Raw genomic sequence first — 52582 nt, 5'->3', positions numbered from 1 at the left:
GTTTCTCTCAGGCCGGTTGCGATACGTGGGTTGATTTGCCCACTGACATGATCGAGCGCGCCGATCACGTAGGCCAACGTCCGTGCCGAGATCACTCCCACCCTATTATGAGCATAACGCTTAGGGAGCCGAAGGATGCTGAAGGGAGAATCCTTGCTGCTCTGTTAACACAGGCTGCAACTCACCCATCAGCCGAGATGCCGCATGCCGTCTCATCTCTTGGACCGCAGTTCTCTGGTTGGTGGTGCCGAGAGATATGTATAGAATATAGTAGACTTTTCCCGAACATTTGCAACAGAACGGCATGGACATGCGGGTGGGGCCCGATTGTTATCATTGTCTTTCCTTCGCTTGTAACGAGATAGCAACGACACACTTTCAGGTCAGCGCACTTTTCGACTTTCAACAAGGAGAATCTCATGAACAGCAAATCGTTTTCGGGAGCGGACCTAGAGAAGGATCTCACGGAAGGTACCTTGACTCAAGCACAGACACTCCTGACTGGAATGGTGAAACCGTCTGAGAAGAGCGGGCATGTGAGTTTCTCTCAGGCCGGTTGCGATACGTGGGTTGATTTGCCCACTGACATGATCGAGCGCGCCGATCACGTAGGCCAACGTCCGTGCCGAGATCACTCCCACCCTATTATGAGCATAACGCTTAGGGAACCGAAGGAAGCTGAAGGGAGAATCCTTGCTGCTCTGTTAACTCAGGCTGCAACTCACCCATCAGCCGAGATGCCGCACGCCGTCTCACCTCTTGAGCCGCAATTCCAAGGTGAGGGCATTCCGGCACAAGCGTTGTTCGCGCCACAACCTTCATTCCAGCCGAGCGTTGGCTTCGGTGACCTGGATGTCGCGCCCGGAGATCTTGGTTTTACTCTATCGAGAGCAGTCAATTGGCAATGTCGCACGAGGGGCGGATTGTGTCCAATGGTTTGCTATCCGATTGTTGTGGATGGACGCCTCGTCGGCCGCTTCTGCTATTGTGATTGTCGGTTTCCGGTTCCTGACCAGACAACTATAGGTCATAGCTAACATATTCGATCGAGAGGTGGGACAGAACTGGAGTCGTGTAGTTATCCCGAAACTGTGGATCGGCCTAACTTCGGCGTTAGGCGCGCTAAGTAGTCGGTAGACGCGAATCAAGGAGTGAGCCGAAGATCTCATCCCACCTAACTGCGATAGCAGCATCAAATGCCACAAAGCATCACAATCGCTGTATTCGTGTTTGGCACAGTCTTGCTCCTGATTGGGCTTGTGGGTGTCGGATTCAAGTTCTTTGACTCTGAGGTCTCCGGCACAATTGGGCACGCTGGAAGAGGGGCCGCCGGGGTTTTGGGTGTTTAGCTCCTCGCATTCGGCATCTACGGCTCCACAGACTGGGACAGGGTCATCGGCGAAGGGCCCGCCCGGGACACTGCTAGCGATGTCAGCAAGGCTGTATGCGTTCCGAAGCTAGTCGTGCCCGCCGACACTGCTTTGGTGCCTCAGCGCCGGCTAGATGATGAGAGTAGAATCAGATTGGATGTTCGGATGGCGCGCTTGCCCTGAAGCGCCCCGATACCACTTGATCGTAATTTGACCTAACTTACTGAATCTAAATGTTAATGCGGACTCGATCTCCTCTGCGACATATCACTATCGAAGCAGCCACTTCGGAATCACTCAACGGGAAGGCTGGTCGTGGATGTTTCATGCTTTCGTTGACGGCCGGTGGGGCAATTGGTCGGAAGAGCGAAGGTTTAATGTTGCTCTGCCGAATTGACTCCCAAGGAGGTGCAGCGCTGGATAGGAGTCTTCCCGTGCACCAATTCTTACGCCAAGCACGGCTAATAAGCGCATACAGCCAACGTATAAAAAGTGTTACGCCCCTCCTTGCGAAGTGTAAGGGGCGTGACACTTTTGCCACTGGACGTCCATCTGTGAAGCTGTAGCCTTCGCCCACGGCCTCGTCAACCCGGTCACTACCCACCAGATCAAGGCGATTGTCGTATTGACCGACGGCGCCGAGAATCACAGATCGCACATCCGCCGCTACATAGCCGACGTCGCCGACGAAGTTTCGTCGATGAACGGCCGTATCTTCGCGATCGGCCTCGGCCGCGCCGAGGTGCTCAACCCGGCTGCGCTCCAGGCGCTCTGTAATGGCACCAACGGCTACATGCTGATGACGGGTGATCTTTCGCCCGACGCGACGTACCGCCTTGCGAAGTACTACCAGCAGATCTTAGCCGGCGCCACCAACCACGACATCATCCTCGACCCAGAGGGCTATGTCGGCCCGGGCCCAGAGATCCGGATTCCGTTCTGGCTCTCGGAGACCGATATCTCGGCGAAGGCAATCCTGCTATCCCCCGCACTGCAAGCGATCACGTTCAGGCTGGAGACGCCACAAGGAGACATCATCGATCCCGGTACGGCCAGCGCACATCCAACACTGTCGTTCGAGATAGCACAGCAGATAGCGCTCTATCGCGTGGGGCTGCCGGCACCGCTCGCCAGCGGCACCGCTCACGCCGGCCGCTGGTACGCGCGGCTCGGCATCGAACCCCGTTACTACAAGCGGTACCTGTCTATGCTCGACAACTACCCGGAGGAACTGGCCAAGGCCTTTGCGCACGGCATTCTCTACAACTTCAACGTACACGCCTTCTCGAACCTGCGGATGAGGGGCAGCCTCTCGCAAACGAGCAACGAGCCTGGGGCAACGATGACGGTACGCGCGACGCTGACGGAGTGCGGTGTGCCGACTGCGGGGCGGGGGACATCCCGGGTGGAACTGATACGACCCGACTTCTCGCCGTCCACACTGGCAATGTCCGAAGTGCAGCCGGGTGTGTTCGAGGTGTCGTTTGATGCGAACGCGCAGGGGGTCTATCAGTTCCGTATCCTCGCCGAAGGGTGGACGTTGCGCGGCCTGCCCTTCACGCGCGAGCAGACACTGACCGGAGCCGTCTTGAGGGGGGGCGACAACCCACCGCCGACGATGAAGGGTGACCCGGACGCACGAGGCGATCGCATCTGCCGTCTCATCGACTGCTTGCTTCAACAGAAGAGCGTCAAAGAGGCGTTGCAGAAGGCAGGCATCGGTGCGGGCGAGCTGCGGCGGTGCCTTGATCAGTATTGCCGGAAACCCTCACCAGCTCAGGCACCCCACACTGCAAGCCTTAAACTTGAGGACCGGCTTCGGTCAATCATTCGCGACGACCGAGTACTGGATGTGGTGATGCGCGAGTTGGAACAAGAGAAGAAGTGAATTACGTCAAAGCCGAGGACAGCTGTTCCTTCTGGGAGAGCACAGTCGTTTGGCCCGACGGTGTGGACGTCGTCACGGGAAGTTTTATGAACCCGATGTAGTCGAATGATTGGGCTGATGAATAAGGATAGTTAGTTCAATGAATGGTTGCAGCAGTCACGCTGGCGATGCTCGCGGCTCCGCGCCAACTATGCGTGCAGTAGATAAAAAACCCCACGCCTGCACGAGCGCGCTGCTGAACCGAATGGTGTTAAATGCAAAAAGAGGGGAATGAGAATAAAATCAGACTGACTAAGTTACAGTAGAGTTCAATACGGCGTTTGCAAATTCCTAAAATTTCCATGGTGTGGATGCGCTGATGAAATTCATGGCGGACGACCGTGTTCGAGGCGTTATTAGGTACGGATGCATGTGGTCTGTTGTGAATGAAAAAAAGGTTCGTAAGGGGTTTGCCAGTGTATGGTAATCGTTTATCGATACGCAGTGGATTGGAACAAGTCATTTCATGGCGAAAATCGAGAAGTGTGGGAATGAACGTTCACAGGCACGCACACACGGTTAGAGAATGGAAGTAAACGGATGTGATGTGTTCATAGTCCGTGAGAGGGAAAACCGTGTGGAGAACGCTTATCGCAAGTATCACCCACTGGCCAGTTGACTACAGGAGAAGAAACATGAGTGCAGCAGACTATTTAGGGTTGTACGCTGAAGGATGGACGAAGGGGGATGCAGACACCATTCTTAAGGCTGTATCGGATGATTACATCTTCGATGACCCCAATGCTGGCAAGATCGCGAAGAGCGATTTCGCTGCCTACTTGTCCGGGATGAAGGAAAATGTTCGTTCTTTGCGGGGTGGCAATCTCCCTGACCCATACATGGCCATTACGGAAGTCATCACTCAAGAAGAAGAGGGTGTCCTTACAGCATGGTGTTGGTGGGCCGTGCCTGGTACTGAGATACAGGGGAGCGGCCTGATCAAAGTAGGGGCGGAAGGTGTTCATTCAGAAGTTGTCACGTATTACACGAACCTCCCTGGTTAGAGGGTTATGACAGTATAGATGCGCTTTGGGAGTGGTTAGCGATTTCGTTGAGCGGCTCTGGCGCAGCCTGAACGATGAGCGCGTCTACTTGAAGGTCTTCGCGAATGGCGACCACCTGAGCGAAGACCCGATACGTAAGCACTGGCGGATCTGCATGACCTAGCATATACCAAGCGAATACACGTGAATTCATCCTTTATTAAGGGGTTGTGCCATGTTGCAGTCCATTTTATTGGCAGTCGATAGATCACCCTTTTCCCGGGTGGCGGCTGCCTATGGTAACTACCTTGCGGTCGAACTTGGCGCCGTTTTGCACGCCGTACATGTCGATGACACCCGACAGACCGAAGTTGGCTATTATCGAGCGGAAGGCTTGGGTGCAACACTGGCGGCTGCGGCGTCGCTAAGTACGCATGAGTCACGTCAGGGAAAACGTCGCAATGACGACCTGCTGAGGCCGGTAAAAGTCCGAGCGATGGCGGATGGTGTCAGCTGTCATGTTCAAGTGCTTAGTGGCGTCCCTGCACGCGAGGTGCTATCCGTAGCCGAGAATAGCGACATTATCGTGCTGGGGCGTCATGGCGAATCCTGGACCGCTGGGTCGAAGCGGTTGGGTGCGGTGGTCGATACAGTACTGCGCCGTGCAAGACAGCCGGTACTGCTTGCGGGGGCCGAGTTCGAGAGCTTTCGGCGCGTGTTGCTGGGATTCGATGGTGGCAAGGCGGCGCGAGGGGTGCTGTTTTACGCCATGGAGCTGGCCCAGCGGCTAACATTGCCAGTATTGGCCGTCAGCGTGAACGCCAATGAAAGCAAGGCGCGACATCAGCTTGATGTTGTCGAACAATATGCTGAGGCCCATGGAGTGCAAGTGGCGACCTGTACTAGATCGGGTCATCCCGTTGACGCCTTGCTGGGGATAGCCCAAGTAGATGACCTGCTCACCATAGGCGCCTTTGGTGAAGGCCGGCTCCACGAATGGCTAGCAGGGTCGACGACCGCCACAATTCTGCAATCGGCTCCCCAGGCACTCTTACTGCATCGTTGAGTTAGCAGTCAACGTTAAGCTGAAAGATTAGTGCGTATTCAGGCCCCCTCGCTTCGAGCCAATGCGTAGCGATTTTTTGCCCATTCGTGACGCCCGATGCCAACAGGACGGTGGAGTCGATGCACACCGATCCCACACGCGCGCAACGCGGCTCAATCCTGCGGATCCATTACTTGATGCTCTTGTCCTCGGCAGCGGCGGAGTAGCCCGGCCTTGCGGTGATAAGAAGCAGATCGATCCGGACGGGAAAGTCGTCGCAGCCACAGGTCGGCTCGATCTTCAGAAAACTTCCTGCGACAGGCACGGCGGCGCCGTCAACCGACGCCGTGATCGGAGCATAGAGCCGACGCCCGGTCCGGAAGTTGGCCAGACGGAAGTGTTCGAGCGGGCCACAGACATCCACAAAGGCCACTTTGGGATAGATCAGCATCACAACCCGCCGCAGACAATCAAAAGCTGGTCCAACGTTCACAAGATTTTTCCTCTTTACGCTATCCTCTCATGAAGAAGGCAATCTAACCACCGGAACGTCCTGCACGTATTGCAGGTGCAGAAAACTCTTAACGCCAAAAGTTGCACGCTTACTGCCAAATACTTTGCCAGAATTGGAGCGGTGTGACGGGCCGTGCCACCGATTAAATACTCAGCCTTTAAACAATTAATCACCAAGTCGAAGAACGCATGGAGCTGACGGCGCTTGTCACGTACATGATCACGCTTGCCGCGCTGACGTTGGCACCTGGCCCCCTTGTTGCCGTGCTGGCCGCTCGGTCCGCCAGCAGAGATCGGCGTGGGGCCTGCGCCATCGCGATCGGTATCTGTTCCGGTGACATTCTTGTTATTTTGACGATCTGCGCCGGGCTGGGCTACTGGCTACAGGCGCATCCCGAGGTACTCACCTTCGCCAAATATGCAGGCGTCGGATTTTTGCTATGGATGGCGGTCCGCATGTGGTTTCAATCGGAGGTAACGACGGATCATTCGCTGCCGGTCGCCGGAAGCGCGGCTTCGTTTCTAACGGGTTTGGCTATCTGCCTCGGCAGCCCGCAGACCGTGGTGATGTATCTCATTCTTCTGCCGCGCGTCGCTGACTTGACCATGGTCCGATTGCAGGATGCGATCTTTTTGATCTTTGCCACTTTTGGCACGCTGTTCGGAGTCTTCCTGCTGATTATCTTGCTGGCTGAAACAATGCAAAGAGTACTGTATTCTTCCAACGCCGCGTGTCTGTGGGCGCGAGGCATGTCTCTCACTGTCGCGCTGTCGGCGCTCTGGATTTTCTTGGCGTGAGTTCGGTATATGTAGGGTCCCTGATTATCAGAAGAGCTATAGAAGTTTTCCTCGGTCGTCAGCGAGAGAGCTTCAAAAGCAGATTATTCGGGAGCAGAGACATGGACATTAAGCTGCATCAACAAGCGACCACGACACCGTAAATTCGTGCCGAGATCCAGGCAGTACCCGCCAGCCTAGATACTTAACGACCACGCACGAAGATGCTTAGTTCATCAATTTGGACTTCAAGATCATTATGCTTACGGTAGACTTCATGGTGTTTTCAAGCTTTAGACCCCATATCTCTTAACCGACTACAAGCACAGCATCTCGTGATTTGTGACCGATATTCGGTTTGCGTCTTGGGGATCCCATAGGCGATGTAGATCAGCTTCCGCATCGCCGCCCCAAGGCCCCATCTTGCTTTTGCCATTGTCGGTCAATCGACGATAGAGTGCCGAGATGTCAGAATTCTGGCTCAAGCCTACCGCTACCGCCAAACGCAGCCTCTGACGCAGCTTCGGATTATCAGCTTTCGAAAGACGGAGCCGCCCACGCATGGAACTCCACGGTTCCAAAAGATGAGCACAAGATCCGCAAAGGCAGCAGCCTGTCGGACACTTGAGAAGACCAAGGCCAGTATCCGTGCCAAGGTCGAGCACCTATTTCATGTCATCAAGAACCTCTTCGGCTACCGGAAGGTTCGCTACAAAGGGCTGGCCAAGAACCAGGCGCAGCTGTTTAGCCTGTTTGGGTTGGCCAATCTGGTGTTGGCTGGACGATGTCCGGAATTTACTGACGGAGTCAGTGTGTCTTGAATCCGGCCTGGCAGCCGGGTAACCCGGCTGCTGGACGGCCTGAATGATGACGTTCGTAGTGGCCGTCCACGTTCGATTTCCGACGACGTGGTTCAGGAAGTCATTGATCGGGTCCGCCAGGAAAAGCCTGAGGATGCCAGCCACTGGAGCACGCGCTCCATGAGCGACGTGACAGGTATTTCCCCGGCCAGTGTGCACCGGATATGGCGAGCCTTCGGCCTCAAGCCCCACATGGAGAAGACGTTCAAGCTGTCTACCGATCCAGCCTTCGTCGACAAGGTGCATGACTTCGTCGGTCTCTACATGGATCCCCCTGACCGGGCGATCGTCCTGTCGGTTGATGAGAAGAGCCAGATCCAGGCACTTAACCGCACCCAGCCAGGGTTACCATTGACCTTTGGACAACCCGAGACCCGCACCCACGACTATAAGCGTCATGGCACGACCTCGTTGTTTGCTGCACTGGACATTGCGACAGGTGAAGTCATTGGTCGCCTCAAGCGGCGGCACCGCAGTGCGGAGTTTCTTGAGTTCCTCAATGCCATCGACCGGTCAGTGCCAGCGGGTCTCGATATCCACCTCATCCTGGACAACTATGGGACACACAAGACTGATAAGGTGAAGGCTTGGTTGGCGGAGAGGTCGCGCTATCATGTTCATTTCACGCCAACGTCAGCCTCCTGGTTGAATCTGGTAGAGCGATTCTTTTCCACGATCAGCGAGAGGTGGATCAAGCGTCAGGCGCACACCAGCGTGAAAGACTTGGAGGATTCCATCCGTCACTACCTGACGGTTTATAACGAGAACCCCAAGCCTTTCCAATGGCGGAAAACTGCTGACGAGATAGTGGCGTCGGTGAGTCGAGCAGCATCAGCGCTTGATCGACGCACCGACAAGCCAGATTAATCATGCGGACTTAAGATTCTCCACACTAACGATGAAGAGCCTGAAATAGCGCTTCTGGCCGGATTGAGGACTTAATGCTATACTTTTTTCGAAAGTTGACGACCCAGCGCTGACTTGAAAGTAAATACAGAAGGCACATTAAGCGGTATTAGGATGTTTGTCATTTCTTAGGATGAGTCAACGCAACGCAAGGGGAGCTGCCATGAATGAAAACGACATTCTTATTAATGAAATCAATGAGACGCTGTTTACTAGATTGCCTGTTTCGTCCGGCAATGCTAGCGGCGCATTTTCCTGCGTTGACTATCCTGGGGATGCATCACAGCGATTAACTCTTTACGTCGACGAAAATACATTGATTCTTGAGGAAGATAAACTATGCGGTAATTGGGCGACCACTCCTGGAAATGCCTGCCAAGACCGCGAGCGTAGATACCGCCTTCCAAGAGATAAAATTTCCATGGTTCTCGGCTACAAATGTTCAAATGGTAGAATAATCATGCAAGTTGAGTTTGGCCTTAGCGAGGCAATGACAAAAGTATATCCATTGAAACGTGGCGAAAAGTGCGGAATCAATGACGAAGGTGAGAAAGTAAGAGTTCACAATAAGGATTTCTCAAGAGTTGTTGAGGTTGATGTTGAGATCGATAGTATCCCCGCGCCTACTAACTTATACCCTGTGGTTAAATCTATTCGACTACATCCCGGCGAGTTTCAAGAACTTGGCTGTAGCGAGAAAAATCAAGCATCGAGAACCTTCAAGATTATCGATGCTCGCTTTGTTTGAAGGAAACCCTAAAAAATCACTCAAGAACGGACGGGGTAGAGCCCACTGTTTGACTTGTATCTTGTATCTTGTATCTTGTATCTTGTATCTTGTATCTTGTATCTTGTATCTTGTATCTTGTATCTTGTATTTAGGTATAAATACATCGTATGAGAAATATCCCCAAAATATTTAACAAACTCAGCCACTGCTTAATGAAAAGGACTTTGAAGGATGGCCCTAAGGGTAAGCCGGACGATGTTTCCCAGTACGCTGGGGAGAGGGCTTTATATTGTGTAAATGTCATGAGCATATGAAGATCGCTAAGGACATGTAGTTTTCTCAAGTATAGTTTAACCAGTGGCGGGAATTTGGGTTGATTCCTTCGGACACATTACTTTGCTTAAATTTTCAAATTTATCTGTTCGGTGTTTTGGTCAAAAACATAGCCTTTATTTAGGTTGTCTAGGGGGATGTGTACATACTTCATGCTCATTGGTCTAGATGCATTTTGTCGGCTAAAACATAGATGTCTGCTAAATTTTTCTAGTGCCAGTGTATAACATTGACACGCGCCATTTTATTCTAAAGATTAAACGATTTACCCAGCAAGTAGCATAATGATCTTACGCAATCATCTGGTAATTTATTATTATTTTTCTAATCCTTTATTGATTTTTACTTAATGATGTGCTGGTCTTTGGATAATAAGATAACTTGAGCTAATTTGAAGAAGTAGCTACTTTGATATAACGCAATATAAACAATATGGAGGTTAAGACATGGAAACTACATGTAAATTCGAAGGGTTAGAATATTCAGAAGGTTCTGAGGTTTGTCAGCTTGAGCGTGTCATGAGATGTGAAAATGGCTTGTGGAAAGATACAGGAAGAGACTGTTATACGGGTAGGGAAAAAATAGAAGAGATGCTTTATGGAATGCCCGTGATAATGGGAGGCGATGATCATATCATAGCTTTTAAGAAAGATATGGGTATTGAAAAAAGTATAAACCTAGAAGGTGTTATGCCAACTAGACAGCTTACAGTATATGCTGAATTTTTGTCAATAAGAAGAGTTGTTCCTTGGATTTTTTTTAGTGGAGCAGAAAGCGAAGGAGGAGTGTGTGCCGGTAATCTGCGCCAATACCAAATTGTTCAAGATAATTTGATTAGTATTGGAGATAGGGTTTATTGTAATGGATACAACTCTAGTTCGTATAAAATCATAGTATATAGAGCCTGAGTTATTAACCTTTGTTTTTGATGTTTTTGATGTTTTTGATGTTTTTATGCGCTTGCCGACGAGGCGCTGGAATATGCCATATACGACAGCCAGGCCATGCGAGATTTCATCGGTATCAACCTGGCCATTGAGAGTGTGCGCGGATGCCACCGCGCAGCTGCGTTTCCGCTATCTCCTGGAAAAGCATGCCCTGACCCAGCGGATCTTCGAGGAGATTGACCCCAGCTTGGCTGAGCAGGGCCCGTTCATGCGCGGGGGCACTGTCATCTACGCCACCATCGTAGCGGACGCTACCTCCCCCAAGAACAAGGCCAAGCAGCGCGATCTGGAGATGAAGCAGATCAAGAAGGGCAACCAGTGGTGCTTCGGCATGAACGCCCATAGCGGCGTCGATGCCGTCACCGGCCTGACCCACAGTGTCGCTGCCACCTCGACCAACGTCGCCGATGTCACCATTCCAGGCCATCTGGCCCGGTACGAGGACGAGCGGGTATACGGCGACGCGGCTACACTGGAATGTGCAAGCACCTGGGAGAAGAGCAGGGTGACCCGGGGCCTCTGGTGGACCCCGAAGTCTCAAGCCGCAGGGTTTTCAAGAGCCAGAGCCATTTCATTGGCCAAATTTATTGGCAGGCTCCTCGACCGAACGATCGGTACGACGATTTGACCGCCGTATGGGCACTGGTTTCGCCTGAGCCTCTTGGCGAAGCTCCGACATGGCCTGGCGGATAATAGATACCGCACCCTGAAGGGCCAGCATGGCCATCACGCTTGCGACCACGATGTCTGGCCAGCCCGTTCCCGTACCGAACACGCCAAGGGCGGCGGCAAGTACTGCGAAATTGGCAAGGACGTCGTTGCGTGAGCAGATCCAGACCGAGCGCATGTTCGCATCGCCGTCCCGCCAGGCATATAGAAGGATCAAGCAGGTAGCGTTTGCCACGAGCGCGGCGATCCCGACCATCCCCATCGTGGTCCAAGCTGGTACTGTTCCGTGCAGTGAGTGCCAGATGACGCTGCCGATCACCCAGAGACCGAAGAGACACATCGACCCCCCCTTGACCAAGGCCGCACCGGCACGCCAGCGCACACCCATTCCGAGAACGAAGAGGCTGATCCCGTAGTTCGCAGCGTCGGCGAAGAAGTCTAACGCATCAGCCTGTAGCGCGGCCGAACCGGCAGCCAGACCCGCAACGATCTCGACTAGGAACATGAACGCGTTGATCGCCAGAACGACCCACAAGACCAGCCGATAGCGGCCGGTCGCCGCAACGCTGGAGGAGCACGTATCATCAGAGCAGCATGGCATGGTTCGATCTCTCATCGGTCTGTATCACACCTGTATAGTGTCTATAGTTACTATAGGGTCAACCATGAGGAGTTATGACGTGCAGATCGGAGATCTCGCCCGCGCGGCCGGGACAAAGGTGGTCACCATCCGTTATTACGAAAAAATCGGGTTACTGCGGGAGCCAGAAAGGAGCGCAGGAAACTACCGTAGCTACTCTCCCGACGCCTTGGATCGACTGCGCTTCATTCGGCGCTGTCGGGAGCTGGGCTTCTCCCTCGATCAGATCCGCGACCTCCTTGCGCTTTCCTCGGACACTGAGCAGTCCTGCGCCGAGGTGGATGAGATCGTTGCTGTGCATCTCGCGGAGGTCGAGAAAAAGATCGTGGACTTGCAGGCCTTGGCGGAACAACTGCGCAGCATATCGGCTTCCTGCACCGGCGGAGGCACGATTTCGAACTGCCGGATCATCGATGCCATATCGCCGGACTGACTCATGTCCGCATGTCAACTAGATGTTTCGCAGGGCTTGCTACGTCTTTTCGGTCTTGCCGAGTTCGAGCACCAGTTTCATGTCCTCGAGAATCTCTTAGGCTACCGGAAGTTGCGCTACAAGGGGCTGGCCAAGAACCAGGCGTAGCTGTTCAGCCTGTTTGGGCTGGCTAATCTGGTATTGGCGGGCCACGGCCATTCTGACGGGGGCAGTGTGTCTTGAATCTGGCCTGGCGGCCGGATAATCCGGCTAAAAGGCAAAAATGCCACCTGAGGTGGTCAGCAAGTGATCGCTGACACGGTGCTTGAGCCTCGCTGATCGCTTGAGGCACCCGTGCTGAATTGTACAGCGGTTCCTTAGATGAACAGCAAATCGCCTTCTTGCGCTAAAATACATGATACTCGATGGAGTAGCTGCCCTATGCCTTGCCATGACCGCTATGGTTTGCCTCTCTCGACAAGCTCCGATTTCGCGGCCGAACAGTACCAGACGGGCCTCGATCTCCTCCTCTCGCTCTGGCCGGGGGCAGCACAAACATTGGAGGAGGCGATCACCGCTGATCCGTCCTTTGCCTTGGCGTATGCGGGGCGCGCACGCCTTCATGCCATTCAAGCCGAATCTGCGGAGGCGCTTTCTAGAATCGCTACCGCCGAGGAACTCGTCGCCCGGCATGGGACCGAGAGGGAGCGGAGTCACGTTGGCGTCCTGTCTCTCGCGATCAACGGCAAGGCCGCCAGGGCACTCGACGGCGCGCTTGCGCACGCCGACTGCTGGCCACGGGACATTTTGATCTTGTCGCTGCCCCTTGGAGCCTTTGGTCTCTTTGCGTTTTCCGGCATGGCGGATCATGACCAGGCACGGGTGGATCTCTGCGAGCGTCACGCTCGACACTTCGAGGCCGATGACTGGTGGTTCCTGACCTACCGGGGCTGGGCCCATGGCGAGAATGGCAACGTGACGCTCGGCCGGGAGCTGACGCAGCGTGCCCTGGAGGTACGTCACAACAATGTGAATGCAGCCCATGCATTCGCCCATGTGCTCCATGAGTCCGGAGCCAGCGATGAGGCCGAGGCGCATATCACCGACTGGTTGCCGGGATACGACCGAAGCGGAATTCTGCATGGCCATATCGCCTGGCACGGTGCGCTGGTTGCGCTGGAGAAAGGCGATGCAGAGCGGGCGTTGGCTATCTACGGGGAGCATGTCGCGCCTTCCGCCTCGACGGGGGTGCCGATCAACGTGGTCAGTGACACCTCGTCGTTCCTGTGGCGTCTCCAGGCCTATGACCATGCCGCCCCGGCGGGACTATGGGATGAGGCGGCGTCGTATGCGTCCAATTACTTCCGTCAGGCCGGCTTCCCCTTCGCCGATTTCCATATGGCACTTATCGCAGCGGCGACCGGCGACTTTAGCGCGCTGGAGAGCCGTGTGGCGGGGCTGACCGATCTGGTCGAGACCGGATCACTCCCCGCCGGGCCTGTAGTGCCTGCGATCTGCCGAGCCGCCCGGGCCTTCGCCGAGGAGGACTACGCCGGCTGCGCGCGCCTGCTGGAACCCATGGCAAGCGAGGTCGTGCGGATTGGCGGCAGCGGCGCCCAGCGGGAGATCGTCGAAGATACCCTGCTCGTGTCGCTGATGCGCAGCGGCGAGGCGGACAAGGCACGGGCCCTGCTCGACAAGCGATTGCACCGCCGGCCTTCGACGCGCGATATGCGCTGGCGCAATTCCCTCGTGTCCGGATAGGCCTTCGCCGCAGGCGTTCCCTGTTTGCCTGAGTCGCGCCGAGTATTGCATTCGCGTCTGCAAGGCTCGGCCATCTCAGCTCGATAGCTCAGAGAGAATATGCAGATGGCATCACTAATCGAGGTGCTGATGGCCACGGCAGGCAAGGCCTCATTGAGGACATCAGCGACATGAACTCGAGCATGGCTCTGTGGATGCGCACCCTGATGCAAAGGCCTGCTGGTAGCTAATCAACAAGCCTGGGGGGACACAAGATACCATCTACAACAGCCAGGGGATGAGCGACTTCGTGGGCATCGACCTGTCTGTCGAGAGCGTGCCGGATGCGACCACGCTGTTGCGCTTCCGCCACCTGCTGGAGAAGCATGCCCTGACCCAGTGGATCTTCGAGGCAATCAACGCCCACTTGGCTGAGCCACCATCGTGGCGGCCGCGCCCTCCACCAAGAACCAGACCAAGCAATGCGACCCGGAGATGAAGCAGACCAAGAATGGCAACCAGTACTATTTCGGCATGAAGGCCCATTTCGGTGTCGATGCGGCCACCGGACTGACTCACAGTCTCGTCGCTACCTCGGCCAACGTAGTCGATGTCACCATGGATGGTCATCCGGTACGGGGGTGACGATGAAGGGGAGTGCTACCTTTGCATGTGGAGGTGCCTGGGCGAAGTGAAGGCCACCGAGATTTCCGGTGCTGTGTCGCGGTTAGGTTTTGTTCGAAAAGTGGGATGTACTAATTTTCCCTATGTCGCAGCTGCATAGGTGACATTAGCAAATTAGGATTTCTGACAAAGCCTAGTAGATAGTCTATCCGGGTACCAGGCTAGATTCATGCCACACTGGCCCGTCAGCATGGATCTGGCATCGCCCAGACAGCACCAGATTGGTCGGGAAAACAGGCTGAATAGTTGTGTCTGGTTCGCTATAAGGTGAAATGCACTCTGAGGACACCAGGATTTTCGGATATAAACCAAGGGACTTACCAGACGTTCTTGAGAAAGTTAATCCAGTTGCGACCGGTGATCTTCTCTACCTGGCCATCGCTTAGATCGCGGCGCTCCAATTCCTCAACTAAATTTGGATAGCAACTAGCGTTCTTGAAATCAGGAAGCAACGGAATACCGCCTAGGTCCACCAATTTACGACCATTACCCTTGTCCATAGCGATCCAATCGAAAAAGCCCTGACCATGACCTTGGGTGAGGTCAGTGCCTATGCCAACTTGATCTTCGCCCACTACATTGCGCACATGCAAGATTGCGTCGACATAATCGACAATGGTGGCATCATAGCCGGCACGCAGAAAGGGTGGAATGCCGGCGACGCCGACAAATCCGTCACGTTCGGCGATATAGTGTAGCTGTTCATCCGACTTGTTGCGCGAATGAGGACTTAACTCATGCGGGCATATGTGTGTATAGGCGACGGGCTTTTTCGAGGCATCGATCGCCTCGCGTGCCGTCTGGTCTGAAACGTGGCTGAGATCGACTAGAATCCCTTGCTCGTTCATCTCCCAAATGAGATGACGGCCGTAATCAGTCAGGCCAAGATCGCGTGATTCATAGCAGCCTGAGCCTACCGAGTTGGCGGTATTATAGGTCAGCTGTACGACACGGATACCGAGTTCTCGGAATAGGGCGACCGAGTCGATGTAATCGCCAAAGCCAGAAGAATTCTGCCAACCTAAGATGATCCCGACCTTGCCGGTTTCATATGCCGTCCAAATGTCGTCCACATCATACACCTGCATTAAAATATCGCTATTCTCTAGTAACATTCGTTTCCAAGACGCAATATTTTTAATGGTTGCATCAATATCTTCCCAGATGCAGCAGGTGCAGTTCGCGGCAGTGACACCGCCAGCATGCATGTCCTCGAAAATCTTGCGATCCCAATGACCAACTACGAGCCCATCAAATACTATCGGTTTCATGGGGCTATCCCTTTTAGGTTATCTTTATGAACATTTTTAGCAATATTCAATCTTTCTAAGCTTTCTTGGTACAAAATATTTTATAGCCAAGAGTACTAGAAAAACCGAAGGGGGTTAAATCAATTATCAATTAACGTAGCATAAGTGCTTGGCATATATGAAGTGGTCACCTATCCTCTGGACTATATGAAAGGTTGTAGAAGCTCCGTTCGGTTGGTCATCTGGATCAACCGCAGCTGTACGGCCCTCTAGCGCTTCGAATAGCGCAAAGGGCCACGACTATTTTTGCGTTATCACACCCTGATGCTCAACGATCTGCTCGCGCCACTGCGGCGTGAAGGAGCACATTGATCCCGGCGCTGAAGTCCTCTGGTTCGCAGCTCTCAAGGTTATTATGGGTAATACCGTCGCGGCAAGGCGCAAAAATCATAGCTGTCGGGCACACGGTGGCGAGGAAGTAGGCGTCGTGACCAGCTTGAGACTGGATGTCCCGCCAGTCAAAGCCCATGCGCTCAGCTTCAGTGTGAAGTACATCAATCATGTCGTGATCGAAAATATCACCGCCCCAGAACCATTCGTCCTCGATATCTGCCTTACAGCCAGCAATAGCGGCGCACTCGAATACGGCCCGACGCATCTTCTCCGCCATGACCCTTGTCGTGACCGGATCCGGATGACGGACATCGCAAATCGCCTGGGCATAGTCAGAGAGGATGCCTGGTTTGTTCGGCCAGGCTGCGAGCCGTGCACCGGTCGCTTTGCCATCGCCTACCGAGAAATCCCAGCCGATTTCGTCGACAGCAGTCAGCCACCGTGCCCCCGCGATGAGGGCATTTTTTCGAAGGTCCATCGGCGTTGGTCCAGTATGAGCCGTCTCGCCAGAAAACTTAACGCGCATGCCAACGCTTGGATAGCTCGAGATTACGATTCCCACCTGGCGATGTTCGGCATCGAGAATAGGGCCCTGCTCGATATGCAGTTCGTAGTAGGCATCGGGAGGGGTGCCTGGACAGCGCTGCTCTCCCCGGTAACCGATGCGCTCTAACTCGTCGCCAAACCGCGCACCATCGTCGGCAATCAGGTCATGCACCCAAGAAACTTGATGTTTTCCGGCAAAACAACCCGAAGCGACCATCGGTGGGGAGAATCGCGCGCCTTCCTCATTTGTCCAATTCACTATGACGATTGCCCGACGCGTCTCGTATCCGTTGTCGTTAAGAGTGCGCACTATCTCAAGCCCTGCAAGCACGCCAGCGATTCCGTCGAAGCGGCCGCCGTTAATCTGAGTGTCGAGATGACTTCCTATAAAAATAGGTGGAAGATCTGGCTCGCTGCCCTCACGCCTGGCGAACATGTTGCCTACCTCGTCGATGACAATTCGTAGTCCAGCATCCGTGCACCATCGCTCGAAGAGGGAGCGCATCTCTCGATCCTCGTCGGTCAGGGTTAGCCGGGACATACCTCCGGGTCGACCTGGACCAATAAGCGCAGAGGCTTCTATGGTACTCCAGAAGCGGTCAAGATTGATTCGAACATCCTGATTGAGCTGCATACTGGCCTCTTTCTAGTCTTGTTTCTTTTCGTTGGTATTCTTCATCTAACTACAGACTGGAACAGTCGTTTTGTCCCGCCGGTTTTGTCACCGGTCCTAAGAAGCTACTTGATCGTACTGGCAATGGACCATAGCTCAACGTCAGCTGGTAATATACAAGGTAGTACAGAATACAGAATCAAGTTGGCTTTGTAATTTATGATTATAACAAATAAAGTTCACCAAATGTGGACACCAGTCTACGAGATCATTTTGGCCTCGAAGGCTTTGTGCTCGTCACCCCGATGGCATTGCGGCAACGCTGCCGGCTGAAACCTAGGTCATCCTCCTCTAACAACTGTCTCCTTACGGGCGCCGATGTCTCAAGTAGCTCGTCGTAGATGGCCTCGTTTTCTAGGCCTTGGAACAGACTCTTGCCTATACGATGACTCTGTTAGAGTAGAGGTCAATCAGCGTGAAGCGATGAGTGGGCCAACGCGATTTATGGTCTTAAGCAGGGCCTCTATGTCGTTGGCTGTTGCGTCGTTGTTCAGCTGACTTTAATGGAGCTGTTACACAAAAGAGGCCAGAGCAATTTCGTATTTAATGAATTTAATGAAGTTGAATGGTGCCTATGGTTAGTAGAATACTGATTCTAATAGGAAAATTGTCTAACAATTTTTCTCGTGAGTGTTTGTTGAGTTAAGACGGGATTACAGCCGTAGACAAATTGTTTTTTAGTTCATCATAGAATAACCTAAGATAGTTATGTACCAAGATATTCCATCCATGACTTGTTCAGGTGTGAGGGTTAATGAAGATTCTTTAAAATATGTATTTAAAACAACAAGTTGTTATTGTTGGCATGTATTGTGCTCCTAACCTCACACTTGATGACGGGTGTGGCGACTGGCGAGAAAGCTTGCGTTGAACTACGATTCATAAAGTATTTTCATGAGTTATAAACTGAGGTAGTTAGTTGCTATGATTTAGGAATTTTATAATTTTTGAGAATAAAGGTTTTGAGGTAATTTCAGAAAGCGATTGGCATTACTTAGCTTTAAATATTGAGTATGACATAATGTTGTGCCTTTGATTAAACTTGGGTATAAACATTTTTAAAGTTAGCTAAATGAGGGTAAATAAAAATGAATCGTGCAATCAAACTCACCACAATGGCTGCGCTAATTCTTCCCATGTCGCAAGCTATGGGGACTGAGCTGAGTATGATATCAAGTTATGACTTGACAGCCGCGTACACTCGAGAAGTCGCTCAGCGTTACATCGACAAGGTAGAAGAAGCCAGTGAGGGAAATATTACCATCGCACTTGATGGTCCTGGAGTCGTGCCTCCCTTCGAGCAACTGCAACCAGTCTCTGCCGGCGTATATGATCTACTTTACACCCATGGTGCGTACCACACAGATACTACTGGCGTAGGTGCTGCTATGGATGCTGTTTTTGTTGATCCAGACAAGACGCGTGAATCTGGACTCTGGGAATTTATAGACGAACATTATAACGAACTCGGACTGAAGCTGTTGGCTGTTCCGCCACTTGGTAGCAGCGGTTTCCAATATGTTCTAAAGGAACCAATAGAAGGAACCCCTGGTCTTGAGGGTCTCAGAGTGCGGGGTAGTCCGACGTATACCAATGCAACGGAGGGTCTCGGAGGAACACCAGTATTAATGTCGAGTGGAGACGTTTATTCTGCAATGGACCGTGGTGTTATCGACGGAGCTGCTTGGGGGCTCAATGGGGTAGAAGATATGAGCTGGGACGAAGTTGCAGGCTACTTCACCAAGCCAACATTCGGTCAAACATATACTTACATCTTTATGAATCTCAACGCTTTTGAAGCCTTGAACGAAGATGAGAAAGAAATACTGATAACTCAAGGAAGTGAATTGGAAAATGAAACCGCAGGCATTCTCGATGAGCTTGCCCAAGAGGAATGGCAGTCATTGAAAGACAAGGGTATGCAGGAAACACATTTTCAGGAGAGTGACGCAGAACAGCTCGACACTCTCGTGACAGAAGGTATTTGGCAGTTGGGGTTAGGCAAGTCTCCTGAAGCGGTGAAGACGATGCGCGAAATAGCCATAAAAAACGAAATGACTGCAATCTTAGACTAGGAATTCTTATGCAAAACCCGATAGCAAGCCTTCACGATAATATCACGCGATTCGGGTTCTACTTTGGCGGTGCCACGTTGGTTGGCATCGTCATTTGTTTTTGGATTGAAGTAGTTTCCCGATATTTTTTCAACTCTCCCACTCTCTGGTCCAACGCTCTTGTCGCGTACTTCCTTTGTATATCTGTCAGCCTAGCTATGCCCGAACTCGCCCGAACGCACGGGCACATTGCCATCACTATCTTATCTGAGAAGCTGCCACCAGTTGCACGAGTAAAATATGACCGCTTCCTGGTTATGATAGCTGGAATAGTATGTCTGATTACTGTTTGGATCGTTGTTGACGAGACTCTTCGCCAAATTGGAAGTGGCACTACAACAGCCATGGGGATAAATGTGCCTAAATACTGGTTATCAAGTTTTATTTGCTACGCCTTCATAAATACTTCATTCCACTTTCTGCGACATGCTTTCTTCCCCGCACCTGCTGTTGACAAAAATAATACCTAAGAAAAGGAGGCCTAGGCAATGGAATGGTACACTACTTTGGGTATTGCTATCTTCATGTTGATGGTTCTTTTCGCCATGGGGGTCCCGATATTTGTGGCGTTTTTGACCATTAACGTTGTAGGTATCCTATGGTTGATGGGCCCTGCTGGATTCGGACTTTTTGCCAATAGCATCTACAGTACTCTTACCTCACAGACCCTAACTACTATTGCACTCTTTGTGCTGATGGGGGAGCTGTTGTTTCGTTCGGGCTCAATAGATGTTATTTTCGACTCATTAGATACATTGATGGGTCAGGTAAAGGGTCGCCTGTATTACTTTGTGGTTGCCCTATCCACACTGTTTGGTGCACTATCGGGATCAGCTCTGGCCGTCACCGCCATGCTCAGCCGCTCAGCTTTACCAACTATGCAAGAGAGGGGTTACGATGACCGATTGTCAATTGGTCTGATCTTGGGCGGAGCTAGTCTTGCGCCTATAATTCCTCCCAGTTTGTTAGTCGTCATCATAGGCTCAATGATAGATGTTTCTATCGCTCGATTATTGATCGCGGGTATTATCCCCGGAATTCTCTTTGCAGGATTATTTCTCATTTACGTAATGGTAAGAATGAAATTGAATCCCTCTTTAGCACCCGTTAAGGATGAGGGCGGTGGAGGTACAATCCGCGAGCGAGCTAAAGCCTTGCTCAACATGGCACCATTCAGCATCATCATCTTCTCAGTACTTGGTCTAATTTTGCTTGGAGTGGCTACCCCGTCAGAGTCAGCAGCCACAGGTGTGCTCGGCGCTATACTCGTTTCCTTTTACTATCGTCGTTTTACCATGGAGATGGTGAGAGAAGCTGTTCTTTCATCTTTGGCAATTAGCTGCATGATTATTACAATTCTAGCATGCTCGAAACTGTTTAGTCAGCTACTCTCTTTCTCCGGCGTCACGACGGGTTTGGTCGAAGCAGCAACTAATTTAAATTTTGAGCCTACGTGGATGCTACTACTTCTGATGTTGATTCCTCTATTTGCCTGTATGTTTATTGATCAAATCGCTTTTATGATGGTGGTTATTCCTATTTATGCGCCATTAGTAAAGGTCTATGGCTTTGATCCAATCTGGTTTTGGACACTTTTTCTCATTATAATTTCGGTTGGTAGTTTGACACCTCCGTTTGGCTATAATCTGTTCGCAGTTAAAGGAGGGGCTCCATCAGTACCTATGCAGACAATCTATGCCGCAGGCTGGCCAATAGTCTTTTGCTTCCTTTTTGGCATGCTTGTGTTGTTCTGGTTTCCGTGGTTAGTAACTTACCTGCCGAGTTTCATATAACTATTTCCCAAAGGATATTTTTATGTATTCTATAGCCTCAATGCCTAAGCCAGTTGATGAAAAATTAAAAGAAATACTCTCGAGTTGCGAGACTGCTACTATAGGTCATTTTCGAGAATCCGGATTCATTGATCCAAATATTCGCTCTGTACTTTCAAAGACACGTATTGTCGGTACTGCTATCACCTTGTCACTACCTCCCACCGATGGCACGCTTCTCAACCATGCAATGCGGCTGGTCAGACCGGGAGATGTTCTTATCATCGACCGTCAAGGCGATAAACGGCATGCTTGCTGGGGAGGAGTTTTAACTCATGTCGCAAAGGAATTGGGCCTTGCCGGCGTGGTAATTGACGGTATGGCCACCGACGCTGAATCCATTCGCAAGCTTTCCTTCCCCGTTTGGAGCCGGGGTGTATCCGCTTTAACCACCAAGCTATCTGGTCAAGGAGGCTCTATGAATGTGCCAATCAGCGTAGGTGACGTGGTCGTTCAGCCGGGAGACGCCATACTTGCCGATGAAAGTGGTGTTCTGGTTCTGTCTTGTGATGAGATCGAAACTGTTGCCGTTCATGCAATCGAGCTTCAGGAAGAAGAAGAAGAGGTTCTTTCTCGGTTATCTCAGGGGGAGTGCCTTCCCGATATTAGTGGTGCTACTTCACTCATCGAGCGCGTCAACCGTCAAACTTAAAAGCAGGATCTATCAGGGAGTATTGAATAAAAAAACTTGGTCTTCAAGTGTGATTTTCACTTTCTTAAGGAAATGCGGCATAATTCCGTCTCTCCAGCTACCTTGTGGCTGGCCACGGAGGATAAATGAATTGTTCGTCACTACCTGGCACGATCTGCCGTGAAGAAGATCTAGGTCGCTTAGGCAGAGCACCAGCACAAGAAGACGATCACCGGCCGTGAAGGTTTCTTGTGCCAGAAGAAGGCCCTAGATACCATCTACAACAGCCAGACGATGCGCAACCTGGCTGTCGAGAGCGTGCCGGACGCGACCATGCTGCTGCGTTTCCGCCACCTGCTGGAGATGCATGCCCAGGACCAGCGGCTCTTCGAGGAGATCAATGCCCAGTTGGCCGAGAAGGGGCTGTTCATGCGCGAGGGCACCATCGTCGACGCCACCATCGTGGCGGTCGCACCTTCCACCAAGAACAAGGCCAAGCAGCGTGATCGGGAGATGAAGCAGACCAAATAAGCGGAACCAGTGGTACTTCGGCCTGAAGGCCCATATCGGCGTCGATTCGGCCACTGGACTGACTCACAGTGTTGTTACGACCTCGGCCAATGTGGCCGATGTCACCATGGCAAGCTACCCGGTAGGGACTGACGACGAGCTGGGATACGGCGATGCGGCTATACTGGAACGTGGAAGAACTTGGGAGAAGGGAAGGATGCCCCTGACTCTCGTGTTGGCAGATAGGGTGCGAAGCATAACAATAGAAGCGAAGATAATATCAATGTACTGCCAAATACAACATTAGCTTGGTCTTCAACAAGGAAAGCCAACATGAGCGCGAAAGACGAGGTTCGTAAAGCATCAGAAGATTTCTACGTGGCATTGAATCGCATGGCGAATGGAGATGCCAGTTCTTTGGCGGATATATGGTCTCATAGCGCGGAGGTGACGGCCATGCATCCGGTTGGCGGTCGGCACGTTGGTTGGGATGCGATCAGGGAATCGTTTGAGCAAGTATCCCACCTCGCTTCAGGCGGCAATATTGAGCTTCACGATCAACTGATCCAGGTCGCTGGGGATGTGGTCTATGAAGTAGGTGTCGAGCGGGGAGAGCTTACAATGGGCGGGCATCAGACCAGCATCGATCACCGCGTCACGAACCTCTATCAGCAAGAAGCCGGAACCTGGAAGATGATTCATCATCACACTGATACTTCTCCAGCGATGCTGGAGGTTCTCAGCCAATTGCAAGCCGGGGAATCGTGAGCAGGCAAGCAGCAAACCGGCGAAGGTGTCGGTACGCTCGTCTCCCTTTGCAGAGTTACATCGTGTATGAGCTAGCGGTGTGGCTCCCGAAGGGAAAACGGACTCTAAATAAATAAGGTAAGCCCCCAGTTATGGCGGAGGATGTTTACTTCCATTAATCCGGAGATGGTGGTTGGCCATGAGGCTACTTTTATTCATCTTAGTTGCAGTTTTCCTGAATCCGGCGTCAGCCATTGCCCAATCCTATTGCAACGGTTCGACCCAACGTGATGCTAACATCTGCGCCAAGCAAAAATGGGAAATCGCTGACCAGAAATTAAATCAGCTTTGGAATGAAGTGAAAGCATTGTCGGACGCTCGTGGAACCGGCCAGGTGCTTCTGGACGAGCAACGTGCATGGCTGAAGCGACGCGACGCGTACTGTGAGCGGGAATTGAATGCAGGCGGGAGTGCCGATCACATGTTCTACTGGTCTTGTATGGAAGAACAGACATTGCAGCGCATTCAAGTGCTGCGCGCCTTACAGTAGGTGGCAACACAGTCCCCCCAGCGTCACTGCCTGATGTCAGGCTCTTTGCTGTTGATTGTGAAATTTGCCCCAGGCGTTGAGCCACGATCGAGCCTCTTGTCCATGAGGTAGTTATATCCTATGCCCCGCCTAGAAAGCGAATTCTACACCTGGCGAAGAATAGCTAGAAAGATCATTGGCACTGAGGTCACTCCAGACCGATGGCGTAGATCACCCCGTTGAGCGCAAGCGACATGAGGATCGAAGCTACAAACAGGATCGGAAGGAATGCCAGGGAGGCCATGACCATGCGTCCTGCGCTCCAAGCCAATCGACGAGAGATTTCAATCCACGCCAACGGAGACAGGAACATCAAGACGAACCAGCCAACGAAGTTCAGTAACGGGATCTCATAGTAAAGGTTCGCCGGCGCGAACCAAACCCAATATCCCGCAGCAACCGCAATGGGGTCGATGAAGAGGTCAAGTAGCACTGCAATGATGGCAGAGACAAGCGGCACTTGCCATCTCAGGTGAGGCGCCGTCAAAACGTCCTCGGTGTTTCGTGCCAGGATGCCTTCGGCAACCAGCAGGCAGGTTCCGCAAACGGCCATCCAGCCGAAGAAGATATAAGTGAACACCCAGAGTTGTGACTGCCCAGGATACTCGTAGTTGCTCACCATGAAAGACGAGATGAAGTCCATGGTCGCTGGAAAAATGCCAGCGACGACGATGAACACCAACGTTCTTGCCAGGCCGAATCGCCATAAGAAGAAGGCGAGCACTAGTAAACTCAACGCAATGCCGGTGATGAGGAATCGGTAAAAGTCGGGAGTCATTGCGAAGTCCAGCGCAATCGCCAGATGTACAGGGCAGGGGCAGGGAATGTCCAGATGACGAGCCAAAGCAGGTCAATAGACTGAGCTGCGATACCTTCACCGAGCCAACCTAAGACGATGAGGCCATAGAATGCAATTGGTATCCAGCGTCCTGGAGCACGCTGGCGTTTTATTAAACTGTTCATGTTCCTAAACTTAGCAGGAAGATGACTTTTTGGAAACGCTGCACAAATTCCGCCAGTGCTGCCTGCCAGCCATCGGCGGGGTAGGATCTGACCTGTCCATCACCCGATGACAAAGCCACCCGATGAAGCAGATCTCGTTCGCCCAGCCTGAGCACCCGAACAAGAATAAGGTCACCCGCCATGCTCCGCCAGAACGGCGCTGAAGGCCGTGATGGCGGCCTTGCCATGCCCCGGTATGGCGATGATGATCGGCTCCTGATGACGCTGCATGTCGAGGAACTCCGTGACATAGCGTTGACCCCGTCGTGAGGCCGTTTCTTCCACGCCGACAGCAGTCACGTCCGTCAGGTCCAACTTGCCAAGCATGCGGACCACGTCACGATGCGCCACAGGCGCTTGTCAGAGATCTCCAGCTGCCGGGCGGGAGGCGACCAGCACCGGCATTACTTTGACGAGCGACATGGCCGCCTGATCGAACAGCAAGGTGAAGTCGCTGCCAGGCCGCGTCCAGGGCACCTCGATGCGCTTGACGCCATGCTCGGGGCACTTGGTGCGGGACACCCGGGCGTGCAGGTAACAGTGGTGCTGGAAGAAGTTCAGATGCCGTCCAGGTCTTGTCTGAAAAGTCGTGGTCCGGGCAGGCTTTGCCCCACTCAGGGCAAGGTAACTTCTCTCGGCCTCGAGAGAGGTTGAGGCGGTGGTGAGACACAGAGACGTATCCAGGTGCTGGTCCTTGAGAATCCATGGAGCTTTCAGGCCAAGGCCGGGGGGCAGAATCTGGATGCCGTCGGTGTCGTACCTCTTGCCTATGTGGAGGTCATACCTTGGACCAGTCAGTGGGGGGGATTCTATACCCAGCGATAAATAAGCTAAAACATTCAAGGTGAATCGAAGGGCTACTTCCTATACTAAGGAAGCGGCAATTGCCGCGTTTGCGACCAGGAGATTTCTGATGAAGACTTTTCTGTTGGCTAGCGCACTCATGCTAGGCATATCCGGCTTCGCTGTCGCCCAAGAAGCACCGAAATTTTTCAGTGAAACCTATCCCTCGCACGGCCTCCAATCGGCGCTCGAAGCGAGAAGCGCCCTCCAAAGTGAGGAGGCGGTTCTCGATGCCAAGACACGGGAGCTAATTAGTCTCGCCGTCGCCGCCCAGATTCCATGCTCGTATTGCTCCTATGCTCATACCGAGAGGGCTCGGGCTGAGGGAGCGACTGATGAGGAAATCCGTGAAGCAGTGGCGGCGGCCGCGCAAGTGAGGCACTGGAGCACGGTTTTGAACGGCATGCAGTATGACCTAGAGGCGTTTAAGAGCGAATTCGATGAGATGTTCGGCACGACCGAGTAATCAAATCTATTGGCGCCGGTATATCCCACCGGCGCTATTTTTTTACGCAAGAGTCGAAGTCCTCACCCAACGCGAAGAACCATTATTGATCACATGCTAAACCACTAAGCACGATATCATTCACTCGTTCGCCCCCAAGTCCCGAGATTCGTTGAAGTTGTTCAGGATGATCCCAAGGGCGACCATCGATAATGGCTTGAGCCCTTAATGGGCCTATGTGTGGTAAAACTTGTAGTGTCTCGAGTCTGCTGGTGTTCAGGTCCACACAGTCCACTGGATCATTAGCAGCAGGTAGTGAGTTGTAGATATTGATAGGCCCGAACGGTGTCAAAGCTATCTCTGCATTACCGAGAGAAAGATAAATGGGAGCGTGATCCGATACAACTTCTCTTGCCCTCATATGGTCGATGTTAAAGAGTCCAGGGAATTCGATAACCCCTCGTTCAGAGACCTGGAGTCTGCCCCTGATTTTCCACATATTATCGTAAAGATTGGTATAATGACCGTCTGAGAGACTCAGTGTCGTGGAACCTTGAGTTATGGCAGGAATCGCGCCATGAGTGCGTAAGGGATCCCAAGCGTCATGGTGAGGGTGAAGGTTGAAGTCACCCATTAACAAGCGTGGTGTATTCGGATAAGTTTCACCAAGCCATTCCCAGTAGTCAGCAAGCGCGGTGATCTCTGGGATCCTGTCGGTGACGCTGCTACCGTAAACCACATGGATGTTAGCCACGACAAAATCTTGTCTGCTGCGTAAGCTACGAAATTTAGCCGAGTAGGGCTCACGGGCGAAGGTGTCATCACCATCAAAAAACACCACAGCGCCGTCGACGTACTCGACGGCGCTATCGCGCCACAGAAAGGCATAGTGCTCGCGATATGAGGAGCGACCAACGGCGTTACTCGCGATAGATGACCAAGGCTCGTCAGAGATCGATTCAACCTTTTTTTCTAGGCGTTCCAAGGCCGCCACATTCATCAACTCCTGGATTGCTAGAAAATCAAAGTGGTTTGCGACATGAGCAACCTTGTCGAAGCGCTTGTTGTTGTTCCAACCAAGGTTCTGTATGTTCCATGAGCCAATCACAATGTCAGAGAGAGCGGGGGATGGGTGTAGTGCGATTACTGAAAGTAAGATGCAGGAAAAGAATGTTTTATTAATTTTGCGTAGAAGGTGGCTGCTCATTTTTTTTGCCTTTTTGTATTACGCATCATGAAGATCACCAGCAAGCTCTTCGACTATTGCTACAATGCTGTCGTCTCGCGATACCGATGCGTTACTTGAGACCCACGTCCACGTGCACCACACCCTGGCGACCAACGACAAACAGCAAGTCATACGGTCACTGATGGCTTGGCAAGGCTACCCAGAGGCGCTGGTTCGCCCGACCTGTCTGTGGGCCGATACCAGCTATTTGAGTGCCGCCAATGTCCAGTCCTGCGATGACGTCGGCATCGACCCACTACTCACGATGAAGCGCTACGTCCACCACCTCCCGCTCTTCGAGCGTTTCGTGGCTGACCCACCCGGATCGGCGAGTGAGGATCCTGTCGAGGAAATGGCATACCTCGTAAAGACTCATGTGGGCCGAGCGCTTTATGCGCTGCGCATCCTTCGGTGGTGCTGGTCTTCGGATCAACAAGACCGTGATGGGGTTGCGGCAGGTCTGACTACGCTCCCGGAGAATGTCAGTGGTGAGTCGCGTATGGGCCACTATGCCGTTGTATATCAAACGGCTGCACCCTCTGATGACGGCTAGGGTTGCCTCCCTGGAGAGCACGCCATGTTTTCGAACATGGGCTATAGCATCCCTTACCGTTGATATATCGTCGTTTAATCTAGTGTAGTAGATGCCCTTCAGGAGAACATCTGACCCATGAGGCCTATGGTGCCACCGGCATAGCGTCCTCAGGGCTCCTTCACTGAGAAGAGTCAGCCCTCCACCCCATCCTGTACCTGCTCGATCCCGCTCCTAAGTCCTTCCTGTGTCATCACCACCCCCGCTGATCAAAATTTTCCTAAAAAATCATTACGCAAGTCGAATACAGCTTGATTAGGCTGTAATGTGAATGTATGTATCTGCCTGATGCTGCTACGTCTCAAAATGGCGACACACCGGGCTTTCACGCTAGGGAAGGCGTCAGCACGCGTCTGGATTCCCTAGCGGTAGCGTGCCTGCTCATATGGCAGGTGATGGTTTCAATCCATACGTACCAAGAGAAGGGCGCTAGAAGGTCCGAAACACTCCTCTCGCCAAATGTTCCATATGCGTTCATCAATCATAGAATTTTTGGCTGATGTTTTTTTCAGGTTTACGGAATAAAGGGTTGGTAATGTTCACATTGAAGAAAGCGGTGATCAATAAATACAAGAGCTATTCTAATGAGCAGATTGTTAATTTGGAAGATGATGTGACGACACTTGTGGGTAAAAATGAAAGCGGAAAAACTGTTTTCTTAGAAGCCCTTGCGAAAATAAATTATTTTATAGAAGATGATAATTTTAAGTTTGATGAGGTTCAGGATTATCCAAGGAATGAGTTGAAGAAGTATCAGCGGAGCGGGGAGGACTGTCAGCCTGTTATTTGCACCTTCCAGCTAGACACACTAACCATTAATGAAATTACTGATGACTTAGGTGAAGGAGTATTAATCACTGATATCTTTTCTGTTTCGACAAAATACAAGGCCGGGCGAGTTTGGTACCATATAAACTGTAAAGAAAGTAAATTTTTTGAAAATCTGCAAGAAGTATTGGGCTTTGATGATGCAACAAAAGACAAGGTCCTCGAACTGGGAAGCGTAAAGGCTGTTGTTGAGTCAGAGCAAAGCGATGACGAGCACTTAGCGCCAGTTATTAGTTATCTGAAAGAAAACATCGTTGAAAAGGCATTTGCATGGGAGAAAGGTCTGCTGGATGCTTATGTTTTTAAGAACTACATAGCGCCTCGGCTTCCGCGTTTTTGGTACTTTGACGAATATTATGAACTTCCATCAAGAGTTAGTATTGATGCAATACAAAGTAATACAATATCTGGAAGTCTTACCAAGCAGCAGCTTGAAACTGCAAAAGCGCTTTTCGAGCTAGCTGTAATCGATGTTGAAGAACTAGCAAATGCTTCTAGTTTTGAATCTTTCATTGCTGAGCTAGAGGCAACTTCAAATGAAATAACGGATCAAATATTCGAATACTGGTCGACAAATAATAATTTGGAAATAGAGTTTAAGATTGAATCAATTCATCGAAGCAATCAGCAGCCAGAAAAGATTCTTGATATACGTGTTAAGAACAAACGCCACCGAATCACGCTTCCTCTTAAGAATCGGAGCAAAGGATTTAACTGGTTTTTTTCATTTATCGTCTGGTTTAGTAAAATTCAAGATGAAAAAGATAAGAACTTTATATTGCTTTTAGATGAGCCCGGCTTGAACCTTCATGCATCAGCGCAAGCGGACCTGTTGAGATTTATTAACGACTTGTCTGAAAATTATCAAATTGTTTATACAACTCACTCGCCGTTTATGGTCGAGTCGGAGGCCCTGCATCGAGTGAGAACTGTTTACGATTCGGAAAAAGGCAGTATTATTTCTGAAGCGATACAGGAAAAAGATCCAGACACACTATTTCCACTTCAAGCTGCACTTGGATATGATATTGCACAAAACCTCTTCGTGTCTAATAATAATTTATTGGTTGAAGGCCCCTCGGATCTAAATTATCTTACATATATGTCTTCCTTGCTTGAAAGTGAAGGGCGTGAAGGTTTGCGGGATGATGTTACAGTTGTTCCTGTCGGTGGTTTAGATAAAGTTGCCTCATTTATTTCGTTGCTTCGTGGTTCAAAATTAAAAACTGCTTGCTTACTTGATTCGTTCAATAATGACAAAGGTTCACAAAGGTTAGAAAGCCTGATTCAGTCAAAGATTATAAAAGATAAAAATGTTCGTTTTTTTGATGAGTTTGCCGGTGATGAATATAGTAAGGCTGACATCGAGGATCTTTTCGACAAATCAGAATATCTGCAAATATTTGGTAAGGCGTTTCCCGATCACAAGGAAGTAACTGTTTCTGACTTGAACGATAAAAAGCCAACAATTTTGTTGCAGCTTAAGTCGTTTCTTGGTGGAGAAAGGTTTAATCATTTCAAGCCCTCTCATTGTTTGTTGGGAATGGGGGTAGGTGTGGAATTTTTTTCAGAAGAAACACTGGATCGCTTTGAGTCCATGTTCAAAGAGGTTAATAAGCTATTTTAAGGTCGCATACTCTGAAGTTCGGTTTTTTCGGATAGAATACGGGCCAATAAAATTCCGTTGCTGAAAATGGAGTAGGGCAAGTCCAGCATCACGAGTGACCAGTGACCAGTGACCAGTGACCAGTGACCAGTGACCAGTGGTCTTGGCAGGCGACGCCTCCTGCCTGATACTGTATAAATATCAGGTATCAACAGGAGGCCATCATGTCCCACGACGCGCTCATCCCAGCCCATCCGGCACCGCCGTCCCTGCCGCTCCCGTTCCCGTTGACGCTCACCCGGGGCGGGCTCTCAGGCTTTCCCAGCCCGGCCCAGGACTATGAGGGCCGCACGCTTGATCTCAACGAGCGGCTGGTGAAGCGAGCTTCATCGACCTACTTCATGACGGTGACTGGAGACAGCATGGAGGCGCTCGGCATCCATGCTGGCGACCTCCTGGTGGTCGATAGCGCTATCGAGCCCCGGCCGGGACACATCCTGGTGGCGTCAGTGGAAGGGGAGCTGGTAGTGAAGCGCTATGAGCTGCTGGGCAATCGCCCCTACCTGACCTCGGGTAACCCCAGCTATCGGCCAATTCCTGCTGCCGACCTGGAGTGCCAAGCCTGGGGCGTGGTGCGTGCCGTGGTTCATGAGTACCCGGTGTAGCCGGAAAGCCAGCGCTATGATCGGACTGATTGACTGCAACAACTTCTATGTCAGCTGTGAGAGAGCCTTCCAGCCCCGTCTGGAGGGCATTCCCGTGGGTGTGCTCTCAAACAATGACGGCTGCGTGATCGCCCGCTCCAATGAGCTGAAAGCTCTGGGCGTGGAGATGGGCACGCCAGCCTTTGAGCTGAAGCCGCTGCTGCGTCAACGCCGAATCGAGCTGCTGTCGTCAAACTACGAGCTATATGGCGACATGTCCTCTCGGGTACAGCAGGTGCTTGAGGAGTACTCAGCAGGGGTCGAGCCTTACTCCATTGACGAGATGTTCGTGCGCTTCGATGGGTTCGCACCCGAGCAGATGCATGCCCATGCGCAGGAACTGTTCACCAAGGTGCGCCGCTTCACGCACATCCCGGTCAGCGTGGGGATCGCCCCGACCCGCACCTTGGCCAAGCTGGCCAACCGCGCGGCTAAGAAGCTGCCAATTTACGGAGGCGTCTGTGTCCTGAGGCCGGGCACCGACGAGTGCGAAGGGCTGTTGCAGCAGGTGTCGTTAGGTGATGTATGGGGTGTGGGACGTCGGCTGGTCGAGCGGCTTGGTCTACTCGGCATGCAGACGGCATGGGACTTGGCTCAGGCGGAACCCAAGCAGATTCGACAACGCTTCTCGGTGACCCTGGAGCGCACTTGCCTGGAGCTAAAAGGCGTACCGTGTATCGAGATGAACGATCCGGGGGAGGCGCGTCAGCGGATCATGACCTCGCGGTCCTTTGGCCGTCTGACCGACAACCGACAGGAGATCCACCAGGCCATCCGTCAGTATGCCCAGCGCAGCGCCGAGAAACTGCGTTCGCAGGACAGCGTGGCGCGTGCCGTTTACGTATTCCTCAAAACCAACCGGCATCGTCCCGATCTTCCGCAGTATTCACCCAGCGCCATCGTGGAGCTGCCACAGCCCACCGACGATAGCCGTGACATCCTGCATGCCGCCAGCCAGGCGTTTGACTCCATCTTTCGTCCCCACTACCGATTCATGAAAGCCGGCGTGATGCTGATCGACCTGGTTGATGCCAATCGCCAACAGCTCTCGTTACTGGATACTGCCGAGAGCCGAGCCAACCGAGAGCGGAATGACCATCTGATGGCGACAATGGATGCTCTTAACCAGCGTATGGGGCGTGGCACCGTGACTTTTGGGCGCCCCTCGCCTGGTGCCGCCTGGCACCTCCGCTGCGCTAACCGCACACCGCGATGGACAACGCGCTGGGACGAGCTGCCTGAGGTGCGCTAATTGCCTACTGGCACAGCAGGTCGCTAGCCTGGATCTCCTGCACCCTGGCGGTACCAAGGCCATTAACACGGGTAAGGTGATCAGTAGACGCCCACGGTCGCGCTTCCACGATGTCCTCGGCCCGGGCAGGACCAATGTGCGGCAGCTCATCGAGCTGCGAGATAGTGCTGGTGTTGAGATCGATGCACTCATGTGTCGAGTTGCGGGGCATCGGTGTCCCGCTGACGACGTGCATCGTTTGCAGCTTGGCGCCGTTGACGCCGACATAAACCGGTGCGTGGTCGGAGATGCGGTCACGCGCCTCTTGGTGGCCCATGGACAGCAGATCCGGGAAGCGGAGAATGCCGCGATCGGATGGATCCAGTACAGAGGCTTCGAACCAGATGTTGTCATAGAGGTTACTGTAAGAGCCTGCTGTGGTGCCCAGGGTCGTTTGCCCGTCGGTGATTGCCGGCTCCGCGCCGAGCGCTCGCAGTGGTGCCCAGCCATCATGATCCGGCGCAAGATTAAAATCGCCCATCAGCAGGCGAGGGGTTCCCTGGGCGATCTCGTTGAGCCACTGCCAGTAATCAGCCAAGGCCGCGATCTCCGGCAGCCGGTCACCTATGCTGTCTCCGTAGACGACGTGCACCGTTGCGGCTGTGAACAGGTCGCCGGTTTCTACATCACGGAAGCGGGCTGAATAGGGCTCCCGACTGAAGACATCACCGTGATCGAGAAACACCACCGCGCTGTCCGCATAAGTGACCTCACTCTCGCGCCACAGGAAAGCGTAGTGCTCGGTGTAAGACGAGTGGCCAAGCTCACGGCTAGCCATCGAGGACCAAGCCTCGCCGGAGAGGGCCTCCACTTCCTGCTCCAGTCGGGTTAGGGCCGAGGTGTCCATCAATTCCTGTATCGCCAGCAGATCGAGGTGGTTGGCAACATGGGCGACCTTAGGCATGGCCTTGTCGTTGTCCCAGCCAAGATGGCGAATATTCCAGCTGCCGATCAGAACATCGGCCTGCGTGGACAGGGGGAGGAGGGCCAGCCAGGCCACGATCAGACGAACGACCATTCCGAGTTTGCTCCATGCGTGAAACTTCCCATGGTCGTGGGCACATGGGCAAAGATCAACGTGAGTCCGAGGTGACAGGCTTAATCAGGCCGGAATCATTCTCCTGACCACCTGTCCTGAAGGGGTGTAGTCGAAGCAGGAGGTGTAGATGGCTTTGTCGCTCCATTTCATGCTGGGAATCAGCGTTCGTCCTTGGAGGCATGACGCTGATCCGGCGATGCGACCTCAGCCATATTCGTGCTGGACGGTGTTATAGAGGGAGACTCTATGGCCACCCGACGCCTTGCTCGCATACATGGCACGATCAGCGTGCAGGAGCAGATACTCCACCCCTTGGCCATGTTCGGGGTAGGAGGAGACTCCAACGCTGAACTGGAGTCCGCTGCTCGCCACGGAGGCGAGCAGACGCTGCATCAGCTGTCTGGCGCCATCCGCATCAGTATCCGGAAGCAGCATCACGAACTCGTCACCCCCAAGGCGTGCCACTAAGTCACTGCTACGTGCAAAGCTCTTCAGCCGCTGTGCCAGGTCCAGAATGACCCGATCGCCTGCTTCATGCCCCTGACTATCGTTGATGGCTTTCAAGCCATCCATGTCGATGACGATGACACTGTAGGGTTGCTGCGAGCGCTCGGCCATGGCATGGAGCGGTTGGGCCAGGTCAGTGAAGGCACGACGGTTGAACAACCCCGTCAAGGGATCCTCACTGGCCATCGACAGCAGCATGCGGTTGGAGACCTGGATGGCATCGACCAGCGCTGCGGTCAGATACCCGACAATCAGGAACACGACCAGGTTGGTGCTGACCAGTGCAAGATTGGCGGGCGTCATGAGCGTGGTGCCGCCAAGCTGAATCAGCAGCAGGTAGCAGGCGGCAATCGCTGCCACCTCGAGCAGGGTTGCCAGCACCCCCAGAGTCAGGGCGCTGGTGACCACGGCCAGCAGATACAGGCTCGCCAGCGGCCCAGTCACGCCTTCGGTGCTGTAGAGGAACCAGGTGATGAAGCCGATCATGACCCAGGTATGGATCGCCAGCAGCCAGCGCTGCCGGTCGCCGAAGAAGCGCAGCTGGCTGGCCATCAGGCTGAAACCGAAATAGCCGATGGTGGCCATCAGCAACTCCCAGCTCCCACCCTCGGGGATGCCCATGACCACCAGGTACAGAGTAACCAGCATGACCAGCAACCACTCGATCTGATGCAGGCCGGTGGTGAACCCCTGGATCTGGATGCGCTGCGAATCCCATACCAGTGGTGGCAAAGGGTCTTGATCTTTCATCAAGCTACCTCACTGTTGTATTGCTCCCGTCCTTAGGAGTGCAGCTAAGCATACTTGATCCGCTGGCCGAAATGCAGGCGTAGTAAAATCTGCCCATTGGAGCGTCAGCGCCCTGGATCCGCCGCCCAAGAAGGCGCGGCAGCTCGGCTGTCATGAATTGCAGCTTGCATCCCCGGTCGGGGAGATCACGCTGACGAGCGGCACCCGTTCAATGGCCGCTAAGCGGCTCGATCAGAGCGGGATCGTCGTTGACCACGCGGTTGACCCGGGAAGACACCGGCCAGTGTGTGATGTGCTCGGCGCTCAGGTGATGAATGGCCTGGCGGAGCGTCTCACGGTCGGTCATGTCTGGATCGAGCCAAGGTTCCAGGCTCTCGTCATCCAGCACCAGCGGCATGCGGGGATGAATTGCCTTTGCTACACCGCGAGCGGGCTCGGTCAGGATCGCGCATCCGGGTGCACCGTCGGCACGCTCGGCCCATATGGCGGCCAACCAGATTGGCTCGCGATCCTCACGGCACAGGAAGTGCGGTTGTTTCTGACCATCAACTGCCACCCACTCGAACCAGGCATCGGCCGGTATCAGACAGCGATGGTGGGCAAACGCACCCTTGAAGTAGTTGGAGGTGGCGACCTTCTCGACTGTGGCGTTGATCGGTTCCGGGGCATCCTCGTTGGCCCAGTGGGGCTTGTAGCCCCACCACACCTCATCCAGCACTAGGGGAGAGTCGTCGTCACGTCGCAGGGCAGCAGGAATCCAGGTGCCGGGAGGGATGTTGTAGCGTGCCTGCCACGGCGCCTTTACTTCGGACAGTCCGAGGCGACGCGAGATCCGGGGAGGATCCGAGAACAGCGCGAAGCGCCCACACATTGCTCAGTCGCTCCGGTTGATTTCATCAGCTTCGATCAGCAGCCGACTGATCACTTGTGAGGCCGTCTCCCCCGAGACCTTCCTGAGGTGGTTGAGTGCGGCCTCGGCCTCGGCTGGCAGGTCGATGATCATGGCCCTCGGTGACGCCTCCGGAACTGCTGTGCCCGTGGACTCGAGCCAGTGCTGAAGCTCCACCAATCGGGACACATTGATACCCGTCGGCTGACCACGTCGGATGCTGCCATTCTTCCACGCCTCGACCAGCGCCTCGCGACTGATGATGCCGGCCTCGCTGAGGCAGTGCACGGTGCGAACGCTCAGCCCCTCATGCCAGGGAGCCTCCTGCTGAGCGATCTCGGGCCAGCGGCCGAGCCAAAGCTCTATAGCACTGGCCGGCTTGCCCATCGCGTCAGCAATGTCGTCGATGGCATAACCCTGCTCCTTGAGCTGCCAGGCCCGCCTGGCTAGCGTCTCGACGCGCAACATGGTGAGAGCCTCCGTGCTGGTCATTTTGTCAGCTTAGCAAGTGCTGCGAGAACAGAGGGACTGATTGTGGTGCAAGACAAGGGGGGCCATGACACTCGGGATATATGATACGCTGGGTTTAGATGATCAATTTGGCTTATGAGGGTAAAAGACAACTGACGACCCAAAGCCGACATGGCGGCAAGTGCAGCAGGCACGCTTATGCTATAATAGGATGCGCAGTATAAACACTGTTTAGCGATCTAGGAAGATTTGATGGAGATCTTTGTAAGTGTAATATCAACCGTCTCGGGTCTTATGACCATATTTGGCATTACTGGAATTATAAGCTGGAGTCTTACTAAAGAAGTTGGTCAGAGTGTTTCGCAAGCTTCCATGTCAATTTTTGCAAAATCTTTCAAGTTGGCTCTTTGTGCAGTTTTTTTGTTGCTATTTCTTTCTGTATTACGCCAAATTCATTTCGCGATTGTGCTTAATATTGGTAAAGGATGGATGCCGTGGAGTATAAGACATCCTGAATTTTGGTGGAAAGATTCGGGTTGGCACGCCTATTTGATAAGTTATTTCATTAGCGTGTTTATTGGTATTCCACTTTTTTCTTTAATTATATCTTCTATCTATACTTGGTCATTGGCGCCATTTTGTGTTTTTTGGAAATATTTGCGGAATCAATAAAGTTTTATCAACATGCAGAAAAAACGCGGTACGTCTTTTCACGCATGGCTTCACCATTGTTACGCCAAAATTCACCCAATTTAGGCCAGATTACCGCTGGCATTAAATCAGGATGATCTCTAGGTCTGCTTCTGGCCGATTGAAGAACCTTAGCCTATCCTGATGGTGTGGTTGAGGCAGTTGACCACCCAAAGCCGACGTGCCGGAAAAGGCACCGAGCACTTTCATTGGGGATATGCAGCATGCACGATGATTGGTGTTATACTGCCGAGCTATACTTAATGTCTAGAAGTTTCAATAGGATGAGAGGGGTCGAGCGGGCTGCATAACATTGTTGAACACGCGTTCAAGTAAAATATCAAGCATACTATATAATGCAACTTTAGGCGTAAAAACGAAAGAAGGAGGCTAAAACCATGAAATCGCAAAACAACAAAGCAGTATGTGAGTTCCTAACCCAAAATCTATCTAGAGACCTAGTTGAGGGATTAAGTATCCTGTCAACTATGAAGGTCCCAATTCATGACAAGAACTCTTTTGAAGTCGAACTAAAAGAGCATTCAGCAGATGACAAATCCAAAAAACAATTAATACAAATGTTCACACCTCAAGATTTTCCGCTTTTTTCTACCCAAAGTGCATTTGAAAAATATTTTGTAAAATTTCAACCGTTCCCAGTCCCTTTTCCATCATTGCCACTTCCCGACATTGATTTGCCTGATTTCACATTTCGGCCGTCTGCCTGCGATGTTTATGCTCGGACCTTCGGAAGGTTTGCAGCCGATTGCGCGTGTAGAGTTTATGCCGAGGCTATAAGAGAGGGTTTTAACTCATTGCAGGCTACATTAATCGGCCATTTTGCTGGGAGAAGAGCCGAAAGATCAGGTAGGTGTGAAATTTGAACGCCTAACGAGGCGCTTCACCGGACGGCGATTCCGCTACGCTCCATTGCCACCGGTGAGCTTGGTCGTTACATTACATCAGGTCTTTCTGAACGGCAGCTCATGGCTGAATGTGGAATGTGGAATGTTAGTCTATGCTGATTAATGTCGGTAGGCAGACATCGAACCAAACTGGACAGCCCAGCCACTGTTAGTAAGCCCGATCCTGCAATAACCTTCTTGGAATCAAGACATGTTGAACATAGGGAGCCGGTCATGAGGACAGAGGAAGAAATGGCTGACGAAAAAGCTATACGAAAATTGATTGAGCGACAGTTCGGCTGTCTGAGTTGGTCACCGGGGGTGTCTGCCGATTGGAATACCTTTCAACTAGACTTTTTATCTGGCGCGCCGCTATATCCAGCGATACGGCCGGTGAAGCAGCAGTCTGTAAATGCATTCATTGAACGGCTTTCCGAGTTAGCAAAAACGAAAATACTTTCATTCCACGAGAAGGTTTTAGGCACGGAGGTCCGTGTATTTGGAAATGTCGCCATTGCAATGGCTGGCTGCGAAACGGTTGAAAATGAGACTGAAGTGAGCCGAGGAGTAGAGATGCTGTTGCTGGTCAAGGATGCTGGTCAATGGAAAATTGCCGGCCAAGCGTGGGATTCTGAATCCGACGAAGTAAAGGTTCCCTCTTATCTGTCGGGTTAGAAGGGACCTAGATACGGCATATAGCTAACAGCAGCCAGCAGCGTTAATTCGGCCCGGCTGTTCTTTTGGCAGTCCAACGCCGGCCATCAAAGCAGAACTTCATATAGGCACAGCCTGAAGGTCTTCTTCTGGCCGCAATCGGCCCTTGAGCAGTACCTTATTAAAAAATTCAGGCCGCCCTAGAAGACCCACTTCACATAGCCCAGCCGGCGGGGGACTTCTAGCCCTATGACTACCGAATCAACGAGCACAACGAGGTGCTCTACAACCTTGTAGCCACTGTCCAGCTGCTACCGGCCTTGTCATACTTCTATCGCTGAGCGAGGTACGACAGCCCCATCGGATGATCTGATCTATTCATTTTGCCACTTGATCTGAAATTCAATCTCTTCTTCATCATCTGATCGTTCGTGTTCGATGGTGAATTCGGCTCGAACGGGGACATAGATGCGCTCGCCGGCAATCTGAATATCGAAACGTTCGCCGTTCTCGATGGCATCTGCCAGTCGCCGTAGCTTGGCCACGAAGTCGGCCTTCGGGTAGCCTTTCTCTACGTCTCTCTCTTCTTTGGATCCCATGTGTCTCTCCTCGGTGACGTCGGTACCGCCAGCGCCTGTGGCGCAGGCAGGCTCGCATCCAGTCTAGCAGGTCACCCACACTCTCTAATCGTGGTGTCTCGGATGATCATATGGTACGGATGAAAATAGCCCCGTAGTGGTATGGAGGAAGCTCGACCAGCGTCTCCAGCCTGAAGCCGGCAGGCTCCACCACCGTCCGTGTTTGTTCCGCAGACATTCGCATTGCGGTCTTGGGCCCTCGTGGCTGCCCGAGGACAGTCGTCTGTTCCCGTGGCAGGGGATGCCAGTTGACGATAGCAAAGCGCCCGTTCGGCGTCAGGACCTTGGCGATTTCCCGTGCCAAGGCTGTCTTGTCCGGCACGCCGTGAAAGGTGTTGGCGATCAGCACATAGTCCACCGATGCATCTAGCAGACGGCTCAGCGCCATTGCGTCTCCCAGTAACCAGCTGCAATTCGACATCCCTTCGCAGGCAGCTTGCGCCTGCTCGAGCATGACTGGGTCGAGGTCGAAACCGATGACGCGCCCAGCGCCCACCTGATGGGCGATGGCGGCGGTAAAATAACCATCGCCACAACCCAGATCGACGACCTTCATCCCTTGCCTGATGCGCAAGGCCTTTATGACCCTGTCGGGGTCAGGCCATAGCGCATGCCACCAGTCCCTGTCGGGCATTGCAGTGGCGGGAAAAATGCAGTCTTGTATCGTCATTCGAGGTCCTACTTACCCGCTGGTACCCCTCCCGGCCGATCTCGCCTCGTGCGTAACGCCGATATAGCATTACCTTTGCACGTTTATTTCCGTAGCGCATCTCGCGTCCCTCACTTCTGCCAGCCAGCACCGCGAAAGGGCAAGAGAAGCATCACGCCAAGGAAGATCGATGGACATACACGTACCAGCGTAAACCATTGCCACATCCCATGCCGCCAAATTACGAAATCTCCCTGCTCGTTACTCAGGCAGGATGGCGTCAAGCCGGTTTGTTGGTCGGATTCACGGCTTCGGACAAAAGAACTGTGTCTAACTATCCTTACGTACTGAGCAGTTGAAGAGTAAATGTGAACCACGGTCGGGCTCTTGAGCGGAGTCCTTCGATCGCGGCCTAGGCCGAGCAGATGTGAATTCCGGCCGCGCGCGTGCAGCTCCATCTCTTCTTCTCCATCGACACACGGGATGAAAGCAAGAATCTCGTTGCGTTTCTATTTGTTGTTAATTATCATGCCATATGTAAATTCACCTGTTAGAGACCTTTTCTATGTCAAGCCTCCTGACAACATACGCCCAGCAAGAGCAGCAGATGAAGAAGCTGGCCGAACAGCTTGAAAAAATGAAGGAGGACCCGCGCCTCCAAGAAGAGATTGAGTTCAAGGACAAGCTCGAGGCGCTGATGAGCGAGTACAACAAGAGCGCCGCTGATGTTCTATCACTTCTCCGGCCCGAGCCGGCAGCTGATAGCGGCAAAAAGGGTGAGGGTCAGCGCCGTAAGCGCAAGCTGAAGATTTACAAAAATCCCAACACTGGGGAGGTTGTCGAGACCCGTGGCGGTAACCAGAAGACCCTTAAGGCCTGGAAAGAAGAGCACGGTGACGAAACCGTCGAGTCTTGGCTGGTCCGTACCGAAGACTGATGCAGCACGGCGATAGCCGCCGTTGCTCGATCATGAAGCCCCACATACGCTCAGCGGTGTGGGGTTTTTGCTTTCTAGGGCCGTATGCGAGGATGGTTGGCTTCCCCCCAAGAATGCTGGCAACCGTCGTATCGATTTTTGGCGTCAAAATGAGGCATCAATGAAGCAGCAGCGGTTGAGGCTCGGGGCAGGGTAGTTGCATTACAAGCTTGGTACAGATTCCATATCATGGGGATCGTATTGGGCAGGACTGACTTTAGCGGTAGTTCCTTCCCGTCATTTGGAAATGTGCCTGAGCTTGCTTGCCCATAGCTTGAAGCTGGGCCCGGACATGCTTTTGATACGCACTTTCGATGGCTGCCAGGATCTGAGGGCACTCGCAAAGCAGAGTATCCCTGTCAGCTCCATCAGGCACCCGGCCCGCATGGTCAATACAGCTCCTGACGGTGCGCGAAAGCATCGGGTCGCGAAGGTCATGTTCCGCATCAACATCGGCGTAGATAGCGTCGTAGAGCAGAAGGGCACGGGCTTCATGCCAGAGCTTGGCTAGCAAGGCGTCCCCGGTCTCTTCTAATTCTTGGGCTAGTCCGATGATTCGGCCACGAACAGAAGAGGGGATCGCCTCGATAAATTCGGCCAGATCCAGCGTGAAGTCGAGTCTTGAATCCAGATCGGGGTGCTTGCCGTCGCGCATGGCTTTCAGCTGATCTACCTCACTACGCAGTTCGTGGAGCTTGGTGTTGGCTATCGAGAGCGTGATTGCCAGCCCCATGATCTGGCGCTCCAAGCTGTCTATGGCGTCATCCAACTCGGCCTTTTGCTTATCGTTCATCGTATTAGCCTTGGCGTGGAGGAGGCTGACAAAACGGCGCTGAAAGCTTGGATCCCGTGGAAGTTGGTTTTGTGGCCATCTCAGCTGCTGGTGAGTCTTTGGGCAAGGAATGTCGTGTAATGGCTCCGCATTCCGAATAACTGCGGGCTCGAAGATCACTTATGGCACCTTGGTGGCGAGGTCTCGTTATCAGTTCCCCAGCTGGCCAGCCACTCCTCTACTTCGTCAGCGGTCGCGTAAAGTCCGGTAGCTTGATAGTCCTCCCAAGCTCTGAGAGTGTCTTGGTTGAAGGCCTCTTGCTTCTCCTCACGCTCCACGTATTGTTCAATGGCTTCATGGATGAGCCAGTCCACCGGGCGCCGACGAGCTTCTGCCAGACGCTGAACGCGCTCTTCCAGGACCACATTGAGAGTGATGGACGTAGGTGTTGTCATCCTGGCCTCTGGGTCTAGGTGAGTAGCTAATACTACTCTAGGCCGATCCGGCATGGATGTCGATTATACCGTAGTACTGGGTCAGGAACTGGCACCAAGCTGCCTATGTGTCGGAGAGGTCATCCTCCTCATGCTTCACTCAGTCTTTATGGGTATCGGAATCAAGGTTACAGTAAGTGCCTTCATCGCGATACCAGTGTTTATAAACTTGGTTTATAGCCGAAGTGTGAAAGCATGGGCTGGGCCAATGAGAAGTAAAATGACAATTACTTGTTGATCTCGGTTCTCCTGATACTATGAAGAGAGTGTCCTCACTTTTCCCCGTCAAGCATAAGCTTGAAGGGGGGGCTAAGCGTGCACCTGCGCCTGGATGAAGTTGCGCATTAGAAAATGAAATATATAGATATCAGCTTTTTTTCTTCCTTTTATTGCACCAGTCGCGGTATTCTTCGGCAGGTAATGCTGGCGAGTAGTAGAATCCTTGGGCTTGATCACAACCTAAATGGGTTAGGATTTCTTCTTGCTGCGGGGTTTCCACTCCCTCAGCAGTAACCACCAAGTTCAAGGCGTGGCCAATATCGATCATGCAAGCCAGCACTTTACGTGCCTGCTCACTTTCGCCTATAGGGGCAACAAAGGCGCGATCAATTTTAAGCCCCGTGATGGGCAGGTGTTGCAAGTACTCAAACGAGGAGAAGCCAGTGCCAAAGTCATCAATGCTCACGCCAATACCAAGATCACGAAACCGCTGAATAGCACCGCGAGCGGCATCGAGGTCTCCGATAAAGGCACTTTCAGTGAGTTCCATTTCCAGACGTTCAGGGTTCACACTAGCCTGTTCGATAAGCTCTATGAGTAGATCGAAGAAGTTCTCGTCATACAGGTTATGCACCGACAAGTTTATGCCAATCTTACTTTCGGCTCCCATGTGCATGGAAAACGTGCCTGCCACTTTAGTTACGAAGTAGGTGATCGGACCAATCAAAGAGGTATTTTCTACCTTAGGCATGAACTGGCCAGGTGGAATCAACTTACCATTATCTCCACGCCACCGAATCAGTCCTTCACACCCGCAGACACGTCCGTCAGCTAGGCAGATCTTGGGCTGGTAATGCAATTCGAACTCTCTTTCAGCGAGAGCATCTCGCACACGGCCAATCAATTTGAAGGAGTCTAGAGACCGTTGGTCGAATGTTGGGTCGAAGTGTGTATGCCCCCGGCGATGGCGAACTGAGGTTAAAAGCGCTACCCGGGCTTCCCGGAGAAGTTCATGCGGCGTCTTATTGCCTCCTTGGGCGATAGCGCTACCGATTGCCAATTGGACACGTACAGGCACCTGCTGAATCAGGTGGCTCTCTTCGCCGACTTCGAGCAGCCGTTGACTGATAGTATCGAGATCACCCGGTTCGACATCTAGCACGACCAAGGCCAATTCGTCGGGGCTGATGCGGTAGGCATGGCCTCCTCCGCGAACCGCCTGGCTTAGCCGTTGACTCACCGAGATGATCAAATCATTGGCCGCTTGTAGTCCTAGAGCTTCAATGACGTCAGCCATATCGGTGATCTTCACCTTGATCAGCCCGGTAGCTATGGCTGGAAGGGGCATAGGGGGCAAAATCTGATAGAGATCTTCACTGAGTGCTACTTGATTGGCTAGCCCTGTATCTTGTTCGGTGCGAGCTACGTCCCGATGGGCGAGGAAGGCTTGTCGTCTAGACTGAAAAAGCCAGCCCGCTATGCCGCCAAGTAATAAATAAAATGCTATTCGTAATAGATAATTATCGGGAGTTTGTTCAATGCCTAAGTTGGTATCGAGTGGCATGACCGCCATCGCGATGCCTGCGGCCAGGGCAGTGACCAAGCCTCCCGGTAAGGTATACCAACAGGCCGCGAGCAAAACGGGAATTAGCATGATATAAGGATAGGCATATGCCGTTCCTCCGGTGGCGTAGACAATCCCAGCTCCTAGGCCTGACAGCAGCACGATCACGCCACTCTGAAAGGCATGGCGACTCGCCAGCATCATCCCCACACGATGAGGCCTGTCCATTGAATTTAGTAGACGAGTTGTTCCCATGGTCAGCCACCTTGATTCTATGCAGATAGTCTTATCAATGATAGTCGAATTCCATCAATTAATCACACAAAAGTGGGAGAAAACGCTAAGGAAAAAATCTGACCGATTAGACAGCCTAGAGGTTATGGCTGAGTGTGTTTCAGCTGTAATAACTATATATCGGTAGGTTGGGGTGATCTAGGTTGCCTGAAAACTATAAGAGCGAGAAAGTTTTTAACATGTATGCTTTCGACAACTGTTCACCTGGATCTTGCCCACAGGGGATGGGATGCGGGGTGACGTGGTTTGGCGATATATATTGCCTATAAGAGGGGTGTATCTCTGGCTGTATATCCAGTGGCAGCGCCTCCCAGGTGTTTATCATATCAACTAACCACTCATAGGATTAACGGCTTGCCCCTAAGCCAGTACTTTCTGCCTGATCTAGGCCTTTAGAGTATTGATGGCATCTTAAATGATCAGTTCTTCATTGTCGCAAATGTTTCACATCATCACAGCTTTTCTATCGATTGAACATAGCCAATGATGGGATAGCCTGCTGCTTTCGCGGCTTTTTCTGCGTCGATGCGAGCTTCAAGTTCGGAGATTTTGGGAGACTGGTACTCGAATACCTCATCAAGCAAGCTCATTTGCTTTTTTCTTACTACAAGTTTGATGATGTGTCCGGTTTTATATGCGACGCCAGTGTAAGTGTTATCTTTGGTTTCTTGTGTTGTGTTGTTTCTCTCTTGTTGCGGAAGATCGATCTTCTTTGCCGAAACGCGCCGCTTACCAAACTGTTCCTGCGCGCGTTGAACAGAGCGGTTGTGCTTCTCGACAAAATCATCTCGTGACGATAATAACGCTTCTTCGAAGGCTTGCAGGTCTGTCATTCAACTTCTCCGTTGGTTTGAAATGTTTTGTATGCTTTCAGCACAATCCATGATATCTCCTGCCTTGAACATCATTTCAGATTTTCGCTGGCCGGCGTTGAACAATGGCTTGGGGGGTATTACGCCATGAATCTTGCTGCCAGAGAGGATGGCTTCTCGCAGTTCGGTAATGGTCACCCCAAGCATCAGTGAGGCATTGCGAATGCCAATGCGGGAATCGCGGAATTCGGGCATGTCGAGCAATCCTGTTGGTTTGTGTTATTGAAATTGAATCACGCCATCGTTTCACCAGTTTCCTTACAGCTACCTCATGTCCTGATGAAAAGCGACTTTAACAAAGGTTTTATGATGATTCCAGCATCATGTCGGCAGCCCATTAAATGTGCAAATGATGGTTACTATCAATGCCTTTGGTATCGAGGCCATCAGCGTCTTGGTTCACGTAGAGCGGACCCGGCATGCTCGAGGGTAACGGCAACATCGCAGGGTTGTGCAGGTGCGTAAGGGCAAGGCCAAGCTTCTCATCAAGCACTCCTGCTGCCGGTAGGACCCTGATGAGGGCAGATGGTTTCTTGGTTTCATTGGTTGTTACACAACTATACGTATGTCATGTGTTTTAGATATAAACCGTTGTTATCTGTACAGCGAGTAATTGAAGCTCTTGCTCAATAGAGTTGACGGGCCTCCAATTGAGCCTGGAGGTGAGGCTCGCCAGCTCATGCTGCCTGACTGAGAGGGCTTCATGCCCGTGCTAAGCTCCCCTGGCAGCCCCTTCAGAGTTGCCAAAACGCGATGATAACAGATACCTGGTGAGTTTGCGTGGCATGTATCCGGTATCGGGATAGCGCTTGTTTTGTATGGATGGCGATTCCAGCTACATGGTGATGAGTATGCCGCCACTGGCAAGGATGACTACCACCGCCCAGGCGGGCAGTTTCCAGACGCTGAGCAGGAGAAAGCCGGTCAGCGCCAGGGCGAACTCGCGGGGGCCGAGAATGGCACTGGTCCAGACCGGCTGGTAGAGGGCGGCGCCCAGGATACCCACGACTGCCGCATTGGCGCCGCGCATCAGTGCCTGCGCGCTATCCCAGCGGCGGAATCGGTTCCAGTGGGGCAGTACTGCCACCAGCAGCAGCATTCCGGGCAGGAAGATCATCACCAGCGCCAGGGCGGCACCAAACAGGCTGCCGCCGAGCGGCGCCATCGCTGCGCCCAAATAGGCGGCAAAGGTGAATAACGGCCCCGGTATAGCTTGGGCGGCGCCGTAGCCTGTCAGGAACTCGTCTGCACCGACCCAGCCGGATTGCACCACCTCGGCTTCCAGCAACGGCAGCACAACATGCCCACCGCCGAAGACCAGGGCGCCGGCGCGATAGAAGGCGTCCATGACCGCCAGGGTTGTGGAAGGGGTCGCCCAAGCCAGCAGCGGCAGGCCGACCAGCAGAGCAACGAAAGCCAGCCCCGCCAGATGACCGGCACGTGTCGTGACAGGCAGCGGCAAATCGGGCATATCGGATTCGGTGTGGGCCCGACACAGTGCCATGCCAGCCAGGGCACCGATCACGATGGCGGCCACCTGGCCCAGCGGGCCGCTAACCAACACCACGGTGAACACGGCGGCCAATGCAATACCGGCGCGCCGGGGATCGGGACAGAGGCTGCGGGCCATGCCCCACACAGCGTGGGCGACGATGGCCACCGCTGTCACCTTCAGGCCATGAATGATGCCCTGGCTGATGGGGCCATCAAGCACGCCAGCGCCCAAGGCGAACAGCACCAGCACGATGGCCGAGGGCAGGGTAAAAGCCGTCCAGGCCGCCGCTGCGCCCCGGGGGCCGGCACGCATCAGCCCCATAGCGAAGCCCACCTGGCTACTGGCGGGCCCAGGCAGAAACTGGCACAGCGCTACCAGATCGGCATAGGCCTGTTCGGAGAGCCAACGGCGCCGTTCCACAAACTCGGTGCGAAAGTAGCCGAGGTGAGCGATGGGGCCACCGAAGGAGGTCAGGCCCAGCAGCAGAAAGGCGCGAAAAACCTCGCGGGTGCAGCCCGGAGAAGCCTGATCGTCGCTCATGGCAAGCTCCTCAAAGCGGAGACAAGGCTGTCACCCTGAGCATGCGAGGTGACAGCAGCGTGACAGGGGAGCATAGCCGATAGGGGAGGCGTGCCGAAGGGTAGATCACACCTCGGGGTTGAGCCGGGGGTGAGTCCCCCGGGACACGGCCCCTACAGTGTCTTGTCGCACGAGGCCGTCCAGCGTCTGCGTCAACTCGGCTATCGAGTCCGACGCTTCGAGGAAGGGTATCCGGAGTGGAAAGCGTCGGGGCTGTCCATCGCGTGACAGGGGGTATCGCCATGTCCGATATTCTGATGGTTCATCAGCCGATGATACGCGGAGGTGCCTTCGCCTTTGTTCTGCTGACGTTGGCGCTGTGGGAGGTCGTTGCCAGGCGGCGGCCGCAGAGGATTCATCGTCCTTAGCGCTGGCCAAGCAACCTGGCCATTGTGGTTATCGATACCTTGGCGGCGCGTCTGTTCTTCCCGCTTGCCGCTGTGGGGGCTGCCCTGGTTGCCGCCGAGCAGGGCTGGGGCCTCTTCAATCTGGTGTCGGTCCCGAAAGGGTTGGCCGTGGTCGTCTCCGTGGTCATGCTGGACGTGGCCATCTACTTCCAGCATCGCCTCTTCCATGCCGTTCCCTGGCTGTGGCGGTTGCATCGGATGCACCATGCGGACCTGGAGTTCGATGTCACTACGGGGCTGCGCTTCCATCCTCTGGAGATCCTGATCTCGATGGGCATCAAGCTCGCCGTGGTGACCCTGCTCGGGACGCCGGCGCTGGCGGTGCTGATCTTTGAGGTGTTGCTCAACGCCACTTCGATGTTCAACCACGGCAATGTCCGCCTACCCGCCAGAGTTGACCGCTGGCTTCGCTTGGCCGTGGTGACACCCGACATGCATCGTGTCCACCACTCCATTGTCCGCCAGGAAACCGACAGCAACTTCGGCTTCAACCTGCCTTGGTGGGATCGACTGTTCGGTACTTACCGAGATCAGCCTGCCGCCGGACACCTCGGCATGACGATCGGCATCGAGGCATTCAGGGAAGCGCACGACCTGCGGCTGGACCGCATGTTGCTTCAGCCCTTCGTGAATCCTCCTCGGGACGTGAAGCGACAAGGGCTTTGAGGCCGTCGCTACTGTCCACCAGAAAATCCGAAGAGAACAAGGGGTGTGCATGTGTTAGCAGTACATCGGATGCACCACTGAAGATTTCCGAAATTTTAAAACCAATAACAGATTGGGTTGATATCAGAGATCACTGGTGTTGAAAAACTATTCTCGACGCGGAATAGCCTTCATACTTGGTGCTTCACCACCCAAGGCCGATAGACGTCGTGCTGCCTGGACTCGAACATAGGTTTTTATGGCTTCATGTATGAGATCTGACGGCTTTTCGATTCTCGCTTCAGATAGCTCCATAGCCTGCTGATACAGCTCATTATCGATGGTGACGGTGACTCTCATGACGGTCTCTCATATCAGTAATGGGATAGGTTCGTACTCTTTTGCTATACTTGCAACTATAGTCTATGCATAGGACGTTGGTCATGGAGAAAAAGTGTACAAGTGAAAAATTTGATGTCGATGACATATTGGCGTCTCTTGAGGAAGACCGGAAATCAGGATGCCTTCCGAATATCGTAACTGGAAGCGCTGTCCGCTACGGAGTCGACCCTGATGATCCAGAGAGTCTTGTGGCAGTGGATGCTAATGGAAAGCATAACCTGCCGCCACTGAAAAAGTAGCAAGCCAAGTGGTTTGGCTTTTTACAACCCTGTCTCACCATGGTAATGATTTTGCTATGCTCTCATTCAGCCATTTACGCCTTTCCTCTTTAGGTATTTCGTTCATCGTGTCGCGTATAGCTCTATCTATATTGTTCTCTAGGTCAATTTGACCTGTGGCTTTGAGTACAGTCGTCTCACCATCATCTAGGTTTTTGGAGGCAGAAAATAATGTGTCAATATTAATAATAGGGGCTAATCGCCTCATGGTGCACCTGAGCGATCGACGACGGTAACGACCGCGCACCAAGATGCTTAGCTCATCAATATCGACCTTGAGATCATCACCTTGCCGGACGAGAAGAATGCTCATAGAACCACCTGATTGTAACTGCTGGCGGGGTATACACTGTGTACAAGCAAGTATAGTAGAAAGCCGAGATGATGGCGCCGCAAGCTGTGTCCACAATAGAGCTGGATTTTGAGCTGCTCGATAAGTTTATGGCTGAGGCCGATGTAACTCACTTTTCTGCTCAGTGGTTTTTTAAAGATTAGAGAGCCTTTTTGGAAGCAATGCCTTTCACACCTCTATACAGTTTCAAGATCACTTGGTTCTATTAATTGATATAACGGATGGTTAAACCCTCCGTCGTTTGTGCCGAGTATTGTGTTAAACACAATGCGACTCAAGCATGACTGAGGAAGATTGTGGGGCCTGCGATATGGCTTGATTTCCCAGCCATGGACTAGGGCTCTTTCCATGTACCGTGAGATATAAATAATCGAAGCATTAGCCGCTTCGCTCATGTCGATAGGGTATCTGTTGTAAAAAGCAGCCGCATCTTCGACGCCGCTCCAAATAAAACTGTAAGTTTGAGCTACACTAAATCTTGATAGGCACTGACTGAATACAAGTTTCGTTTTGTCTCCTTGGTCAGAAAATATTTGATGATCTGCCAATGCTTGGTCCAGGAAAGAGATGCATTCATGCATCTGTATTTCCATGCAAAGATCTATGAATTCGTTAGATGCTTTGAGTCTACCCATTTTCGCATCATCGCAAAAATTTGTTAAAAATAAAGAAATTTGTTCGTTCTCAAATCCTAATGCAATTGCAGTTCGTCCAATATCAATGCCAGAATGTAAATTCTCATTGGGCAAAACAGTATAGGGGTGAACCCCTAAACGGGCCTGTAGAATATTCCTATCAATCAGGTAATATAGGATGTTTTTGTCATAGGTAGGATCTGGCGACAGCGTGCAGGTAGGGTATTTATTCAGTGGGCCAATTGATGTTAAACTCTCGTTACCTAACGCTTGTAATGCCGAAAGAAGATAGACTCTGCTCTTGAGGTCAATGTTTTCGAGGTTCAAATTTTCGTTTTTTGCTACTTCATTAAATTCTAATTTTAGACAGTTATTTTCGTTTTCTATGGTTTTTTTAATGGTTTTGAGGCAGGGCGCACATGCTCGGTTTAGGATCTTTTGTTTTTCCTGATACTCGCTACGTGTACTAAAGTGAAATGGTTGTTTGCACTCCGAGCAGAGAAGTTCATCTAGCCATACTGCTGCACGCTGCGCAACGAACTGACTAACTGACTGGGGCTTCATCCCATAGCTGTTCGCAATGTCCGTGATTTTGAGAGCAAAATTGCCTTGCTCGTCCTGTCGCCAGTAATCCTCGCAGATGGGCGCGTATTTCTGTTCGTCGTCGTCATCAGTTAGCATCTCTATGTGCAACGGCATGAAAAATCTCCAAAATGGTATTCATAGTCCGTGGCACTATAGCCCGTCCTTCGAGATAGTTCCACCCTTTGGATGGGTGGTGCAGATGCGGAACGAAAAACTGGTTGCGTTTGGCAAAAGGGTCAGAGAACTTCGTAAAAACAAAGGCCTATCCCAGGATGGGTTTGCCGTGCTGTCTGGAATTGATCGGAGCTACATGGGGCAAGTCGAACGCGGAGAGAAAAACGTCACACTGATCAAAATCTACCAGCTCAGTGAAGCCCTTGGCGTTGAGGTCGCAGACCTCTTCCCGCGTGTTGATGGTTAATAATCTTTATCTATAAATAGCGATATGCTAATATTTACTATCTTGAGCCAGTATAGACTGTATTGATAAAAATAATATCACGGTTGAACCTTATGAACTGTTGAGCCTATAACGCTAGCAACATTGCATGTGGTCTACGGGGGTCACATCTGTTCCGCTGCATAAATTAGATGGCTTGTTCGACTATTGGAGTAGGCTGGCTAAGGTCTTCTCCGGCATACATGATTGCTAGCTAGTTGTGATCTCTCAGTAGTTTGTTCATCCGGAGCCTACCCGGAAGACTGGAGATGCGAGCCAACCAACCGCTCCATGAGGCACGGATGAACACCCATAAGAATGCCCGTCTCACTCTGCATGGTCTAGCCCTGCTGGCCGTTCGCGTCATTGATGAAGGGCTGCGGCCCAGGGAGGTGGCGCAAGCCCAGGGCATCAGTGTGAGAACGGTCTACAAGTGGGTGCGTCGTTTCCGCGAGGAGGGTCACGCCGGTCTCAAGGACCGTACATCACGCCCTGCCGAAGCCCCTTCGCGACAGGATTGGCGACCGTGGAGCAGATCATCGAATGTCGTCAGCAGCGCCAGACCTACCGCCAGATTGCCCAGGCGCTGGGAGTCGGCCAGAGCATCGTGGCGCGCATTCTCAAGCGCAAGGGGCTGAATCGGTAACCGCTCCATAAACTACACCGGAATGGCTTTACCCTGATTCCAAGGTACAACCGGTCGAGGTCGTCGCCGGTTGTCGATGATGGCAGCGTGGTGAGCAATTCCACCATATATGTGTAAGGCTTGATGCCATTGGCTCGGTTTCGATCAAGCTGTAGTTTCTGGTGCTGGCCAAGTTCGTCAACAGCCATTCTGACGAGATCGTTCGTTGTTCGAGTTGGTACTGCTGGTATGTGCCACGAACAGGGCCAATGGCAGCTATACTGACTAGTACACAACATTGAGAAGTTGGCGAATTATGGACAATGCGCCGCATGATTCCAAAGGAAGTAGGTAGGCCCTGTGAAGTGACTGCTAGAAGCTGGTGGTACCAACACCGGCGTTAAAGCCACAGAATGACCGGCTAGACAACGGGATAACTCAGCTTTAAGGAAGGAAAATACAGATGAATAAATTGTTAAGCGTCAGTCTCGCGTTTTTGGCTTTGGTGATTAGTTTGCCGTCGATGGCGCAAGATCGCGGTGTCGCAAAGCCCAATTTGCTCGTGAGTGAAATCGTGCAAGGCATGCCTAAGGGCGAGAGGCACGAGGTGCGTGTCCTTACAGCAACCCTCAAGCCTGGCGACAAGACTCTGTTCCATACACACCGTTTTCCCGTAACCGTCTACATCCTGGAAGGCGCATTTACATTGGAGATGGAGGGGCACGCACCAGTCACAGTGAAAGCCGGTCAAGCGATGGTGGAACCGCCTAACGTGAAAATGACGGGTTATAACCGCAGCAGTACCGAGCCGATGCGGGTAGTGATCTTTTACGTGAGCGATCCAGATACACCGTTCCTTGACCCCATACACTAATCGCACCACGAACTACGCTAGAATGGTTTCGCCCTGATTCCAAGGCAGCAACCGATCGAGGTTTTGATCGGTTACTGAATCGGCTGGCCACCCTGCCACCGGCAAGGCCCGACAACCGCTACGAGCACGACGCGCCCGGGGATCTCCTGCATCTGGACATCAAGAAACTGGGACGCTTCGAGCGACCGGGGCATCGCGTGACGGGCGATCGTCAGCAGAACACGCGTGGCGCGGGATGGGAGTATGTTCATGTCGCCATCGACGGCCACACGCGAGTGGCCTTCAGCAGCGTTCACCCGGACGAGACGGGCTGGAGCGCCTGCTATCGCTCCCGTCGCTTCCGGCGCCTGTGACGGCGGCTGAGGCTGAAACATCGCCGGACGAAGCCATACACCCGCTTCATTCACGAGGGCCCTGATCGGACGGTCTGAAGCTGCTGCCCGGCGGCTTCTGTCATCAGGATCGGTATCTACGCCGTGAGAGTTCGCTGAGTAATACCTGGATACTGCTTTTCTGCCGC

The 52582-nt window shown here is 52.5% G+C and carries 50 protein-coding genes and 8 pseudogenes; 35 read left to right on the top strand and 23 right to left on the bottom strand.

The genetic code is table 11. From position 1 onward, the window contains the following. The first annotated feature begins 1995 nt into the window (after positions 1–1995). From M8009_RS18630 to M8009_RS18620, 3 genes are all read left to right on the top strand, one after another. The gene (locus M8009_RS18630) at positions 1996–3258 is read left to right on the top strand and encodes a hypothetical protein (protein WP_250063944.1); all 1263 of its coding nucleotides are present in this window, start codon (positions 1996–1998) and stop codon (positions 3256–3258) included. 674 nt (positions 3259–3932) lie between these two features. Next, positions 3933–4301 (top strand): nuclear transport factor 2 family protein, encoded by a 369-nt coding sequence (locus tag M8009_RS18625; RefSeq protein WP_250063942.1) that lies wholly within the window; start codon positions 3933–3935, stop codon positions 4299–4301. Positions 4302–4515: 214 nt separating this feature from the next. Continuing rightward, a complete protein-coding gene (locus tag M8009_RS18620) occupies positions 4516–5346 on the top strand; it encodes a universal stress protein (RefSeq protein WP_250063940.1) in 831 nt (276 codons plus the stop codon). Between the two features lie 169 nt (positions 5347–5515). Here the strand turns inward: M8009_RS18620 and M8009_RS18615 are convergent, their stop codons facing one another. Next, complete coding sequence (locus tag M8009_RS18615) at positions 5516–5776, bottom strand: type 1 glutamine amidotransferase family protein (protein WP_250063938.1); 261 nt, start codon at positions 5774–5776, stop codon at positions 5516–5518. Between the two features lie 251 nt (positions 5777–6027). On the opposite strand from M8009_RS18615, the gene M8009_RS18610 reads away from it, so the two are divergent. The 6 genes and pseudogenes from M8009_RS18610 to M8009_RS18585 all read left to right on the top strand — a co-directional run. Continuing rightward, positions 6028–6636 carry a LysE family translocator gene (locus M8009_RS18610; RefSeq protein WP_250063936.1) on the top strand — a complete coding sequence of 203 codons (609 nt, stop codon included), beginning with the start codon at positions 6028–6030 and terminating at the stop codon, positions 6634–6636. Positions 6637–7238: 602 nt separating this feature from the next. Continuing rightward, positions 7239–7436, top strand: a pseudogene (locus M8009_RS18605) (transposase); the annotation flags it as partial. A gap of 30 nt (positions 7437–7466) precedes the next feature. Beyond that, positions 7467–8342 (top strand): annotated as a pseudogene (locus M8009_RS18600) (IS630 family transposase); the annotation flags it as partial. 202 nt (positions 8343–8544) lie between these two features. Then, positions 8545–9129, top strand: coding sequence for a hypothetical protein (locus M8009_RS18595; RefSeq protein WP_250063934.1), 585 nt, complete (start codon positions 8545–8547; stop codon positions 9127–9129). A gap of 761 nt (positions 9130–9890) precedes the next feature. After that, complete coding sequence (locus M8009_RS18590; protein ID WP_250063932.1) at positions 9891–10352, top strand: hypothetical protein; 462 nt, start codon at positions 9891–9893, stop codon at positions 10350–10352. A 42-nt stretch (positions 10353–10394) separates the two neighbouring features. After that, positions 10395–10904, top strand: a pseudogene (locus tag M8009_RS18585) (IS5 family transposase); the annotation flags it as partial. Between the two features lie 58 nt (positions 10905–10962). Here M8009_RS18585 and M8009_RS18580 read toward each other — a convergent pair. Next, positions 10963–11676, bottom strand: coding sequence for a cation efflux transmembrane domain-containing protein (locus tag M8009_RS18580; RefSeq protein WP_250063930.1), 714 nt, complete (start codon positions 11674–11676; stop codon positions 10963–10965). 64 nt (positions 11677–11740) lie between these two features. Here M8009_RS18580 and M8009_RS18575 point away from each other — a divergent pair, with 64 nt between their 5' ends. From M8009_RS18575 to M8009_RS18560, 4 genes and pseudogenes are all read left to right on the top strand, one after another. Further along, positions 11741–12133, top strand: coding sequence for a MerR family transcriptional regulator (locus M8009_RS18575; RefSeq protein WP_250063928.1), 393 nt, complete (start codon positions 11741–11743; stop codon positions 12131–12133). A 57-nt stretch (positions 12134–12190) separates the two neighbouring features. Further along, positions 12191–12355 (top strand): annotated as a pseudogene (locus M8009_RS18570) (IS5/IS1182 family transposase); the annotation flags it as partial. Positions 12356–12553: 198 nt separating this feature from the next. After that, positions 12554–13876 (top strand): tetratricopeptide repeat protein, encoded by a 1323-nt coding sequence (locus M8009_RS18565; protein ID WP_250063926.1) that lies wholly within the window; start codon positions 12554–12556, stop codon positions 13874–13876. Positions 13877–14120: 244 nt separating this feature from the next. After that, positions 14121–14473: pseudogene (locus M8009_RS18560) on the top strand (transposase); the annotation flags it as partial. Between the two features lie 383 nt (positions 14474–14856). Here the strand turns inward: M8009_RS18560 and M8009_RS18555 are convergent. Together M8009_RS18555 and M8009_RS18550 are read right to left on the bottom strand one after the other, a co-directional pair. Beyond that, positions 14857–15810 carry a dipeptidase gene (locus M8009_RS18555; RefSeq protein ID WP_250063924.1) on the bottom strand — a complete coding sequence of 318 codons (954 nt, stop codon included), beginning with the start codon at positions 15808–15810 and terminating at the stop codon, positions 14857–14859. Positions 15811–16117: 307 nt separating this feature from the next. Beyond that, complete coding sequence (locus tag M8009_RS18550) at positions 16118–17362, bottom strand: Zn-dependent hydrolase (protein WP_250063922.1); 1245 nt, start codon at positions 17360–17362, stop codon at positions 16118–16120. A 1127-nt stretch (positions 17363–18489) separates the two neighbouring features. Between M8009_RS18550 and dctP the strand changes: the two genes are divergently transcribed. The 7 genes and pseudogenes from dctP (at position 18490) to M8009_RS18520 (ending at position 23785) form a co-directional block, all read left to right on the top strand. Beyond that, on the top strand, positions 18490–19476 hold the full coding sequence (gene dctP / locus M8009_RS18545) for a TRAP transporter substrate-binding protein DctP (protein WP_250063919.1): 987 nt from the start codon (positions 18490–18492) through the stop codon (positions 19474–19476). Positions 19477–19484: 8 nt separating this feature from the next. Continuing rightward, positions 19485–19985, top strand: a complete 501-nt coding sequence (locus M8009_RS19385) for a TRAP transporter small permease (protein WP_430886933.1) — start codon at positions 19485–19487, stop codon at positions 19983–19985. A gap of 18 nt (positions 19986–20003) precedes the next feature. Beyond that, positions 20004–21308, top strand: a complete 1305-nt coding sequence (locus M8009_RS18540) for a TRAP transporter large permease (protein ID WP_250063917.1) — start codon at positions 20004–20006, stop codon at positions 21306–21308. 22 nt (positions 21309–21330) lie between these two features. Then, on the top strand, positions 21331–21999 hold the full coding sequence (locus M8009_RS18535; RefSeq protein ID WP_250063915.1) for an RraA family protein: 669 nt from the start codon (positions 21331–21333) through the stop codon (positions 21997–21999). 249 nt (positions 22000–22248) lie between these two features. After that, positions 22249–22722 (top strand): annotated as a pseudogene (locus M8009_RS18530) (IS5 family transposase); the annotation flags it as partial. Positions 22723–22821: 99 nt separating this feature from the next. After that, a complete protein-coding gene (locus M8009_RS18525; RefSeq protein WP_250063913.1) occupies positions 22822–23256 on the top strand; it encodes a YybH family protein in 435 nt (144 codons plus the stop codon). A gap of 178 nt (positions 23257–23434) precedes the next feature. Further along, complete coding sequence (locus tag M8009_RS18520; protein ID WP_250063911.1) at positions 23435–23785, top strand: lysozyme inhibitor LprI family protein; 351 nt, start codon at positions 23435–23437, stop codon at positions 23783–23785. A gap of 187 nt (positions 23786–23972) precedes the next feature. On the opposite strand, the gene M8009_RS18515 is transcribed toward M8009_RS18520, so the two are convergent. The 3 genes from M8009_RS18515 to M8009_RS19380 all read right to left on the bottom strand — a co-directional run bounded on the left by M8009_RS18515 (position 23973) and on the right by M8009_RS19380 (position 25669). Then, positions 23973–24602, bottom strand: coding sequence for a carotenoid biosynthesis protein (locus M8009_RS18515; protein WP_250063910.1), 630 nt, complete (start codon positions 24600–24602; stop codon positions 23973–23975). 356 nt (positions 24603–24958) lie between these two features. Then, on the bottom strand, positions 24959–25153 hold the full coding sequence (locus M8009_RS18510; RefSeq protein WP_250063907.1) for a transposase: 195 nt from the start codon (positions 25151–25153) through the stop codon (positions 24959–24961). A 33-nt stretch (positions 25154–25186) separates the two neighbouring features. Beyond that, positions 25187–25669, bottom strand: coding sequence for a transposase family protein (locus tag M8009_RS19380; RefSeq protein WP_430886932.1), 483 nt, complete (start codon positions 25667–25669; stop codon positions 25187–25189). A 70-nt stretch (positions 25670–25739) separates the two neighbouring features. Here M8009_RS19380 and M8009_RS18500 point away from each other — a divergent pair, with 70 nt between their 5' ends. Beyond that, on the top strand, positions 25740–26135 hold the full coding sequence (locus M8009_RS18500; protein WP_250063903.1) for a carboxymuconolactone decarboxylase family protein: 396 nt from the start codon (positions 25740–25742) through the stop codon (positions 26133–26135). Positions 26136–26217: 82 nt separating this feature from the next. Here the strand turns inward: M8009_RS18500 and M8009_RS18495 are convergent, their stop codons facing one another. Beyond that, entirely contained in the window at positions 26218–27321 is a 1104-nt protein-coding gene (locus tag M8009_RS18495; protein ID WP_250063901.1) for a helix-hairpin-helix domain-containing protein, read from the bottom strand. Positions 27322–27433: 112 nt separating this feature from the next. Here M8009_RS18495 and M8009_RS18490 point away from each other — a divergent pair, with 112 nt between their 5' ends. From M8009_RS18490 to M8009_RS18475, 4 genes are all read left to right on the top strand, one after another. Beyond that, positions 27434–27895, top strand: a complete 462-nt coding sequence (locus tag M8009_RS18490; protein ID WP_250063899.1) for a hypothetical protein — start codon at positions 27434–27436, stop codon at positions 27893–27895. Between the two features lie 574 nt (positions 27896–28469). Beyond that, positions 28470–30389 (top strand): AAA family ATPase, encoded by a 1920-nt coding sequence (locus tag M8009_RS18485; RefSeq protein ID WP_250063897.1) that lies wholly within the window; start codon positions 28470–28472, stop codon positions 30387–30389. A 203-nt stretch (positions 30390–30592) separates the two neighbouring features. Continuing rightward, entirely contained in the window at positions 30593–31033 is a 441-nt protein-coding gene (locus M8009_RS18480; protein ID WP_250063895.1) for a LexA family protein, read from the top strand. A gap of 16 nt (positions 31034–31049) precedes the next feature. Further along, positions 31050–32324: a Y-family DNA polymerase gene (locus tag M8009_RS18475; RefSeq protein ID WP_250063893.1), complete on the top strand. Its 1275-nt coding sequence runs from the start codon at positions 31050–31052 to the stop codon at positions 32322–32324. A gap of 4 nt (positions 32325–32328) precedes the next feature. Here the strand turns inward: M8009_RS18475 and M8009_RS18470 are convergent, their stop codons facing one another. The 4 genes from M8009_RS18470 to M8009_RS18455 form a co-directional block, all read right to left on the bottom strand. Continuing rightward, positions 32329–33381, bottom strand: coding sequence for a helix-hairpin-helix domain-containing protein (locus M8009_RS18470; protein ID WP_250063891.1), 1053 nt, complete (start codon positions 33379–33381; stop codon positions 32329–32331). A 225-nt stretch (positions 33382–33606) separates the two neighbouring features. Continuing rightward, entirely contained in the window at positions 33607–34659 is a 1053-nt protein-coding gene (locus tag M8009_RS18465) for a GGDEF domain-containing protein (protein WP_250063889.1), read from the bottom strand. A gap of 208 nt (positions 34660–34867) precedes the next feature. After that, positions 34868–35530 (bottom strand): SOS response-associated peptidase, encoded by a 663-nt coding sequence (locus M8009_RS18460; RefSeq protein WP_250063887.1) that lies wholly within the window; start codon positions 35528–35530, stop codon positions 34868–34870. A 3-nt stretch (positions 35531–35533) separates the two neighbouring features. Beyond that, the gene (locus M8009_RS18455) at positions 35534–36016 is read right to left on the bottom strand and encodes a hypothetical protein (RefSeq protein ID WP_250063885.1); all 483 of its coding nucleotides are present in this window, start codon (positions 36014–36016) and stop codon (positions 35534–35536) included. Between the two features lie 255 nt (positions 36017–36271). On the opposite strand from M8009_RS18455, the gene M8009_RS18450 reads away from it, so the two are divergent. The 3 genes from M8009_RS18450 (at position 36272) to M8009_RS18440 (ending at position 38289) form a co-directional block, all read left to right on the top strand. Continuing rightward, entirely contained in the window at positions 36272–36691 is a 420-nt protein-coding gene (locus M8009_RS18450; protein WP_250063884.1) for a hypothetical protein, read from the top strand. A 416-nt stretch (positions 36692–37107) separates the two neighbouring features. Next, positions 37108–37593, top strand: a complete 486-nt coding sequence (locus tag M8009_RS18445; protein ID WP_250063882.1) for a hypothetical protein — start codon at positions 37108–37110, stop codon at positions 37591–37593. A gap of 255 nt (positions 37594–37848) precedes the next feature. Then, positions 37849–38289: a hypothetical protein gene (locus M8009_RS18440; protein ID WP_250063880.1), complete on the top strand. Its 441-nt coding sequence runs from the start codon at positions 37849–37851 to the stop codon at positions 38287–38289. A gap of 353 nt (positions 38290–38642) precedes the next feature. Here the strand turns inward: M8009_RS18440 and M8009_RS18435 are convergent, their stop codons facing one another. Beyond that, positions 38643–38867 (bottom strand): amphi-Trp domain-containing protein, encoded by a 225-nt coding sequence (locus M8009_RS18435; protein WP_250063878.1) that lies wholly within the window; start codon positions 38865–38867, stop codon positions 38643–38645. Positions 38868–38973: 106 nt separating this feature from the next. Then, entirely contained in the window at positions 38974–39576 is a 603-nt protein-coding gene (locus tag M8009_RS18430; RefSeq protein WP_250063876.1) for a class I SAM-dependent methyltransferase, read from the bottom strand. A gap of 544 nt (positions 39577–40120) precedes the next feature. On the opposite strand from M8009_RS18430, the gene M8009_RS18425 reads away from it, so the two are divergent. Beyond that, positions 40121–40492, top strand: a complete 372-nt coding sequence (locus M8009_RS18425) for a histone-like nucleoid-structuring protein, MvaT/MvaU family (RefSeq protein WP_250063873.1) — start codon at positions 40121–40123, stop codon at positions 40490–40492. Between the two features lie 256 nt (positions 40493–40748). On the opposite strand, the gene M8009_RS18420 is transcribed toward M8009_RS18425, so the two are convergent. From M8009_RS18420 to chrA, 6 genes are all read right to left on the bottom strand, one after another. Then, the gene (locus tag M8009_RS18420; protein WP_250063871.1) at positions 40749–41324 is read right to left on the bottom strand and encodes a hypothetical protein; all 576 of its coding nucleotides are present in this window, start codon (positions 41322–41324) and stop codon (positions 40749–40751) included. A gap of 155 nt (positions 41325–41479) precedes the next feature. After that, a complete protein-coding gene (locus M8009_RS18415) occupies positions 41480–41758 on the bottom strand; it encodes a CopG family ribbon-helix-helix protein (protein WP_250063869.1) in 279 nt (92 codons plus the stop codon). Between the two features lie 406 nt (positions 41759–42164). Then, positions 42165–43835, bottom strand: a complete 1671-nt coding sequence (locus M8009_RS18410) for a putative bifunctional diguanylate cyclase/phosphodiesterase (RefSeq protein ID WP_250063867.1) — start codon at positions 43833–43835, stop codon at positions 42165–42167. A gap of 491 nt (positions 43836–44326) precedes the next feature. Continuing rightward, on the bottom strand, positions 44327–44707 hold the full coding sequence (locus M8009_RS18405) for a hypothetical protein (RefSeq protein WP_250063866.1): 381 nt from the start codon (positions 44705–44707) through the stop codon (positions 44327–44329). Further along, positions 44708–44941, bottom strand: coding sequence for a hypothetical protein (locus M8009_RS18400; protein WP_250063865.1), 234 nt, complete (start codon positions 44939–44941; stop codon positions 44708–44710). A 640-nt stretch (positions 44942–45581) separates the two neighbouring features. Further along, complete coding sequence (chrA, locus tag M8009_RS18395; RefSeq protein WP_250063863.1) at positions 45582–46781, bottom strand: chromate efflux transporter; 1200 nt, start codon at positions 46779–46781, stop codon at positions 45582–45584. A gap of 431 nt (positions 46782–47212) precedes the next feature. On the opposite strand from chrA, the gene M8009_RS18390 reads away from it, so the two are divergent. After that, a complete protein-coding gene (locus M8009_RS18390) occupies positions 47213–47893 on the top strand; it encodes a sterol desaturase family protein (protein WP_250063860.1) in 681 nt (226 codons plus the stop codon). Positions 47894–48040: 147 nt separating this feature from the next. Here M8009_RS18390 and M8009_RS18385 read toward each other — a convergent pair whose 3' ends face one another. The 3 genes from M8009_RS18385 to M8009_RS18375 form a co-directional block, all read right to left on the bottom strand. Next, a complete protein-coding gene (locus M8009_RS18385; protein ID WP_284047900.1) occupies positions 48041–48232 on the bottom strand; it encodes a type II toxin-antitoxin system VapB family antitoxin in 192 nt (63 codons plus the stop codon). Between the two features lie 315 nt (positions 48233–48547). Then, a complete protein-coding gene (locus M8009_RS18380; RefSeq protein WP_250063858.1) occupies positions 48548–48865 on the bottom strand; it encodes a hypothetical protein in 318 nt (105 codons plus the stop codon). A 215-nt stretch (positions 48866–49080) separates the two neighbouring features. Further along, positions 49081–50238, bottom strand: a complete 1158-nt coding sequence (locus M8009_RS18375) for a hypothetical protein (RefSeq protein ID WP_250063856.1) — start codon at positions 50236–50238, stop codon at positions 49081–49083. Between M8009_RS18375 and M8009_RS18370 the strand changes: the two genes are divergently transcribed. The 5 genes and pseudogenes from M8009_RS18370 to M8009_RS18355 all read left to right on the top strand — a co-directional run. Next, complete coding sequence (locus tag M8009_RS18370) at positions 50237–50545, top strand: helix-turn-helix domain-containing protein (protein WP_347709851.1); 309 nt, start codon at positions 50237–50239, stop codon at positions 50543–50545. The two genes, M8009_RS18375 and M8009_RS18370, sit on opposite strands and share 2 nt — an antisense overlap. A 287-nt stretch (positions 50546–50832) precedes the next feature. Continuing rightward, positions 50833–51057, top strand: a pseudogene (locus M8009_RS19375) (leucine zipper domain-containing protein); the annotation flags it as partial. A 32-nt stretch (positions 51058–51089) separates the two neighbouring features. Continuing rightward, the gene (locus tag M8009_RS18365) at positions 51090–51209 is read left to right on the top strand and encodes a helix-turn-helix domain-containing protein (protein ID WP_250063854.1); all 120 of its coding nucleotides are present in this window, start codon (positions 51090–51092) and stop codon (positions 51207–51209) included. A gap of 442 nt (positions 51210–51651) precedes the next feature. Further along, positions 51652–52062, top strand: coding sequence for a cupin domain-containing protein (locus M8009_RS18360; RefSeq protein WP_250063852.1), 411 nt, complete (start codon positions 51652–51654; stop codon positions 52060–52062). A gap of 74 nt (positions 52063–52136) precedes the next feature. Further along, positions 52137–52412: pseudogene (locus M8009_RS18355) on the top strand (IS481 family transposase); the annotation flags it as partial. Between the last annotated feature and the right edge of the window lie 170 nt (positions 52413–52582).

The organism is Halomonas gemina (assembly GCF_023554995.1).
Lineage (GTDB): Bacteria > Pseudomonadota > Gammaproteobacteria > Pseudomonadales > Halomonadaceae > Halomonas > Halomonas gemina.
The sequence above is the reverse complement of the archived record's forward strand: the minus strand, read 5'-3'. Positions and strand labels throughout refer to the sequence as shown.

Bases quoted from the DNA above. Each gene is read 5' to 3' on its own strand.
- M8009_RS18370 (WP_347709851.1), top strand. From the start codon at position 50,237: ATGAAAAATCTCCAAAATGGTATTCATAGTCCGTGGCACTATAGCCCG.
- M8009_RS18520 (WP_250063911.1), top strand. From the start codon at position 23,435: ATGAGGCTACTTTTATTCATCTTAGTTGCAGTTTTCCTGAATCCGGCG.
- M8009_RS18580 (WP_250063930.1), bottom strand. From the start codon at position 11,676: ATGAGAGATCGAACCATGCCATGCTGCTCTGATGATACGTGCTCCTCC.
- M8009_RS18615 (WP_250063938.1), bottom strand. From the start codon at position 5,776: ATGCTGATCTATCCCAAAGTGGCCTTTGTGGATGTCTGTGGCCCGCTC.
- M8009_RS18430 (WP_250063876.1), bottom strand. From the start codon at position 39,576: ATGACGATACAAGACTGCATTTTTCCCGCCACTGCAATGCCCGACAGG.
- M8009_RS18405 (WP_250063866.1), bottom strand. From the start codon at position 44,707: ATGACAGACCTGCAAGCCTTCGAAGAAGCGTTATTATCGTCACGAGAT.
- M8009_RS18470 (WP_250063891.1), bottom strand. From the start codon at position 33,381: ATGGTCGTTCGTCTGATCGTGGCCTGGCTGGCCCTCCTCCCCCTGTCC.
- M8009_RS18465 (WP_250063889.1), bottom strand. From the start codon at position 34,659: ATGAAAGATCAAGACCCTTTGCCACCACTGGTATGGGATTCGCAGCGC.
- M8009_RS18525 (WP_250063913.1), top strand. From the start codon at position 22,822: ATGAGCGCGAAAGACGAGGTTCGTAAAGCATCAGAAGATTTCTACGTG.
- M8009_RS18460 (WP_250063887.1), bottom strand. From the start codon at position 35,530: ATGTGTGGGCGCTTCGCGCTGTTCTCGGATCCTCCCCGGATCTCGCGT.
- M8009_RS18535 (WP_250063915.1), top strand. From the start codon at position 21,331: ATGTATTCTATAGCCTCAATGCCTAAGCCAGTTGATGAAAAATTAAAA.
- M8009_RS18375 (WP_250063856.1), bottom strand. From the start codon at position 50,238: ATGCCGTTGCACATAGAGATGCTAACTGATGACGACGACGAACAGAAA.
- M8009_RS18550 (WP_250063922.1), bottom strand. From the start codon at position 17,362: ATGCAGCTCAATCAGGATGTTCGAATCAATCTTGACCGCTTCTGGAGT.
- M8009_RS18455 (WP_250063885.1), bottom strand. From the start codon at position 36,016: ATGTTGCGCGTCGAGACGCTAGCCAGGCGGGCCTGGCAGCTCAAGGAG.
- M8009_RS18420 (WP_250063871.1), bottom strand. From the start codon at position 41,324: ATGAACGATAAGCAAAAGGCCGAGTTGGATGACGCCATAGACAGCTTG.
- M8009_RS18485 (WP_250063897.1), top strand. From the start codon at position 28,470: ATGTTCACATTGAAGAAAGCGGTGATCAATAAATACAAGAGCTATTCT.
- M8009_RS18385 (WP_284047900.1), bottom strand. From the start codon at position 48,232: ATGAGAGTCACCGTCACCATCGATAATGAGCTGTATCAGCAGGCTATG.
- M8009_RS18360 (WP_250063852.1), top strand. From the start codon at position 51,652: ATGAATAAATTGTTAAGCGTCAGTCTCGCGTTTTTGGCTTTGGTGATT.
- M8009_RS19385 (WP_430886933.1), top strand. From the start codon at position 19,485: ATGCAAAACCCGATAGCAAGCCTTCACGATAATATCACGCGATTCGGG.
- M8009_RS18565 (WP_250063926.1), top strand. From the start codon at position 12,554: ATGCCTTGCCATGACCGCTATGGTTTGCCTCTCTCGACAAGCTCCGAT.
- M8009_RS18510 (WP_250063907.1), bottom strand. From the start codon at position 25,153: ATGCTTGGCAAGTTGGACCTGACGGACGTGACTGCTGTCGGCGTGGAA.
- M8009_RS18555 (WP_250063924.1), bottom strand. From the start codon at position 15,810: ATGAAACCGATAGTATTTGATGGGCTCGTAGTTGGTCATTGGGATCGC.
- M8009_RS18610 (WP_250063936.1), top strand. From the start codon at position 6,028: ATGGAGCTGACGGCGCTTGTCACGTACATGATCACGCTTGCCGCGCTG.
- M8009_RS18435 (WP_250063878.1), bottom strand. From the start codon at position 38,867: ATGGGATCCAAAGAAGAGAGAGACGTAGAGAAAGGCTACCCGAAGGCC.
- M8009_RS18475 (WP_250063893.1), top strand. From the start codon at position 31,050: ATGATCGGACTGATTGACTGCAACAACTTCTATGTCAGCTGTGAGAGA.
- M8009_RS18400 (WP_250063865.1), bottom strand. From the start codon at position 44,941: ATGCCCGAATTCCGCGATTCCCGCATTGGCATTCGCAATGCCTCACTG.
- M8009_RS18625 (WP_250063942.1), top strand. From the start codon at position 3,933: ATGAGTGCAGCAGACTATTTAGGGTTGTACGCTGAAGGATGGACGAAG.
- M8009_RS18495 (WP_250063901.1), bottom strand. From the start codon at position 27,321: ATGAGCAGCCACCTTCTACGCAAAATTAATAAAACATTCTTTTCCTGC.
- M8009_RS18440 (WP_250063880.1), top strand. From the start codon at position 37,849: ATGAGGACAGAGGAAGAAATGGCTGACGAAAAAGCTATACGAAAATTG.
- M8009_RS18595 (WP_250063934.1), top strand. From the start codon at position 8,545: ATGAATGAAAACGACATTCTTATTAATGAAATCAATGAGACGCTGTTT.
- M8009_RS18380 (WP_250063858.1), bottom strand. From the start codon at position 48,865: ATGAGCATTCTTCTCGTCCGGCAAGGTGATGATCTCAAGGTCGATATT.
- M8009_RS18415 (WP_250063869.1), bottom strand. From the start codon at position 41,758: ATGACAACACCTACGTCCATCACTCTCAATGTGGTCCTGGAAGAGCGC.
- M8009_RS18515 (WP_250063910.1), bottom strand. From the start codon at position 24,602: ATGACTCCCGACTTTTACCGATTCCTCATCACCGGCATTGCGTTGAGT.
- M8009_RS18480 (WP_250063895.1), top strand. From the start codon at position 30,593: ATGTCCCACGACGCGCTCATCCCAGCCCATCCGGCACCGCCGTCCCTG.
- M8009_RS18620 (WP_250063940.1), top strand. From the start codon at position 4,516: ATGTTGCAGTCCATTTTATTGGCAGTCGATAGATCACCCTTTTCCCGG.
- M8009_RS18425 (WP_250063873.1), top strand. From the start codon at position 40,121: ATGTCAAGCCTCCTGACAACATACGCCCAGCAAGAGCAGCAGATGAAG.
- M8009_RS18540 (WP_250063917.1), top strand. From the start codon at position 20,004: ATGGAATGGTACACTACTTTGGGTATTGCTATCTTCATGTTGATGGTT.
- M8009_RS18410 (WP_250063867.1), bottom strand. From the start codon at position 43,835: ATGGGAACAACTCGTCTACTAAATTCAATGGACAGGCCTCATCGTGTG.
- M8009_RS18450 (WP_250063884.1), top strand. From the start codon at position 36,272: ATGGAGATCTTTGTAAGTGTAATATCAACCGTCTCGGGTCTTATGACC.
- chrA (WP_250063863.1), bottom strand. From the start codon at position 46,781: ATGAGCGACGATCAGGCTTCTCCGGGCTGCACCCGCGAGGTTTTTCGC.
- M8009_RS18590 (WP_250063932.1), top strand. From the start codon at position 9,891: ATGGAAACTACATGTAAATTCGAAGGGTTAGAATATTCAGAAGGTTCT.
- M8009_RS18500 (WP_250063903.1), top strand. From the start codon at position 25,740: ATGAAGACTTTTCTGTTGGCTAGCGCACTCATGCTAGGCATATCCGGC.
- M8009_RS18445 (WP_250063882.1), top strand. From the start codon at position 37,108: ATGAAATCGCAAAACAACAAAGCAGTATGTGAGTTCCTAACCCAAAAT.
- dctP (WP_250063919.1), top strand. From the start codon at position 18,490: ATGAATCGTGCAATCAAACTCACCACAATGGCTGCGCTAATTCTTCCC.